This window comes from Bradyrhizobium sp. MV1.5, from assembly GCF_055807615.1.
The window spans coordinates 3,425-57,698 of the sequence record NZ_JBVVPL010000018.1; the positions used below are offsets into that span (position 1 = coordinate 3,425).

The window sequence follows — 54,274 nt, forward strand, 5'->3', positions numbered from 1 at the left end:
TGTCGCCCGGGCGGCCCCCCCCCCCCCGCCCGGGGGCCCCCCCCCCCCCCGCGGGGGCCCCCGCCCCCCCCCCCCCCCCCCCCGGGGGGGCCCCCCCCCCCCCCCGCGCTACTGGCCATCATCTTTAATCCGAACTTAAGCGACCTCCCGCATCATCGTCCCCGCTTGGGGGAATGAGCATGCGTGTGCGGCTGAAGGCGGACGGACGGATTGTCGAGTTGCGGGACGGACAAGAGTTTCCTGTCCAGCCACTTCCGATCCAGCCCTTTCCAATCCAGCCCGTACCTGACGCAGCGCCGCCCGACACCAGCTCGCTCGCCGTGCGCGATTTGCGCCGCCGCGCCTGCCTGACCCAGATGGAGTTCGCGGCCAAACTCGGCGTTCCCGTCGAGACCATCCGCAACTGGGAGCAGGGCAAGCGTGCCCCGCGGGGACCCGCCCGCGCGCTGCTCGCGGTGATCGCGCATGCGCCCGAGACCGTGTTCCAGGCGCTCGCCAAAGCATGAGCTCAAGGCCTGACGTCAAGGCTTGAGGTCAAAGCCTGGCGCGAACCTCCCGTTAGCATTGCGCGCAAGATCCGGCCCGGCGGCCGGTGTCGTCCGTTGGCAGTGTCGCCCGCCGGGTTCATAATGACGCCTGGATCATGATTTGGGGCGAGCGCGACAGAGAGGATTCCTCATGCTGTTCGTCGAGACCAATGGCGCAAGAATACCGGCGATCGGGCTGGGAACCTGGGAGCTGAGCGGGCGCATGTGCGCACGCGTGGTCGAGCAGGCGTTGCGGCTCGGCTATCGCCACATCGATACCGCACAGGTCTACGAGAATGAGCGCGAGGTCGGCGACGGCTTGCGCGCCTCCGGCGTGCGCCGCGACGACATCTTCCTGACGACAAAGGTCTGGACCAACCATTTCGCACCCCACGATCTCGAGCGCTCGGTCAAGGAGAGCCTGGCGCGCATGCGACTTCCCTCCGTCGATCTCCTGCTGCTGCACTGGCCCAATTCGCACGTGCCGCTGGAGGAGACGCTGGGCGCGTTGTCGCATGCCAAGCGCATGGGCCTGACCCGCCACATCGGCGTCTCCAATTTCACCGTCGCGCTGATCGAGCAGGCGGTGGCGTTGTCGCCGGAGCCGCTGGCCTGCAACCAGGTCGAGTACCACCCTTATCTCGACCAGGCGAAGGTGAGGGCGGCCTGCGATCAGCACGGGCTCGCTCTTGTCGCCTATAGCCCGATCGCCAAGGGGCGGATCAAGACCGACCAGACGCTCGCCGAGATCGGGCGTCTCCATCACAAGACGCCGGCGCAGGTCTGCCTGCGCTGGCTGGTGCAACAGAATGTCGCTGCGATCCCGCGCACCTCGCGCGTCGAACGCCTGTCGGAAAACATCGAGATCTTCGATTTCGAGCTTTCGGACGACGAGATGGCCCGGATCGCCGCGCTGGCCAGTCCCAGGGGCCGCCTGACCGATTTCGGCTTCGCGCCAAAATGGGATTGAGGGGGGACTGCCGTATGCTAGGACGAGCACGGCAACCTGAAGTCAGGCGATGGAACTGCGGAAGATCATACGGACGGACATTGCAGCGTCGGCGATCGCCCATCTGACGCTGGTCGCGCTGATCATCGTGATCAGCGAAGTCCATCCGTTTCACGCCAGCCCGCCCGAATCGGTTTCCGTCAGCATAGTGACGCCGGAGCAGGTGAAGCAGGAAGAAGCCAAAGCCGAGGAGAAGGCCGACGAAAAACTCAAGGCAAAGCCGCCGGATCCGATCCCTGACCTGAAACTGCCGAAGCTGGATTTCTCCGAGAAGGACAACGCGGCGGCCGCGCCGAAGCCCGAGGCGAAGCAGCAGGCCTCGCCTGAAGCGTCGCAACGGAAACAGCCACAGCCCCAGCCTTCACAGACGCCTCAGCGCGCGGCAAATGCGCAGCCGCTACCGCAGCCTCAACAGCCACAGCCTCAGCCATCGCAGTCGCCGCCGCCTCAGGCGACACCGCAGCCCCCGGCGCCACAGCTACTGCCACAAGCGATGCAGCAGCCAGAGGCCGCGCCGCCGCCGGCCTATCAGGCGCCCGAGCCCGACGTCACCGTCAAGTACGGCGTCATGCTGGGCCTGCCGCCGGAATTGCCGACGGAGCTGCCGAAAGATGCTCCCAAGGACGATGGCGGCGATGCCAAGGATTCAATCGCGGCCAAGCTGCCGGCCGAAATCATCGCCGAACTGCGTCGTCACTTGCGAAGCTGCGCCAAGCTGCCGGCGGGCGTCGCGCCGACCGACAACGTCAACATCAAGCTGCGCACGGTGCTCGCGACCGACGGCACGCTGGCGCGCGAGCCGATCCTGATCGAAGCCCCGCCGTCGGCAAAGGGCGTGGCGCTCGTGAAGTCCGCCATGAGCGCGCTTCAGGCCTGCCAGCCCTACAAGATGCTGCCGGCCGACAAATACGGGGAATGGAAGGTGATGGACCTGCCGTTCTCGCCGCGGGATTTCGGCGGGTAACAGGTGGTCATGTAGCCCGGATGGAGCGTAGCGCAATCCGGGGCCGCTCGCGCTGCATTTCGCACCTTCCCGGATTACGCTTGCGCTCCATCCGGGCTACGGGACCGCGCCTGTGTCGCCCCGTCAACCCCTTCCCACAAAAATATTCCACTTTACCGAAATTCGGAAACGGCGTATGTGTCGGTCATCCCGGCTCATCCTTGAGGGGCGATCTCGTTGTCGTCTTGATTGCGAGCCGTGCTTGCGGTGGACGCGGCAGCGTCGGCATGAGAGGTGCGGGCAGGGCGGGTAGTCCCTGTGAGCCCGTGGCCACGTGCGGACGAGCGGCGCTGTGAAGTTCGTCTCGTCGGTATTTCGATGGCCACGTGCACGAGGCGGTCGAACCCTGCGGCGAAATGGCGGGCCGTGCGTACGGCAAAACCGTGTGGTCCTGGCCGTCGTTGCTACGGTCAAGCTGTCGCGGAGGTGTGTGCGAGCCCAACCGGGCGGACAGCATCATCCAAATTCGCGAGGCGAGGGAGGCCAGAAGGAAAGTTCGGCTCCCGGGAGAGCACGGCATAAGCCGTCCAACCATCGCGCAGGGAAGGCCGAGTGATTGGCACCACCTGTATGCTGCTGTGCGGTTTTCCTGCGTGTGCTTTTCGCGCAGCGGACCGCGGGTGCGAGGTCAGCACCCGGCCTTCCCTGCGCCCTCTTGGACAAGAGGGTGGAGTGACCAAGCAAAGCTCGGACGAAATGCGCCGCGAGGATGAGAAGCTGTGTCTGCAAGTCCAATCTGCATTGGAGGATGGCGATGAGGTGGCGGGTGCGTAACACTCCGCTCTCGTGCCCCGGACGCAGCGCAGCGCATCTTCGGCGGTGCGCTGCAGAGCCGGGGCCCATGTCGCTGCATAGGACCGTGTCGCCCTGGGTCCCGGCTCTGCGCAGCAGCGCAAGAGCGCTGCAGCTTGTCCGGGACACGAGCGCGTCAACGACCGCGCTTCATCTCCTCGCCATCCACCACCTCCGGCGCCATCGCCTCCCAAGCGCTCGAGGCGAATTGCCGCCGCCAGGTCACGATCACCACGGCGGCCGTGGTCACGAACAACACCCACGGGCTGACGAACCAGCCGAGATAGCCGAGTGCGAAGAAGAAGGCGCGCTGGCCGCGGTTGAAATGGCGGCCGGCGGATTCGAACAGGCGCGAGGTGCGGATCACATGAGCTTCGGCCTCCGGCGTGTCACGCTGCGAAGCCGCCGGCATGCCGCCGAACAGGATCGCGACATAGTTGAACAGGCGGTACGACCAGGCGAATTTGAAGAAGGCATAGACGCAGATCAGGACAAGGCCGACGCATTTCAACTCCCACATCGCCGGCGAGGTGCTGAGATCGATCGGCAGCTTGCTCAAGATCGTGATCGCGTCGTTGGTCGCGTGCAGCAACGCCAGCGCGCCGCCCAGCGCGATCAGGCTGGTGGAGGCGAAGAAGGCGGTGCCATTCTGCAACGAGGCCATGATCTGCATATCGACCATGCGCGCGTCGCGGTCGAGCAGCCGGCGCACCCACACCTCGCGGTAGCGGTTCATGCGCGCCGACAGGCTGTCGCGGCCATAGGCCGAATGCTCCAGCGTCAGCGCGTAGACCAGCCATTCGATGATGAAGAAGCCGACGGCTGTGATGTCGACCCAATGCCTGCTCATGTCAGTCTCCTGGCGAGGATCGCAACGCTTGCCACGCATGGCGAGGTGCAGCAACGATTGATTGGCGGCAGGCGATGGCGTTAAAAGCGGCTCGCTTCAAGGCGCGTATCGAGAAGGACTGATGACATGGCTGCGCTGAAACTCGCAATCGGCAACAAGAATTACTCGTCATGGTCGATGCGGCCCTGGCTCGCGCTCCGAGCCAACGACATCCCGTTCGTGGAGACCCTCATCCCGCTCTACACCGACAATCCCGCGGACAAGGAGCAGATCATCTCGTTCAGCCGCGCCGGCAAGGTGCCGGTGCTGGTCGACGGCGACATCACAGTGTGGGATTCGCTCAGCATCATCGAATACATCGCCGAGCGCTATCCGGAAGTGAAGCTGTGGCCGGACGACGCCGCCGCCCGCGCCCATGCCCGTTCGGTGTGTGCCGAGATGCATTCCGGCTTCATGGCCCTTCGCAACGAATGCGGCATGAACCTGCACCGCCCGGTGCGCCCCGTGACGCTGTCGGCGGACGCCGAGGCCAATATCGCGCGCGTGCAGGAGATCTGGCGCGAATGCCGGACCCGGTATGGCGCCAATGGACCGTTCCTGTTCGGGCGTTTCGGCGCGGCGGATGCGATGTATGCCCCGGTCGTGCACCGCTTCCGCACCTATGCGATCGAGGTCACGCCGGAGACCAAGGCCTACATGGACACGATGCTGGCGCTGCCGGCGTTCCAGGAATGGACCCGGGACGGGCTCGCCGAAACGCTTCTCATCGAAAAGTTCGAGAACGTGTAATCCGTGGTTGCGATCGGGCCTCGCTTGACGCCGAACAAGCCGGCGGTGCTCGATCGCCCGAGTGCTTGGCAGGAGGGACCTCACGCCCAGGATCCGCCCAGGGCGGCGGATCACGCCAGCCCCGACGGCCGTTTGCCCCATACCCCGGAAGAACGGGTTCCAGCGGTATCATCGGCCGGCGGCATCACTCTGAAATAACTGCAAAATTCGCACGTTTGCCATGTCGCATACTGCTGGCCAAAAAAGCCCGCCGCATGCTATACAGCGGCCGGGTTTCCGGCCGGCCGACGCAGTGGGACCATGGGCGTGGCAGGCGTTGTTTGAGTGATGGAGAGGGTGTTGAAGCACAAATTCCCTATTGGCGCGCGCGTATTGTTCACCGCCAGCAATGTCGCACGCCCCGCTGCCAGCGGCTCGTATGAGGTCATCCGCCTCCTGCCGACCGATGGTGACGACTGTCAGTACCGGATCAAGAGCTCGACCGAAGCCTTCGAACGCGTTGCCAAGGAAAGCCAGCTCGCGCTGTCCTGAAGGCCGACGCTATCCGCGCATTGGCGCGTCACCGGGGAATTGTATTCTGCCGCCGTCAAAAGGCCCGCTTCACCTTCAAAAGGTGGGCCGGGGGCAGTTGCCGACTCTCGGTACTCGCTTTGACCATTCGCTCTCTGCTCGCGTGAGGGGACGTCGCGCATGAACTGGGCATGGGCCTCATCGCTCGACCAAATCTGGCGCTCGCCGGCCTTTCCGATGTGGATGATGCTGGCGGCTGCCGGCTTCTTCGGACTGATCCTCCTGGCCACGCTGCTACGCGCCGAGCGATCGGTCGCCAACGGCGCGCTGACCGTCGTTACGCTGCTCGCCATTGCCATCGCGCTGGCTGCTGTCGTGCGCGTCGATGGACCGGCGGGGCAGACCACGCCGACCGAGGCGCGCGCACAGGCCGCGATGACCGCGAGCCTGCCGGCGTTGTCTTGTCTCGACGATCTCGCCGGCGATGCCGTGGCCATTGGCTGCGAGAAAGCGCTGTTCGGCGCGCCTGACGCGGCGGCTGCGGCCGTCTCCACCACCGCGGCCAGAATCGACCGGCTGACGGCGCTCGGCGATGCCGCGACCGCCGAGAAGAGCCTGACGCCCGATATCAAGGTGCTGCGCAAATCGCTGGAGCGTGATCGCTACGGCCTGGTCGCGCAGGTGCTCGTCGTGCGCGACGGCTGCACGCAGTTCGACTGTGCGGCCTTCCGCTCGCTGACCGACCAGCAGCAGGTCGCCGCCAACATGGATTCCCATCTGTACGACACGCTGGTCGCGCGCTACGCCCCGACCTGGAATGCGCCTGCAGCCGCGCAATCGTTGCCGGCCACGGCCGCGCTCGCCGGACTGCCGCCGTCGATGCCGACGGGCAAGCCGACCAATGCGGAATTCCCGAGTGCCTCGTCGACGCCGCCGGTCAGCATCATGAATCCGGAGCCGTCGACCCGCCAGGCGGCGCCCACCGGGAACGCGGCGGCTCCGCGCCACCCGGCGGCGGCCTCGGCACAGGCCGCAGCTCCCGCCGCGAAGAAGCCGCCTGCGCCGAAGGCTGCGCGCGCGCCAGCGGCAGCACCGGTTCCGCTCGCGCCGCCGGCCGCGGCTCCCCCGGCTGCGGATAACGAGTAGATCGGCATTCCAAATGGGTGTCTGCCCGGCTAATGCTGGGGCATGCCACTACATCTGATCAAGCTCGCCGTCGGCTGCGAATCCGTCAAGGAATTGAAGGAGTGGACCGCCGAACGAATGCAGACCGCCAAGAAGAAGGGTCTGCCGCAACATCACATCCACATCACCCGCATGGTGCCCAAGCGCGACGCCGAGATCCTGTCCGGCGGGTCGCTCTATTGGGTGATCAAGGGCGAGGTCGCTGCGCGCGAAAAGATCATCGGCATCGAGCCGTTCCGCGACAAGGACGGCATCGGACGCTGCCGGATCGTGATGCAGCCGAAGGTGATCCCGGTGTCGCCGCGGCCGATGCGCCCGTTCCAGGGCTGGCGCTACCTGGCCGACGATTCGGTGCCGCCCGATCTCGGCAAGTCCGCCGCCGGCTCGATCGCGGCGATGCCGGAGCCGATGCGGCGCGAGCTGCGCGATCTCGGGCTGCTCTAAACCGCGATATTGTCGATCAGCCGGGTCGTGCCGAGCTTGGCCGCGACCAGGATGCGCAACGGTCCGTCGTTGCGCGAGCTGACCTGTGCCAGGGTCGCTGCATGGCGCACTTCGAAATAGTCGAGCTCAAAGCCGGCCGCCGTGATCATTGCGGCACCGCGCGCCATTGCGGCCGCGACCGCTTCTCCGGCGCGGATGCGCCCGGCGCTCTCCTTCATGGCGCGGTACAGCGTGGTCGCGGTCTGCCGCTCCTGTGGCGACAAATAGACGTTGCGCGAGGACATCGCGAGCCCGTCGCGTTCGCGTACGGTGCGGGAGCCGATCACCTTGACGCCGAGGTCGAGGTCGCGGGCCATCTGCGCCACCACCCGCAACTGCTGAAAATCCTTCTCGCCGAAGATCGCGACATCCGGCCGGCACTGCGTGAACAGCTTGCCGACGACGGTGGCGACGCCGCCGAAGAAATGCGGGCGGAAGCGATCCTCGAGGCCGGCCAGCGCCGGTCCCTCCGGCACGATGCGGGTGGCAAAGCCCTGCGGATACATGGCCTCGGCGCCGGGATGCCAGACGATATCGACGTCCTCGGCGGCGAGCCTGGCGAGATCGGCCTTCCAGGTTCGCGGATAGGCGCCAAAATCCTCGGTCGGCGCGAACTGGGTCGGGTTGACGAAGATCGACACCACGACGCGGCTCGCGCGCCGCCTGGCCAGGCGCACCAGCGACACATGGCCGTCATGGAGCGCTCCCATGGTCGGGACCAGCGCGATTGTGGCCTTTCGCTTGCGAAGATTGCCGACGGCGCGTCGCAGGGTGGGGGCCGTGCGGGCGATCAAGGGGCTGCGTGACATCAGAACTCGATGGGATTGGGAATCGACGGGCGCGTCCCGGCGCCCGGCAGGCTAACCTTAACAAGCGGCGACCGTGGACGCCATGCATCCGGATGCGGCACAGCATCCGGCGCAAAGCCGCACAGGCGGTCGCGGCATTGTGGGTTGGATCACAGACGCGAAGCGGCGCGGCGATTCATGATGAAGGTCGGCGTGCCGCGATTTGTATTGCCTGTCACGCATTTCACTTGACCGCAGACGCGGCCAACTCGAAGATATTCGTCAGGGGTGTTGAGGATCGCGATGCTTGTGCAAGCTAGCCAAGGCCAGTCCGGCTCGGCGCATGTTGTCGTGCTCGGCAACGAGAAGGGCGGCTCCGGCAAGTCGACGACCGCCCTGCACATCGCAGTCGCGCTTCTGAAAGCCGGCCAGCGCGTCGCCACCATCGACCTCGACTGCCGTCAGCAGAGCTTTACTCACTACATCAACAACCGTTCCGCCTGGGCGCGCCGCACCAAGCTCGACCTCGAACTGCCGCTGCATCGCTGCATCAAGCTCGGCGAAACCATGCAGGTTGCCGAGAACGAGAATTCGGAGTTCCTCCAGTTCATGGAGGCGGTCTCGGCGGTCGAGAGCAGTTTCGACTTCATCGTCATCGATACACCCGGCACCGACAGCTACCTGATGCGGCTTGCGCACTCGATGGCCGATACGCTGGTGACCCCGATCAACGACAGCTTCCTCGATTTCGATGTGCTCGGCACCGTCGATCCCGCCAATTACGCGGTGACGGGCGAGAGCCACTACGCCGAGATGGTGCGGGATGTCAGGCGCAAGCGCCGCCAGCTCGACGGCGCGACCACCGACTGGATCGTCGTGCGCAACCGCCTCTCGATGCTCGGCTCCCGCAACAAGCAATTGGTTGCCGAGGGGTTGAAGGATTTGTCGCTGCGGCTCGGCTTCCGCTACGTCGACGGCTTCGCCGAACGCGTCGTCTATCGCGAGTTCTTCCCGCGCGGCCTGACCGCGCTGGACGAGATCGACGAGGCCACCCTCGGCATGCGGCCCAATCTCGGGCATCTCACCGCACGGGAGGAGGTGACGAGCCTGCTCCGCCAGCTCAAGCTTCCGCTCGACGAGCGCGGACGTCGCCGCGCCGCCAACCGTGCCGAGTGGTTCAGCCAGGTCGACAAGCCGCTCGAGGTCCACGACATCCTCGGCGCCTGAGGCGGCGGTATATCGCTACTTCCAGTCGATCAAGCGGCCGGTCTCCCGTGGGAACCGAGCCCGCGCTCAACCGTTTTCACCCCGCGTTTACTGCAAAATTGAACCCGATCGAGACAGGTTGCGTCGGAAGGTGACGTGCACCCTGACGTAGCCGTATGAGAGCGAGATGCCCAAGAAACGTGTGCGCCGCACAATGAAAGGGCTGCCGGTTCACAATATTTGGCCTTCCTGTCACGCTGCTGTGACATATATTAGGGAATAGGCGACCAGGGGCCGAAGAGCCTCGGAAGAACACGATTTTCAACAGGGATTCAGGCCGCAAGAGCCTGAGGCTGAGGACGAAAATGAAGCGTGGAATTGCCGTTCTGGTTTCGGTCAGTGCCCTCTGCGGTGTCGCCTATTTCACGGTGAGCAAGTGGGCAATCAAGCACGAGACCATCACCTTCTACGACGCCTCGCGCGACAACCGTGCGGTGCCCGTCGATATCGCGATCCGTCGTGACAAGGAAATGCAGGCTAATGCCGGCATGATCACGTTGCCGGTCGCCGTGATCAACCACGGCAACACCGTCAAGAACACCGAGTACGGCTTCCTCGCCAACATTTTCGCCGCGCGTGGCTACCTCGTCATCAGCCCCCAGCATGATTTGCCGACCGATCCTCCGATGGTGACCAAGCCCGGCGAGATCTATGTCGGCCGGCTGCCGCAGATCCTGCGCGGCGTCGCCAACATCCATCTCGCCATGCAGGAGATGAAGAAGGTTCAGCCCAACGCCGACTACGATAGGGTGACGATGGTCGGCCACTCCATGGGCGGCGATATCACGATGTATTTCGCCAAGCAGTATCCGGATGAGGTCAAGAAGGTCGTCACGCTCGACAATCTTCGCGTGCCCTTCGTCACCGCCGGCAAGTTCAAGATCCTGTCGTTCCGCTCCACCGATCCGCAGTTCAAGGCCGATGCGGGCGTGATCCCGACCGACGAGGAATGCGAGAAGGCCGGCATCCAGGTCGTGAAGACCGAATTCCAGCACAACGACATGCGCGACACCGGTCCGGACGCTGCCAAGAACTCGATCCAGGGCATGCTCGACAAGTTCCTGAGCGCGACCGATAGCGAAGTGGCGCCGGTCGACACGCAGTCGTCCCCGCCCAAGATTCTCGAGCCCGGGCCGGTCGCTTTGATGGCGCCTGCCAAGAGCTGACGCCGTCCTCGTCGTCGATAGCGATTTTCAAAGCCTCCGCCGGCTGACGCCTGCGGGGGCTTTGCACATTGAACGGGCTGCAGGGGCTGACCACATTAGCCGCTCACGCAAGGGTCAAGGAAATGTCTGGCGAACCCATCAAACCGCGCGGCCGCGATGCCGTCTCGGCGCAACCAGGCGGCGCTGTGCCGCAGGCGGGGACCTCGACCTCGGAGGACATCGCCGCCTTCGTCGCCAACGCGCGTGCGCTGTCACCGCATGCGCCCGGTGCGAAGGGGCGGCTGATCTTCGCGCTGGATGCGACGATGAGCCGGCAGCCGACCTGGGACATGGCTTGCGCGCTTCAGGCCGACATGTTCCGTGAGACCGCCGCGCTCGGCAGTCTCGACGTCCGGCTCGTATACTATCGCGGCTTCAACGAGTGTCGCGCCACGGGATGGATCTCCGACAGCGCCAGGCTTGCGGCGCTGATGAGCAAGATCGATTGCCGTGGCGGCGACACCCAGATCGGCAAGGTGCTGAGCGAGGCGCGGCGCGAGGCCGTCGCATCCGGCGTGCGCGCCGTCATCTTCGTCGGCGACGCCATGGAGGAGAACGTCGACGAGCTCTGCGCCAAGGCTGGCGAGCTCGGCATGCTCAAGGTGCCTGTGTTCGTATTTCAGGAAGGCCATGACGCGGTGGCCGAGCAGGCCTTTCGCGAGATCGCGCGCCTGACCGGCGGCGCCTGGTGCCGGTTCGATCCGGGCGCGGCGGCGCAGTTGCGCGAGCTGTTGCGCGCAGCCGCCGCCTACGCGGCGGGCGGACGCGAGGCGCTATTGCAATTGGCGAAGACCGCCAGTGGCGCGGCCAGGCTGATCGGCCAGATGAAGTAGCGCTGGCGCGCGGTCGGGGGCGCAAGGACACGATGCTTTTTGGCGGTAGGCCGACTATATTCCGGCCATGACCCTGATCGCCGGCGCTATCGCAATTATCACCCTTTATCTGCTGCTCCAGATGTTCCGTTCGGCCAATCCGGCCGTGCTGGCACGCGCGATCAGGTTCGGTGGCGGCGTGGTCGCGCTGGCTGTCGCAGCGTTCACGGGTTTGAAGGGCGAACTGGTGGTGGCGATCCCGCTCGGGATATTCGGCGCCGGGCTCCTAGGCTGGACACCGATGGCAAACGCCGGCTTCGGCCATATCGGCGGGCTGTTCGGCGCCGGCGCGACACGCCCGGCCGGTCAGGCCTCGCGCGTGCGCTCGCAATTCCTGGACATGCGGCTCGATCACGATTCCGGACAGCTCGGCGGCCGGATCGTCGCCGGGCCTCATGCCGGGCGCGATCTCGATGAGTTCGATCTCGCGGCCCTGCTGGCAATGGTCCCGGCGTTCGACGCCGAGAGCGTGGCCCTACTTGAAAGCTATCTTGACCGCCGGTTTCCCGCTTGGCGTCAGAACGCGCAGGGCGACGCGGCAAGGGGGCAGCGCCGCACGGTGGCGACCGGCAAAATGACGACGGAGGAGGCCTATCAGATCCTTGGCCTGCAACCTGGGGCGGGGCGTGACGACATCAGCCGGGCTCACAAGTCCCTGATGAAGAAACTGCATCCCGACCAGGGGGGCTCGACGTATCTCGCTGCCCGTGTAAACGAGGCCAAGGATACTCTGCTTCGCACGCATAACGGCTAACTCCGGCACCACGCTACAAACGCTCGTCCCGTGTGAGCCCCGCTTGCTCTGTTTGCCGTCGCCCCGATGCCCGCCATTGTCGGCGTGGTCGATCCCTTGCGTAAAGTTTTAACCGTAAATCCTTGACGAGAGGTTGTCGTGGAACAGCCTCGTCGGTCACCGCATCCCGAAAATGAAAATGCCCGCGCAAGGCGCGGGCATTTTCATTGGAGCGGTGCGAAAGATCAGTTGCGGACGGTCATACAGGAGATATCGGCGCGCTTCAGGGTTCGGCAGACGGCTTCGGCCTGGTCGCGGTCGAGCCCGGCGAAGCGGGCGCGGTAGAGCTTGCGATTGTCTTTCGCGACGACCGGCTCGGTGAACGGGTCGGCCTTGCTGAGCAGGCCGCGGGCCGAGCTGCGCGCGGCGTCGATGCGCTGCTGGGCTTCGTTCTCGCTCTCGAGCGCGCCGACCTGGACGATCCAGCCGCTGTGGGTGGCGACCGGCTTGGTGGTGGCGCTCATTTGGATCGGCTGCAGCGCCGGGTCGGCTGACGCGAGCTTCGCAGCAGCCGGGGCGGGTGCGGCGGCCGGCAATACGCCGAGGATGCCGTTACCGGTGCCGAAGCCCGCCGGCTGCCGCGGCAGCTCGGTACGGGCGATCTCGGCCCTCGGGGCTTCCGGTTGGCTGGCGACCTCCGGCTTGTTGATAAGGTCTGCGCGGGCGACGACGGCACCGGAGGTTTCGGCGACGTCGGAGCGCGACGCGATCGTGCTCGTGACCTGCGGTGCGATCTGAGCCGGGGCGGCGGAGGCGACCTTCACCGCGCCGGCCTTGACCTGGACGGTCTTGACCCTGACCGGCTTCATCGGCTCGGACGAGCCGGGGATGATCGAGAGCGGCTGGCTCGAGATCACACCATTCGTGAGCGGCGCAGGCTCGATCTTGGATTCTGTCGGCCGAACTTCAGGCCTGTTGGCTTCATATCTGGGCTGAGCCGGCGGCACCGCGGCAGTCGCAGCCGCAAGCGTCGACAGGCGCGCGGCGAGACGCGACGGGGCTGCTTCGGGAGCAGGGGCAGCAGCAGCCTGAACCTGCGGAGCGGAGCGGGCCGGGGTGTCCGATGCATCGGCAACCTCGACCGCGGCGTCGGAGCCGCTGCGCTCGGTGACCGCCGCGACGGTGTGGGTGGTCGCGGCCTTATCGAGGTTCTCCGCAAGCAGGTTGCGCATGATGGCGTCGCGCGAGCCGCCGCTGCGGCCGCCCAGCACCACGCCGATCAGGTGGCGGTTGCCGCGGCGCATCGAGGTCACGAGATTGAAGCCGGAGGCGCGGGTGTAGCCGGTCTTGATGCCGTCCACGCCCTCGACATTACCGAGCAGATGATTGTGGTTCCGGATCGACTGTCCGCGCCAGTTGAACGTCGAGGTCGCGAAATAGCGATAGTAGCGCGGGAAGCGCTCCTGGATGGCGCGGCCGAGCGTGGCCTGGTCGCGCGCGGTCGTGACCTGCTCGTCGTTGGGAAGGCCGTTGGCGTTGCGGTAAACCGTTCTGGACATGCCGAGCGAACGCGCCTTGCGCGTCATCATCTGGGCGAAGTCGTCCTCGTCGCCGCCAATCGCTTCCGCGATCACAACGGCTGCGTCGTTGGCGGAGCGGGTGACGAGACCCTTGATCGCGTCCTCGACGCGAATGGTCTGGCCGGCACGCAGGTTCAGCTTGGTCGGATCCTGATCGGCGGCGTGCTGCGACACCGGCATCTCGGTGTCGAGCTTCATCTTCCCGGACTCGAGGCGCTCGAACAGCAGATAGAGCGTCATGATCTTGGTCAGCGAGGCCGGATGGCGGATCCCGTCGGGGCTCGTGGCCTGAAGCACGGAGCCGGAATTGCCGTCGACGATGATCGACGCGAATTTCGGGCTGGAACTCTCGGACACATCGTGCTGCACGCGGTGGTGCGCGGTGTGACGCCGGTGGCGCCGCGCCTCGGCAGCGTCGGTGGTGAAGATGACTGCGCTAGTGACCGCAAGAAGCCCAAAAACGCCAACCCGCGCCAAGCGCGAAGAAGACAAGTTTTTACGAAGCATGAAACCCCGTCCCCGTTTCTGACTTGATCACCGGCTCGTGAGGCGAAATTGTGCCCAAGGGATCCGGGATCATTACCTGCTCAGGCTGTCCTCCGCAGGTGTTGGCCGCGGGGGACGTTGGGCCTGAGCCGCTGTTCTGGCTAAGGTGATGTTCTCCAACGGCTTTCGGCCGCTTCTGGAAGCTGAACACGTCCAGGGAATCAAAGTAGGGGGCCGCGGTTTCCAAAAGCTTAAGGAACCATTGCGGGAAACCCGGGGAATTTCCGCGATTTTGCATGTAATTTTGTGCGACGCACAAAATTCTTGACTTTTTTTGTGCGTTGCACTAATTGTGAGCAGAGTCAGGGAGCCGGGGCTTCCCGACGAGAGCTAGGGAAAAGGATTCCGAATGTTCAAGGTTGAAGACTTTCAAGGCTACGGGAAAGAGCACTTCGAGCAGTACGTCGCCTCCGCGACCTCGATGCAGCACGGCCTTCAGGCGATCGCCAGCGCCTATGGCGACTACACGAAGAAGTCGTTCGAAGACACCAAGTCCTTCGTCGAGAAGCTTTCCGGCGTGAAGTCGCTGGACAAGGCCGTCGAAGCGCAGACCGAATTCGCCCGTTCCGCCTACGAGTCCTTCGTCGCGGAATCGCAGAAGATCGCCGGCCTCTATAGCGACCTCGCCAAGCAGGCGTTCAAGCCGGTCGAGACCATCGTGTCGAAGTTCACTCCGGCCGCCAGCTAACGTTTCCTGACGTCCTGGAATCAAAAGCCCGGCTGCAGCAGCCGGGCTTTTTTTGTGTCGCGGCGTGTCGATCTCAGCGCGCCACGCGCAGCTTGGACAGCGACGTGCCGATGTCCTTGAACACCGAGACGGTCTGATCTGCCTTCGTGACCAGATAGAATTTGTCGGTGCCGCTCGCGCAATATTGCAGCACGCTGGACGTCGGATCGCTGCCGGTGTTCACCTGCACCGTATAGATCGTGATGTTCGCCGCCTTGGCGTTGTCGCACAGCTTCTTCTGCCGCGCGTCGATTTGCCAGGCGTTGCTGTACCAGCGGTTCTGCGTATTGAGACCGTCGGAGAGCAGCACGATCGCGTCCTTGTAGGTGTAGTTGGTGTCCTTGGCCGGCGCGTTCATGGGATCGCCGGTCGACAGCGTCATCCAGCCCCAGGCGAGGCCAATGCCCTGGTTGGTGTTGCCGGTGGGCTTCATGGCGTCGATCCGGCTCTTGAGTGAGCTCCAGTCGTAGCTCAGCGGCATGATTGGCTGCAGATAGGACGAACTGCCGGTGTTGCAGTAGGAGTACTGTTCGGCCGGGAACAGCGTTCCCGCGTTGCCGCTCGTGGGCGTCGTGTTCTTGGTGTCATAGTCCTGGTCGCGGTCGACCACGCATCCCGTCCACGTGTTGTGGTTGGCGGACCTAGTGCCGCGGGCCGCGTCCCAATCGCTGAAATCGACCCAGTACTTATTGTAGTTACCGGCGCCGACGTTGACGTCCTTGGCAAACGGAACGATCGAGATGTAAACGTCGCCATTGGTCTTGGCGAGTGGGCTGAGCTGGTCGACCAAGCTCTTCGCGGCGGTTTGCATCGCCGCCATCTTGCCGTCGTCAGCCATCGAGCCCGTGTTGTCGAGCACCAAGGCCACGCGCATGCGCACCAGGCCCCAGGCGCTGGTGGAATTGGCGCCGACATCGAGCGTCGGGAAGCCTGCGACCTTCATGAAGGCGGTCGTGTAGGTGCCGGTGCCGGTGACCTCGATGGTGGAGCCCATGCTGGTGCTTGCGGTGTAAGTGGCCGCGATGCTGACCGACGGCAGGGAGTTGGTGGCGGTGAACAGGGCGTTGAAATAAGCCTGCGCCTTGGTGCTGATCTGCGATGTCGAGATGGTGCCGGACGACAGATCCTTGGAGACCATCAGCGAGGTCGAATCGAGGGCCGCCTGCATTGCGGAACGAGCCTGGGCCGCGCGGCTGTAATCGATTGCAGCTCCGACGAAGCCTAAAACCGGGAGCAGCGCGATGGCGAAGATCACGGCGATATTGCCTGTTCGGCCGCTGCAAACCGGGAGAGGTGTCGACCAACAATACAGTTGACGAAGGGCAGGCGAGACATGACGATTCCCGGAAATCTGTGACTTTGCCCGTTTTCGCGCCACGCCATTGAACGCAGGGTAAATGGGTCCGTAGAAAACCGGAGATAACCCGCGCGGAGCCGCCGCAGCCGCGTTAGCGGCCGGGTTCCTGGTCAACATCTTCTAAACCGGCGGGGCGGAAGCTTTTGTCAAATCAGTCCGGATTGATTAACCTTGGTGAGGATCGCCCGGACCGGGAATCGGACCCGCCATGGCCGCATCGGCCGAGCTGTCGCACGCTTGCGGCGAGCCGGGGGCAGGCCCATATTCGGTGAGGCCGATCCGGCTTGGACCGGACCGGCTGGAAGCGGCGATCCAACAAGGCGGTGCGCCTGTGCGAAGCTCCGAAGGCCGGGGCTCCGCGGCGAACCGTCATACGCTTCCGTGGGGAATTTGAACGCCTGAGCCATGCCGCAACTGTCTTCCAGACCAGATCCGTCCGCGGCCGCCGCCGCCCACGCTGCCCTGATGAGCAACGACGAGAACCGTTCCGGCGGTCCTTCCGCGCCAAATACGTCCGTCATCACCAAGGTCAAGCCGAAGACCAAACGGCCGAACCTGTACCGTGTGCTGATCCTGAACGACGACTACACGCCGATGGAATTCGTCGTTCATGTGCTGGAGAAATTCTTCCAGAAGGACGCCGAGGCTGCAACCAAGATCATGCTGCACGTTCATCATCACGGGATCGGGGAGTGCGGCGTGTTCACCTACGAGATCGCCGAGACCAAGGTGACGCAGGTGATGGATTTCGCTCGCAAGCACCAGCATCCGCTGCAATGCGTGATGGAAAAGAAGTAAGACACGATACGTTACGGCGCGTTCGAAGCCGGTTCTTGTGCATGTCGCAGTGTGATTGCCGCGTGATGTCTGCGCGCGATGTTTGTTGCAGACGGCAAAACTACGGAATTTCGGACCGGTGCCGATCGTGCCCAAAGCGGAACGGGTTTTGCATCGAAAATACCGCAGCTGTGCAGCCGCCTGAGTCGCGGAACCGGTCTTTCGCCGCGATCTTGTATAACTATATGTGACAAAGGTTGTTGTTGCCTGACCGGGCGATGGCGATCATGATGGTGGGGGCCATAGAGGACGCGAATGCCGACTTTTTCCCAAAGCCTTGAACAATCCCTGCATCGTGCACTGGCGATCGCAAACGAGCGTCATCACCAATACGCGACGCTCGAGCATCTTTTGCTCTCCCTGATCGACGACTCCGATGCAGCCGCCGTCATGCGCGCCTGTAGCGTCGACCTCGACAAGCTCCGTACGAGCCTCGTCAATTATCTTGAGACCGAATTCGAGAACCTGGTGACGGATGGCGCCGATGACGCCAAGCCGACCGCCGGTTTCCAGCGCGTGATCCAGCGCGCGGTGATCCACGTGCAGTCGTCCGGTCGCGAAGAGGTGACCGGCGCCAACGTGCTGATCGCGATCTTTGCCGAGCGCGAGAGTCACGCCGCGTATTTCCTGCAGGAGCAGGACATGACGCGCTACGACGCCGTCAACTATATCAGCCACGGCATCGCCAAGCGGCCGGGCGTCTCCGAGGCGCGGCCGGTCCGCGGTGTCGACGAGGAGACGGAGACCAAGGGCAGCGAGGACGCCAAGAAGAAGGGCGAGGCGCTCGAGACCTATTGCGTCAACCTCAACAAGAAGGCGCGCGACGGCAAGATCGATCCGGTGATCGGGCGCAATTCCGAGATCAACCGCGCGATCCAGGTGCTGTGCCGCCGGCAGAAGAACAATCCGCTGTTCGTGGGCGAGGCCGGCGTCGGCAAGACCGCGATCGCGGAGGGCCTGGCCAAGCGCATCGTCGACAGCGAGGTGCCTGAGGTGCTGGCGGCTGCGACCGTGTTCTCGCTCGACATGGGCACGCTGCTCGCCGGTACGCGCTATCGCGGCGACTTCGAGGAACGCCTGAAGCAGGTGCTGAAGGAGCTCGAGGCGCATCCCAACGCCATCCTGTTCATCGATGAGATCCACACCGTGATCGGTGCGGGCGCCACGTCGGGCGGGGCGATGGATGCCTCGAACCTGCTCAAGCCCGCGCTCGCTTCCGGCACCATCCGCTGCATGGGCTCGACCACCTACAAGGAATACCGCCAGCACTTCGAGAAGGACCGCGCGCTGGTGCGGCGCTTCCAGAAGATCGACGTCAACGAGCCGACGGTCGAGGACGCGATCGCGATCCTCAAGGGCCTCAAGCCGTACTTCGAGGACTACCACCGGCTGAAATACACCAATGAGGCGATCGAGGCTGCGGTGCAGCTCTCTTCGCGCTACATCCACGACCGCAAGCTGCCGGATAAGGCGATCGACGTGATCGACGAATCCGGCGCGGCGCAGATGCTGGTCGCCGAGAACAAGCGCAAGAAGACCATCGGCATCAAGGAGATCGAGACCACGATTGCCTCGATGGCGCGGATCCCACCGAAGAGCGTGTCGAAGGACGATGCCGAGGTGCTCAAGCATCTCGAGCAGACCCTGAAGCGCACCGTGTTCGGTCAGGACAAGGCGATCGAATCGCTCGCCGCTTCGATCAAGCTGGCGCGAGCCGGCCTGCGCGAGCCGGAGAAGCCGATCGGCTGCTATCTGTTCTCGGGTCCGACCGGCGTCGGCAAGACCGAGGTCGCGAAACAGCTCGCGGCATCGCTCGGTGTCGAGCTGTTGCGCTTCGACATGTCCGAATACATGGAGCGGCACACCGTGTCGCGCCTGATCGGCGCGCCTCCCGGCTATGTCGGCTTCGACCAGGGCGGCCTGCTCACCGACGGTGTCGACCAGCATCCGCATTGCGTGGTGCTGCTCGACGAGATCGAGAAGGCGCATCCCGATCTCTACAACGTCCTGCTACAGATCATGGATCACGGCCGGCTCACCGACCACAACGGCAAGCAGGTCAACTTCCGCAATGTGATCCTGATCATGACCACGAATGCGGGCGCGTCCGATCTCGCCAAGCAGGCGTTCGGCTTCACGCGCTCGAAGCGGGAAGGCGACGACCACGAGGCGATCAACCGGCAGTTCGCGCCGGAATTCCGCAACCGTCTCGATGCCGTCGTGTCGTTCGGCCATCTCAGCGTCGAGGTGATCGGTACGGTCGTCGAGAAGTTCGTGCTTCAGCTCGAAGCGCAACTTGGCGATCGCGATGTCACCATCGAGCTGTCCGACCCCGCCAAGACCTGGCTGGTGAAGCATGGTTACGACGAGCAGATGGGCGCACGTCCCATGGCGCGCGTGATCCAGGAGCACATCAAGAAGCCGCTGGCCGACGAGGTGCTGTTCGGCAAGCTCAAGGGTGGCGGCCATGTCCGCGTCGTTCTGGTCAAGGACGAGGCCGACGAGACCAAGGACAAGATCGGCTTCGAGTTCGTCGAGGGTCCGGTCACGCCGAAGCAGGAGAAGCTCCCGGGTGCCCGCAAGCGCCCGCCGGGCAAGTCCAAGCCCGGTGGCCCCGGCGGCTCGAAGGGGCCGACCAAGAGCCCGCTGGTCAAGGTTTGATCTGCACGCGAAGAATTGAGAAGGCCGGCTGAGAAGCCGGCCTTTCTTATGGGCAGTCAAATATAAGCAAGAAGATCCGGTATGACCAACACGCCTTCTGCAAACTCGTCGTCAGCTTCCTCGATCCCCGCCGACGATCCCGGTCGTGCCCTGACGGTCGCCGATCCCGACGGCGCTGACGTGCCGCATATCTCTGTGGCCGGCGGCACCTACACGGTCCTGGTGTCGGGCGCGCAGACCGCAGGACGCTATTGCCTGGTCGACATGCTGGTGCCCGCCGGCGGCGGGCCCCCGCCGCACCGCCACGACTTCGAGGAAATGTTCACGCTGCTCGAAGGCGAACTTGAATTCACCTTTCGCGGTAAGTCCCACACCGTAAGTGCGGGGTCGACCGTCAACGTTCCGGCCAACGCGCCGCACGCGTTCAAGAACGTGTCCGGCAAGACGGCCCGTATGCTCTGCATGTGCACGCCAGCGGGACAGGACGAATTCTTCCTGGCGGTTGGCTTTCCCGTCGAAGGCCGCACATCGCCACCGCCGAAGCCGACCCCGGAAGAGATGGCCGAGAAAGGCAAGCTGATCGCAGCACTGCTGCCGAAATATCGCACCGAGATGGTGAAGATGTGAGGCGCGGCGGACGCAGCCGAAATCGGCCTTCCCAAATGGTCGTGCGCTATTCGCCGCGCAGACGCTGGTCGTCCTGCACCCGAACATGCTCGGCGCCGCGCGCTCCCGCGGGCGACAGCCGCAACATGCTCAGCGCCGCGCCGCAGAGCGCGAAGCCGACGCCGGTCAGCAATGCGATCCGGGTTCCCTCGATCGGATAGCGGCCGAGGAACAGCGCCACCAGCGCTGCGCCGGTGGTCTGGCCGAGCAGCCGCGCCGTCCCCAGCATGCCGCTGGCGCCGCCGGCACGCTCGCGCGGGGCGGCCGCGATCATGGTGCGGTTGTTGGGGGTCTGGAACAGGCCGAAGCCGGCGCCGGCCAGCGCCATCCGCCAGATCACGTCGAGCGGCGTGGGCGCCGCCGGCAACAAGGCGAGCGCAGCGAGGCCGCAGGCGAACAGCGTGAGGCCGATGCCGCCGAGCAGGCCGGCCGGATAATGCTCGACCAGGCGACCGGCGAGGGGAGCTGCGAACGCGACCGCGATCGGCCATGGCGTGATCAAGAGCCCCATATGCACCGCCGAATAGCCGAAGCGGCTTTGGAGGTAGAAGGGGATCGCGACGAAGGCCAGCATCTGCCCACAGAACGAGGCGATCGAGGTCGCAATCGACAGAGCGAACACCGGGATCCGCAACAGGTCGATCGGCAGCAGCGGCGAGGCCATGTGGGTCTCGCGGTAGATCAGCAGCGCGCCGGCGACGAGCGCGATGGCGAACTGCACGAGACAGGTGATCGCCGCTTCGCCATGACCGACGCTGTCGACGGCCGCGATGCCGACGCCGAAAGTGATCGCGGACAGCCCCGCGCTCTGCCAGTCGAAGGAACGCCTCGCAGGCGTGGTGTGCGGAAGGCTGCGCAGGCCCAGTACCAATGTCACCACTCCGAGCGGGACGTTGATAGCGAACAGCCAGGGCCAGCTGCCGAACGCGAGGATGCCGGCGGCTAGCGTCGGGCCGACCGCGGCCGAGAAGGCGACGACGAGGGCGTTGAGCCCGATGCCGCGGCCGAGCTGGCTACGTGGGTAGGTGAAACGCACCAGCGCCGCGTTGACGCTCATGATGCCGGCCGCGCCGAACCCCTGCACGATGCGTGCGATCGTGAGGAGCGGCAGCGTGTGCGCCAGCGCGCAGAATGCGGAGGCAAGCGTGAACAGCACCAGCCCGACCAGATAGACGCGGCGATAGCCGACGATCTCGCCGAGCGAAGCCAGCGGCAGCAGCGAGATCGTGATCGCGAGCTGGTAGCCGTTGACGATCCAGATCGAGAACGCCGGGCTGGCGTCGAGGTCGGCCGCGATCGTCGGCAGCGCGACATTGGCGATGGCGCTGTCGACCACTGCCATGATGATGCCGAGCGCAATGGTGAGGACCGCCTGGCTGCGCTGCGGCTGCGGCAGGCCGTCGGCGTGCTCCATGGGGGCTGGTGACATGATGGCGGCGGGCTTGATTCGAGCCGTGGTTCGTCTCCGGGTTAGGAAATTGCGAGATGCATCGCAACCCGGCAGGATACGGGCGGTTCCTGCGCCGGGCGCGGGTCTCCCGGCACCGCGGGCATGGGTCGGCACGGCCTCGCGGGTCACCAGCGCGAGGTCGACTTCCCAAACACATAGAGCGTGACGAGCCCAACCGTCACCGCGGTCGAAACGATCCGGATCGTGCGGTCCCAATCGATCCCGCTGCGCTCGGCGCGGTTGAGATTGAGAGCGGTGAACAGGGCCTTCATGGCAAATCGGCGCATCGGGAGTCTCGCGGGAGCCCACGATGCCGCTGTCGGCGCGGGCCGGCTTGATGCAGCTCAAGCCGGACTGCGCCGCGCGCGGTCGCTACACCGCCGGCGGATTGCGGTCGGTGAAAGTTGTGCGCTGGTGCCAGTAAGGATAGGGCAGCGTCACCTTGCTCGCGGCATCGAGCTTTGCGACCTGGTCCTTGGTCAACGACCAGCCGACCGCGCCGAGATTTTCGCGCAGCTGCGTCTCGTTGCGTGCGCCGATGATCAGCGTCGAGACGGTCGGACGCTGCAGCAGCCAGTTCAGCGCGATCTGCGAGACGCTCTTGCCGGTTTCCTTGGCGACCTCGTCGATCGCGTCGACGACGCGGTAGACGTGCTCGTCCGGCACGGGCGGGCCGAACTCGGCCGTCTTGGGCAAGCGGCTTACGTCAGGCTTCGGCTGGCCGCGGCGGATCTTTCCGGTGAGACGTCCCCACCCGAGCGGCGACCAGACCACCGCACCGAGGCCCTGGTCGAAGCCGAGCGGCATCAGCTCCCATTCGTAGTCGCGCCCGATCAGTGAATAATAGGTCTGGTTGGCGACGTAACGCGGGAAGCCATGCTTGTCGGCAACGCCAAGCGATTTCATCAGGTGCCAGCCCGAAAAGTTCGACACGCCGACGTAGCGGATCTTGCCGGCGCGCACGAGCACGTCGAGGGTGCTAAGCACCTCTTCAGGTGGCGTGAAGGCGTCGAAGCCGTGAAGCTGGAACAGGTCGATGTAATCGGTGCCGAGCCGGCTCAGCGAAGCATCGATGGCTGTGAGCAGATGCTGTCGCGACGACCCGATGTCGTTGGGGCCGTCGCCGAAGCGGAACGTCGCCTTGGTCGAGACCAAGACCTTGTCGCGGCGGCCCTTGATGGCTTCGCCGAGAACGCGCTCGGACTCGCCGAGCGAATAGACGTTCGCGGTGTCGAACATCGACACGCCCGCATCGAGGCAGATATCCAGAAGGCGCCGCGCTTCGGTCGCGTCAGTCGCGCCCCACGCAGCGAGGCGGCCAACGCCGCCGAAGGTGCCGGTCCCAAGACTCAAGGCGGGCACCATGAGGCCCGAGCGGCCCAAGCGTCGGTATTCCATCGATATGCTCCTCGGCTGGCCGCTGATCGATCCCCGCGGCCCCTGTGCCGGATGGTAGAGCAAGCACGCGCCGTGTCCTACGCCGCGCTCACATACCGGCCTTGCTTGGGGACAGCCCGGTCGTGCAGACGCCTGAAGCGAAGGCTCGCACCAGTGGCTGCCCGGACCTCAATGCCGCCACTGGCTCTGCCGGAAGTCGCGTGGTGACATCCCGAAATGCTCGCGGAAGACGCGGCCGAAATGCGAGAGGTCGTTGAAGCCCCAGGCGAAGGCGATCTCGCTGATGTGGCGGCGAGCGAGCACGGGGGAGGCGAGGTCGCGCCTGCATTGAGCGAGGCGCTCACCGAGGACGTAGCGCTGGAACGAGGTATCCTCGTCGGCGAGGAGATCGTTGACATAGCGGGACGAAATGCCGAGCGTCGCTGCGGTCTCGGACAGCGAGAGGTCGGGATCGGCAAGATGAGCCCGGATATGCGCCTTCAATCGGTAGAGCAGGGCGGAGCGATGGGTCGAGGACGGCAGCGGCGTCTTGCCCAGCCGCTCGCCCAGTGCCATCGCCAGGACATCGACGGCCTGTTCCGACAGAGCGGCGGCGTGGTGCGGATCGATCTGATCCGCGCTCTGGCAGAGCCGGTAGATGAAATCGTAGGCGATCCTCTGCAATGGCGAGTCCGGCCCGAAAGAGGTGGCGGTGAGAGTTTCGGTCGCGCCGAGCCGGCGCTGCAGCATCTCGCGCGGCACCTTGAAGATGGTCTGCGTGAAGGTGCCGTCGAACTTCAGCTCATAAGGACGCGTGGTGTCATAGAGCGCAAGCTCTCCCGGATGCACCACGGCCTCGCGGCCGTCCTGCACCACGGCGCCGGCGCCGCGATTGCCGAGCGCGATCAGGATGAAATCCTGATCCGAGCGCGCGATGCGCGAGGGCGTGCGCAACACGTGTTGACGATCGGAGCAGACCTCGGAGCATTCCGTCTTGCCCAGGGATGCCCGGGTGACCGAGCCGCGAAAAGCGCTGCCAAGATCGGACTTGCAGTCGAGCCCGACGAAGACGTCGCAGACGATATCCTGCCAGAGCGCAAGCCGGCGGTGGCCTGGGCTGTCGTCCGTGGTGAACTGGATTGGCATCTGCAGAGCCTCCCTTTCACATCCCGCAACATCGCGCGTTGGCGCAGGTCCCGCCTGGCCGGAGGCAAATCCCGTACCGGGCCGGCGATCCCGTCCGGTCGAGTTTTTGTTCCGCCGCGGTCGAGCGCTCCGCCGCCCAGCCTGGTCAAATAGACTGCATCGGACCTGGCTTCCGATCAACCGGCAAGGGAGGTGGGAATGGGCATCGAACATCCGAAATACAAGGTCGCGGTGGTGCAGGCGGCGCCTGCCTGGCTCGATCTCGACGCCTCGATCGACAAGTCGATCGCCCTGATCAGGGACGCCGCCGAGAAGGGCGCCAAGCTGATCGCCTTTCCGGAAGCCTTCATCCCCGGCTACCCCTGGCACATCTGGATGGATTCGCCGGCCTGGGCGATCGGCCGCGGCTTCGTGCAGCGCTATTTCGACAATTCGCTGTCCTACGACAGTCCGCAGGCCGAGCGGCTGCGCGACGCCGTGCGCAAGGCCAAGCTCACTGCCGTGTTGGGCCTGTCCGAGCGCGAGGGCGGCAGTCTTTATCTCGCGCAATGGCTGATCGGGCCCGATGGCGAGACCATCGCAAAACGCCGCAAGCTGCGGCCGACCCATGCCGAGCGCACGGTCTATGGCGAGGGCGACGGCAGCGATCTCGCCGTGCACGCGCGGTCCGACATCGGCCGCATCGGCGCTCTGTGCTGCTGGGAGCATCTCCAGCCGCTGTCGAAATACGCGATGTATGCCCAGAACGAGCAGGTCCATGTCGCGGCCTGGCCGAGCTTTTCGCTCTACGATCCCTTCGCGCCGGCGCTCGGCGCCGAGGTGAACAACGCCGCCTCGCGCGTCTACGCTGTGGAGGGCTCCTGTTTCGTGCTCGCGCCTTGCGCAACGGTCTCGCAAGCGATGATCGACGAGCTCTGCGATCGGCCGGACAAGCATGCCCTGCTGCATGCCGGCGGTGGCTTCGCTGCGATCTACGGCCCCGACGGCAGCCAGATCGGCGACAAGCTCGCGCCGGACCAGGAAGGCCTCTTGATCGCCGAGATCGATCTGGGCGCCATTGGCGTTGCCAAGAACGCCGCTGATCCAGCCGGGCACTATTCGCGCCCCGACGTGACCCGGCTCCTGCTCAACAAGAAGCGATACCAGCGCGTCGAGCAGTTTGCGCTGCCGGTCGACACCGTCGAGCCCACGGACATCGCCGCGGCGGCGAGCTGATCGCCGGAATCGAGGGGAGGCACGCTCATGGAATCCGCAATTCCTCTGCATCTCGAGACCCCGCGCACGCGCCACAAGCGCGTGCCCGACGATTACCAGCCGCCATACCCGTCCTTCGTGGCGCGCTATAAGCCTGCCCTGAGCCGGGTCGTGATGGCCTATTTCGGCCTTCAATACGGCGGCACGCCGCCGGCGGCTGCAACGCAGGCGCTCGCTGACATCGCGGGACGGTTTGCCGCGGAAGGCGGTCCCTCGCATTGGGACCGCGCCCGCTATGTCGATCAGGCCGGCTACGAGAACGTCGTCTCTGTGGCCTATTGGGACGACATTGCCAATTTCGACAAATGGTTTGGACCGGCGCGCGAGGCCTGGACCGGAACGCAGCCCGAGGGCATCGGCACTTTCATCGAGGTGCTGCGCCCCATTGTGGCGCGGCACGAGACGCTGTTCTCCTCGCTCGGCCGGCCCGAAGGCGTCGCGGTGATTGCGCAGGGCATGAGCGGCGAGGTGCAGGAGCACGCCTATTGGGGCGGCATGCGCGACCGCATCCCGCTGTCGCAGACCGATCCGATGTCGCCGGGGGGCAATCCCGAATTGATCCGCGACGGCGCGCGACTGCGCGTGCAGGCACACGACAATCTCTGCCTGATCCGGTCAGGACAGGATTGGAGCGATACCGAGACCTCGGAGCGAAAGCTCTATCTTGACGACGTCGAACCTGTGTTGCGCGAAGGCATGGATTTCCTGCGCGATGAGGGCTTTGGCATCGGCTGTTACGCCAACCGTTACATGCGCGTGCTTGCAGCCGGCGGGGACGCGAGTGAAAAGTCCTATGGTCAAAGCTGGTGGAAGAGCCTGGCGGCGCTGGAACGGTGGGCGGAATCGCATCCGACTCACGTCAAGATATTCGGAGCCGCGATGAAATACCTTTCGACGCTTGGCCCATCAGCAAAGCTGCGGCTCTATCACGAGGTCACTGTGGCGGCAGCCGACGAACAGTTCTTCGAGTACCTGAACTGTCACGCCAAGACCGGCATGCTGGCGGCGGTGGAGACCGTCGCCGCTTGATAGAGTTAGATCACGCAATGGCCGAGCAGCTCGGGATGCGCGGCGCAGATGTGATGCGCCCCGGCGTCCCGCAGCTCGGTCTCGCTGCCGTAGCCATAGAGCACGCCGATCGCGGTCATGCCGTTGGTGCGGGCGCCGACCACATCATGGCTGCGGTCGCCGATCATGATCGCGCTGGCGGGATCGACCCTGGCTTCGTGGAGCGCGTAGCGCAGCAGGTCACGCTTGTCGACGCGCGTGCCGTCGAGCTCGGAACCGAACACGCGCTCGAAATACGGTTTCAGGCCAAAATGCTCGACGATGCGGGTGGCGTAGACCGCGGGCTTGCTGGTCGCCACGAACATGCGCGGTGTGGTCGCGGCAAGCGTTGTCAGCGTGTCCACGATGCCGGCATAGGCTTCGTTCTCGAACAGGCCGACATCGCTGAAGCGCTCGCGATAGAGCAGCAGCGCCCGGTCGGCGAGTTCCGCGCTGCCGGTGAGCTTTTCGAGGCTGGCATGCAGCGGCGGCCCGATGCACCAGGTCAGCTCGTCCTCGCTCGGCACCGCGACGTTGAGCCGCTCGAGAGCGTACTGGATCGAACGTGTGATCCCGGGCTTGGGGTCGGTCAGCGTGCCGTCGAGATCGAAATAGATTGTCACCATGTTGCCGCGCCTGTGTTGATACCGCCTCTATTGCTTGACCTAAACGACGCCGCGGACCAAGGCAACGCGCAACAATTGCCATGCCGAAAATCGCCTTCTTGATACCGCGTATCCCTTAGAGCTCGCTATTCGCGGGAGGGAAGCGTAGAGTGGCGCCATCACCGCCCTTCCATTGGCATCGACCGGTGACTGAGGGTCACCAGCGCTCCCGCCGACTGAGCAGGAGCGTGCATGACTCGGTTTCGTCTGGTCGACTGGATCCGCCGGAGAGCGCTTCTCGTCGCATTGATGCTTGGCGCATTGTTACTTGGCACACTGTCGCAAGGCGCTGCCGCGGCAGGGCCGGACTGCCGGGCGATCGAAAGCACGAGCGGACGTCTCGCCTGCTACGATGCTGCGTTTCCCCCGAAGGAAAAAAAGCCCGCTGCTGCGGAGAACGATGGGTCCCGTGCTGCCTACAAGGACCCGTTCGTGGCGGAAGAGGCCAGAACCGCAGCGAAGCTGAAGAACATCTGTCGCGGCTGTTGAGGGTTGCTCGTTCGCCGCCTTCTCGTTGATCGGCGAACCCGGACGAGAGATCGAGACAATTTTTCAGGAGAGGCCGGATGAGCGAGCGACTTGAAACTCTGAAGAAGGCCCGTGAACGCATGATCGAGGACAGGGACGCGCATGCGAAGGTGCTGGCCGCTCCCTTTGTGCGCGACACGGCCGAGCGTGCGCGCAACAAGTTCATCGAGATCCAGGCGCTGATCGATGCCCTCGACCGCGCCATCCGGGGCGAAATCCCGGTTCCAGTCAAGAACTAGGGCGGTAGGCAGCGACACCAGCCGAGCGTTCATTGCAGCTGCCGCTACCGCTCCCTCATTGCTGTCTCGCCCACTCGACGATTGCGGTCGCCTCCGCGCCTGACCGGGTTTCCCAGGCGGCAATCGCGTCCTTTGCTGCCTTCCGCAGCTCCGTGACAAGGGACGCAGGCGCCGGCTCCGCGATATGGACGCCATTGTCCCGCATGCGCGCATAGTTCTCGCTGGTGCGGTGGGTCAATAGCGCGAGCTGGCTCTGTTCTGTCTCGGCCGCCGCGGCCAGCACCTCGCGCTGCATCGGCTCGGACAGTTCGGCAAAGGCGTCGCTGCGGATGAAGGCGATCGAGATCGGCATCGCATAGTTGATGGCCGTGAAATGCGGCAGGAAGTCCCACAGCTTGCGCCCCGCGCCGCCGTCGCCGGAGGTGAGGAAGGCATTCAGCCGGTGTTCCCTCAGTCCGGCGAGCGCCGCGTCCATCGGCAGGAACTGCGCGTTCGCGCCGGCCGCGCGCATGACCTCGGTGGAATTGGCATCGTAGGTTCGCAAGTTCAGTTTCGGCAAATCGTCGGCACCGTCGAGCGGCCGCTCCGACCAGAGGCCCGTGGCCGGCCAGATCGTCACATAGAGCAGCTTGAGGCCGCGTGCCGCGAGCACCTTCTCATAGAGCGGGCGCGCCCGCAGATTGGCGGCGCGGGCGAGATCCACCGATTGCACCAGGAAGGGCAGGGTAGACAATCCGAGCACAGGGTCGAGGCCCGAGAGCGCGCCCGCGAAGGCATCGCCGCCCGCGATCCGGCCGTCCAGCGCCGCGCGCGGCATCTCGCCCGAGTTGATCTTGAGCTGGTTGTCGAAGGCGTTCGTCACGGTCACGAAACCGTGGGTACGGTCGGAGACGCGGCTGGCGAAAGTCGCGAGTCCAATCCCGGAGATATTATTCTCGGGGTATTCCGTGGTCATCCGCCAAGTGACCTGGGATGCGATCTGAGACGTCACCTGCGCCGCGGCTGGCGCGACGCTCAGGATGAATACGGCGAGGACGAGGATCGCGCGGATCCGTTTGGCGGGGTAACGCATTGGGAAAAGCAGGTCAGGCAGCATATATTGGCAACTCGTCGAACCATGGCACGATGCCACAACATGGCAGATCACACTGTCGCATGCCGCGCCGAGGCGCGCCATCGCCATGGCTGCACGCGATGGGTGCAGATTGCGATGTGCATCATCCCCGCGCTGCTTGTCTCGGCGACACAGGCGGCGGCGTGGGACAGTTCGCCCGCCAAGACCGATGTCGCTGTCCCCAGCGTCGAAGAGCTCGCGACGCCGCCGACGAAGCCCGGTGCGCGCGAGAGCGACACGCGGGAGTCGATCTGCCTGATCATCGAGGCCGCGGCACGCGATGCCAATCTGCCGCTGGAGTTCTTCGCCCGCGTGATCTGGCAGGAGAGCCGCTTCCAGGCCGATGCGGTGGGGCCTATGACGCGCAGCGGCGAACACGCGCAAGGGATCGCGCAATTTATGCCAGGCACCGCGAGCGAGCGAGGGCCGCTCAATCCCTTCAATCCGGTGCAGGCGCTGCCGAAATCGGCGGAATTTCTGAACGAGCTGCGCAACCAGTTCGGCAATCTCGGCCTGGCGGCGGCCGCCTACAATGCCGGGCCGCGCCGGGTGCAGGAATGGCTCGCCGGCGCCGGTGGCATGCCGGAGCAGACCCGCAATTACGTTCTTGCCATCACTGGCACGAGCGTCGATGCCTGGGCCAAGGCGGGCGCGACCGGCAAGGGGCCGCCGAGCGCGCCGCCGACGAGCTGTCGCGATCTGATGGCGCTTTTGAAGCGGGCGCCAAATGCCTTCGTCGCCGAGCTCGAGCAGCATGTGGAGCTCGCGGCTGCAAAGATCTGGGGCGTGCAGCTCGCCGCCGGCTTCGACCGCAACCGGGCGCTGGCGATGTATTCCCGCGCGGTCACGCGGCTGAGCGCCGTGATCGGCGAACGTGATCCGAGCCTGCTCAGCTCAGTGATGCGCAGCCGCGGCACGCGCGCCTTCTATCAGGTGCGGATCGGCGCCGATACGCGGAGCGAGGCGGATGAACTCTGTGATCGCATCCGCAAGGCCGGCGGGGCGTGCTTCGTGCTGAAGAACCGAGGTGTGAGCGGGTAGGGCACGCGCCGCGAAATGACAGCCACGCGTGCATGCCAGCCCCGCCGCGCGCTTTCTTGACGCCAGCCGCCGGATTGCCCGTTATGCAGGCACGATTCCTCACCCGGCCAAGACTCCCGTGGCGCTTCCTCCGCTCGATTCACCTCAATGGCAAAGTCCCTGGCGCGCCTTTGCGTGGGGACTGCGCTCGATCACACAGACAATCCTCACCCTCGTCCTGTTCGCGACCTATCTCGGCATCGGCGCGCTCGCCCACGACACACATTTCAGCCTCCTCTGGGCGCTTTGCTCGACGCTGTTCGTCTGGGCGGGGCCGGCGCAGATCATCCTGATCACCACGCTCGGCTCAGGCGCGACGATCGTCCAGTCCGCGATCGCGGTCACCGTCAGTGCGATCCGGCTGTTTCCGATGGTGGTCTCGGTGCTGCCCTTGATGCGCACGCCGACGACGAAGCGGCGCGAACTGTTTTTCGCGGCGCATCTCACCGCGGTGACACTGTGGGTCGAATGCCATCGCTTCCTGCCGCAGGTGCCGCGTGAACGCCGCATCGCCTTCGTCAACGGACTTGGCTTCGGTCTTGTCTCGGTGTGTCTCACCGCCAACACGGTCGGCTATTTCCTTGCCGCGAATCTGACCCAGACGCTTGGCGCGGCGATCCTGCTGCTGACGCCGCTGTCGTTCCTGTTCTCGACCGCACGCAACAGCCGGGAGGTCGCCGACGTCGTCGCCCTGGCGCTTGGGGTTCTGCTCTATCCGCTGGCTGCGAAGATGAACTCCGGCCTCGACATCCTCGTCAGCGGCCTCGCTGCGGGCACGATTGCCTATGGTGTGCATTGGTGGCGGGAGGTGCGCGCATGAGCTTTGCGCAGCTCATTGGCGACTGGCACGCGCTGGCGGTGCTGTTCGTCGCCGGCGTCGTTCCCAACCAGATATGGCGCATGCTCGGCCTGTGGTTCGGCGGCGGCATCGACGAGGGCTCCGAGCTTCTGGTCTGGGTACGGGCGGTCGCCACCGCGATCCTGGCCGGCGTCATCGCCCAGATCGTGGTCGAGCCGCCCGGGGCGCTTGCGAGCGTGCCGGATGCCTTGCGCTACGGTGCGGTCGGCGCCGGCCTCGTCGTCTTCCTGCTGACCCGCCGCTCGATCTTTGCTGGCGTGGTCGCGGGCGAAGTCTTCATGCTGGCCGGCAAGTGGTGGTTGGGCTAAAACCGCCGGCGAACAGCAGGGAATTGGAAATATGGTTCGCGAAAACCAGCTCCGCGAGGGTGAAGTCTCCATCGAGCTGCCGCCGACGCAGGATGCCGGCCTCGTCTTCATCGGCCGCATCCGCACGCCCTGGACTTCGCGGATGGAGACCCCGCGCCAGGGCCGGCATGACGGCCCGATTTGTCGGCTCGAGGTCTTCGAGCCGTTTGTGCCGGCGATCAAGGGCGTCGATTTCTACAGCAATCTCGAAGTGCTCTACTGGCTCGACAAGTCCCGCCGTGACATCATCTTGCAAAGCCCTAAGAACAACGAGAAGACCCGCGGCACGTTTTCGCTGCGCTCACCGGTGCGCCCCAATCCGATCGGCACGTCGATCGTGAAGCTGGTCGGCATAGAGGGCAACGCGATTCTGGTGCGCGGGCTCGATTGCCTCGACAACACGCCGCTGATCGACATCAAGCCGGATCGTTGCGAGTTCACGCCGCTGGCTGCGCCGCAGCCGGGAGATTTCCAGACGGAGTGAGGGGGCGGCGATCGTAGCCCGCATGGAGCGAAGCGGAATGCGGGAAGGTCCCGGATTGCGCTCCACTCCATCCGGGCTACAGGGCTGATAGCTAGCCCGCCTTCAGCGCTGCGATCAGCTTGGTCGCGTTCTCTTCCAGCACCTTGACGTCTTCCTTGCGGCTGGCGGGCGGAAGCATCGCCACGCCATCGTGGCGCGGCATCACGTGCATGTGGAGATGAAACACCACCTGTCCGCCGGCCGCCTCGTTGAACTGCTGCACGGTGATGCCGTCGGCGTTGAACGCGGTCATCGCTGCGGCTGCGATCTTGTGCGCGCCGCGGGCGACATGGGCGTAGTCATCAGGCTTGATGTCGAGGATGTTGCGGGCAGGGGCTTTTGGAATCACCAGCGTGTGGCCAGGTACCCGCGGCATGATGTCGAGGAAGGCGAGCACGTGTTCATCCTCGTAAACCTTGTGGCAGGAGAATTCGCCGCGCAGGATCTTTGCGAAGATGTTGTTGGGGTCGTAGGCGGACATGGCGGCGGCTCCCTGGAATTTTGCGCTTACTGTCACCAGCCGCGACCAACCGTCAAGGCGCCTCGTCGGCGCCTTTGCGGAACGGGCCGAGCTCGGCCAGCTCCCGTCCGGCTTCCGCAACATAGGCGCGCTCGCGCTTGAGGTAATCGTCGATGGCGCGACGCAAGCCCGGATCGGCGATGAAGTGAGCGGAGTGGGTGGTCCGGGGCAGGTAGCCGCGTGCGATCTTGTGCTCGCCCTGCGCGCCGGCCTCGACATTCCCCAGGCCGCGTTTGATGGCGAAGTCGATCGCCTGATAATAGCAGACCTCGAAATGCAGGAAGGGATGGTGCTCGACCGCACCCCAGTTGCGGCCGAACAGCGTGTCCGAGCCGATGAAGTTGATGGCGCCCGCGATCCAGCGATCGTTGCGACGGGCCATCACCAGCAGCACGTCATCGCTCATGGTCTCGCCGATCAGCGAAAAGAATTCGCGGGTGAGGTAGGGCCGGCCCCATTTGCGCGAGCCGGTCTCCATGTAGAACATGAAAAACGCATCCCATGAGTCTTCCGTTATGTCTTTGCCTGTAAGCCAGTGGATCGTGACGCCGGCTGCCAGCGCATCGCGCCGTTCGCGCTTGATCGATTTGCGGTGGCGGGAGTTCAGCGTCGCCAGGAAATCGTCGAAACTCGCAAAGCCTTCGTTGTGCCAGTGGAACTGCTGGTCGGTGCGCTGGAGAAAGCCGTGCTGGGCGAGCAGCTTCCATTCCGCCTCGAGGGCGAAAGTGACGTGCACCGAGGAAGCCTTGCTGACTCCGCATAGCGCCACCAGCCCGCTCGCCAGGGCCTCCGTGATGCGCTCGCGGTCAACGCCCTCGCGGACCAGCAGCCGCGGTCCCGTGGCCGGCGTGAAGGGAACCGAAACCTGCAGCTTCGGATAGTACCGCCCGCCGGCGCGCTCATAGGCATCGGCCCAGCCGCGGTCGAAGACATATTCGCCTTGCGAGTGCGATTTCAGATAGCAGGGTACGACGCCGGCGACGCGACCGTCGATCTTGGCCACGAGATGCCGCGGTCCCCAGCCGGTGCGGATCGTGGCCGAACCCGATTTCTCAACGGCCGATAAAAATGCGTGGGAGACGAAGGGGTTATAGGCAGGCTTTGAGAGGCCGAGGGAATCGCCTGGAAGCCCGGATGAGGTTCCTTTGCCATGCCCGTTACAAGACTTGCCGGGATTGGCGCAGGCGTCCCAGTCGTCCGGCGATACTTCGCCAATGGAAGGTACGGCCTCGAGGGTGATTTCGGATGGTGCCATCGTGCCCAAGATCGTGCATTGCAGCAGCGACTTCAAGAGTGGGAAACATCAAGCCTACGGTACGAAGCCCTCGAAGATCATCTGATCGGCATGTTGTGCGACCCGCGTCCGCTGCTCGGTCGTACGCACGGTCCAGCCGAGCAGGGCGCAGCCGAACACATTGCGGGCGATCCAGGGGGCGGGGGCGGGCAGGTCGTCGACCCTGAAGGCGACGAAATGCGGCTGGGTCTGGAAGCCGTGGCGCAGGTACAGCATGCTGTCACGCTGCTCCGGCGTCAGGTAAGCCCAGTATTCGTCCTCGTAGCTCCGCTGCGCGACGACGCCGCGCGGGCGGGAGGGCAGCAGCTCGCGCAGCGCCAGCACCTGGTCCGGGTCGAAGGACATGCCGACGGCTGGGCCGTCATAGGACGCCAGCACCTCGGCCATGCGCTTCACCAGCTTGCGGTCGCGGTCAAAATGGCTCTTGACTTCGATCACCAGCGGCACGCGGCCGGCGACCAGGCCGCAGAGGTCGCTGAGCGACATCATCCGCTCGGCCGTGTCCTTGAACGTCAGCGCCTTCAGCTCAGTGGCGGTCTTGTCGACCAGCGGGCCGGTGGCTTCGGTGAGGCGGCCGAGCGCATGGTCGTGATGGACCATGGCCTCGCCGTCGGCGGAGAGCTGGATGTCGACCTCGATCGAGAAATTGCCCGCAATCGCGGCCTGTACCGCGCCCGGCATGTTCTCGACGATGCCACGGGAAATGTCGTGCAGGCCGCGGTGGGCGACCGGGCGGGCTGTCAGCCAATCAGGAGCGCGCATTCGCCTCAGGCGACCTCGAACACGCCTTCGACCTCGACCGCCGCATCCGCGGGCAGGGAGGCGACGCCGACGGTGGTGCGGGCATGACGGCCCTTGTCACCGAAGGCGGCGACCATCAGGTCGGAGGCGCCGTTGAGGACCTTCGGGCCGTCCAGAAAGTCCGGCGCCGAGTTGATGAACCCGCCGAGGCGCACCACACGCACGACCTTGTCGAGGTCGCCGAGCGCCGCCTTGACCTGGGCGAGCAGGTTGACGGCGCAGCCGCGGGCAGCCGCGGCGCCATCTTCGATGGTCACGCCAGCGCCGAGCTTGCCCTTGGCGATCAGCTTGCCGGCCGGATCGAAGCAAACCTGGCCCGAGACGAACAGCAGATTGCCGGTGCGCACGAACGGCACGTAATTGGCCACGGGAGTGGGGGCCTCGTGCAGCTTGATACCCTGTTCCGCCAGCTTCTGCTCGACCGTTCCCGCCATGTCCGACCTCGTTGTCCAAAAATCCATCCGCCGGGGCAGATCCGTCGCAGCCCCGGCGGGCCCTGTTTCGCCCATCGTGCCGCCACATGCAAGCAACCGTCGGGGGTGGCAATTTGTTGAGGCAGGGCAGGAGGTTCAACCCAGGGGCCCCAACTTTACGTGAAACGGCCTCAGTTGCGACGCAATGGAACGGTCATTAAAATGTCGAATCTGCGCTTTCCCCAAGGGACCAGACATGCTGCACCTTTTCCGGACTTCGCTCGGTGTGACGGCGCTCGCGGCGGCCGCTCTCGGCCCCGGAGGCGGGGCGCTGGCCGCGAACGGTCCGTTTCTCGCGCATCAGGCGCTCTATGATTTGAGCCTGGTGAAATCGCGCTCCAATTCGATCAACAGCGCGCGCGGCCGCATCCTCTACAATTTCACGGGAAGTTCGTGCGAGGGCTACACCTCCGAATTCCGCCAGGTCTCCGAGCTCGACAGCGGCGAGGGCAAGGTCACGCTCAGCGACCTCCGCTCCAATTCCTGGGAGGACGCCGGCGGCAAAAGCTACCGCTTCAAGATCGAGACGCGGATGAATGAGGCGGATGCCGGCCGGGTCGACGGCTCGGCCGAGCGCGACGGCGACCACATCAACGTCAAGCTGAAGCTGCCGGCGCCGAAGAGTTTCACGCTCGACGGCAAGATCGTGTTTCCGACCGAACAGATCCAGCGCATCATTGCCGCCGCGAAGGACGGCAAGTCGCTGCTCGAGCTCTCCGTCTATGATGGCTCCGACGATGGCCAGAAGGTCTACAACACGCTGACCGTGATCGGCCAGCCGATCCCGGCCGAGCGCGAAGGTTCGCCCGATCCCTCAACGTCCGATGAGCACATGAAGTCGCTCAAGCGCTGGCCCGTCACTGTCAGCTATTTCGACCGTGAGGCCCAGCAGAAGGAAGGCGAGCAGACGCCGGTCTACGCGATGGCGTTCGAGCTCTACGAGAACGGCGTCTCGCGCCAGCTCGTGCTCGATTACAACGATTTTGTGATTTCCGGCGCGATGGGCAAGTTCGACGCGAAGGACAGCAAGCCCTGCAATTGAGGGGTCCGCTGGGTGCCTCGCTCTCCACCATCACCGTCACCCTGAGGTGGCCGCTTCTTCAGCGGCCCTCGAAGGGCGACGGCCCGGCTGCAACGGCGGGGCCGTACATCCTTCGAGGCTTCCCATGCGCCGCTTCGCGCCGCATGGCGCGCACCTCAGGATGACGGTGAATAGGTGTTGCGCGTCGCATCTAGCTCTTGGCGCGCTCTGCGGCTACGCTCCTCCCAACCACAAATATCCGGGAGGCTCATCATGCCCAAGCTCGATCATCTTCGCCCCAGCGGCCTGCATCACAATCCCGCCTATTCGCATGTCGTCACCGCCACGGGGGCGCGGACGATCTACATCTCCGGTCAGGTGTCGGTGGACGAGGAAGGGCGGATCGTCGGTGAGGGCGACATCGCCGCGCAAACCACGCAGGTGATGCAGAATCTCGGGCACGCGCTGAAAGCAGCCGGGGCGAGCTACGCCAACATCGTGAAGATCACGACCTTCGTTGTGAACTACAAGCCGGAGCTGCGCCCGATCATCGGCAAGGCCCGCTCGGCCTTCTTCGAAGGGGTGGAGCCGCCGGCGAGCACACTGGTCGGGGTCTCGGCGCTCGCCGCGCCGGAATGGATGATCGAGATCGAGGCGGTGGCGGTCGCGGATTGAGATCTTTCCCGTAGCCCGGATGGAGCGAAAGCGTAATCCGGGAAGCTGCGTCCGCAGATGCACTGTCCCGGATTGCGCTGCGCTCCATCCGGGCTACACCTCTCTCGTGCGCGACATCTCCTGCAGAAGAACCATCGCTTTGTCTGCCCTGTCAGCCGGCACAAACAGATGATCGTGGTGGAACGCCGAAACGGCGTTCGCGCTAATGCCGGCTGCGGCGAGACGTGCCGTGATCGCCGCCAGAAAGCCCACCGCATCGAGTGCGGAGTGAACCGTTAGGGCAATCAGGCGCGAGGCGAACGCATAGCTTAGGCCGGCCGCTTCGGCCTCTTCGCGCGGGATCACCAGCGTCGTTCCTTCCTGCTCGCGGAACGTCAGCAAAGGGCTGAGCGCCGCGGGAATCGGCTGGTCTGCCGGGATGGTGCAGAATACGAAGATGCCCGGCCGCACCTCCGGCTTCATGTGTCTCAGCAGTGCGTCGAGGTCGCGTTCGCCTGTCATCACTCCTGCGCCTTTTCCGGCCCCTCATATGCGATGCCGCGGATCACTGCGGCGCTGCCGAATTTCTTGCGCAAGCTGTCCACCGCGCGCTCGGCATGGGCGGCGCGGCGGTCGAGCATGTCGGTGTCGTCGGCGACTGAACCCTCGCGCAATGCGCTGACGCCGGCGCCCATCAGGCGGAAGGCGGTGCCGTCGATCTCTTTCGCCAGCATCTCGCGGCAGATCGAGAAGATCTTTGCGGCAAGCTGCGTCGGGGCCGTGATCGACTGCGAGCGGGTGCGTTGGCGGAAATCGGCGGTCTTCAGCTTCAACGTGACGGTCAGGCCGGCAAGCTCGCTGCTCTTGAGGCGAGATGACGTCTTCTCGCAGAGCCGCCACAGGATCTTCTCCAGCGTCGCGAAGTCGCGGATGTTGGTCTCGAACGTCGTCTCGCTCGAAATCGTCTTGGCGCCCCGATCAGGCTCGACGCGGCGGTCGTCGATGCCGCGCGCGAGCCGCCACAGCCTGCGGCCGTCGCTCGGGAACTGCCGCATCATCTCGATCTCGTCGGCCTTCTGCAGGTCGGCGATGATGCGGAAGCCGCGTTGCACCAGACGCTCCTGCGTTGCGGGCCCAACGCCGAAAATGAAACCGACCGGCTTCTCGGCCAGCATCGAACGAGCTTCCTCCTGGTCAAGCGCGGCAAACCCGCGCGGCTTGTCGAGGTCGGAGGCGATCTTGGCCAGGAACTTGTTGCAGGAGAGGCCGACCGAGACGCTGATGCCGATGTCGCGCTCGATGTCGCGGGCGAACCGCGCAAGCACCTTGGCCGGGATCATGCCGTGCACCCGCTCGGTGCCGGAGAGATCGAGGAAGGCCTCGTCGATCGAGAGCGGCTCGACCAGTGGCGTCAGCGCCTGCATGGCCTGGCGCACCTCGCGCCCGACCCGGACATATTTCGCAATGTCCGGCGGGATCACGGCCGCATGCGGGCAGGCTTCCAGCGCCTTGTACATCGGCATGGCCGAGCGCACGCCGTAGGTGCGCGCGATGTAGCAGGCGGCCGACACCACGCCGCGCTTGCCCCCGCCGATGATGACGGGCTTGTCGGCGATGTCGGGATTGTCGCGCTTCTCGACGGTCGCGTAGAAGGCGTCGCAGTCGATATGGGCGATGGTCAGGCTTGCAAGCGCACGGTGGCGGGCGAGGCGGGGGGAACCGCAGGCGGAACAGCGCCGCACGCCCATATCCAGATCGGCCGAACAATCCCGGCAGAAGCAGCGGGGCCCGGCCGTCTCCAGGGAGGTCACGGCACGTCGCGCTCCCAATGGGGGTCGCCGAGCGCGTCGCCGAGAACCTGCCGCGCTGCGGCAACATTGGTCGGATGCAGTTCCGCAGCGCTGGCAAAGGCCTTCACAGTGGCGTCGTCGCGCATCACGAAATCGAGCACGCTGAGCAGGAAATTGGGGTCCGAGGCGGCCTTGCGCAGCATCTCCGGGCCGACCCCTGTCTCGGCCAGGAACAGGCCCAGCCGCTCCGGTTCGCCCGCGACGAAGGACAGCGCCTGAAGCGCAACGATTTCAGCGACTTCGCGCGGGTTGTGAACAGGCTTTTTCACGTGGCCGGTTTGCCTTTCCGTTAACTTTCGGTGTCTACTTTGGGCCACCATGCCCGAGTCTCGTTCGTGAGTCTTGCGACCCCCGACAAGCAACTGGAAACCACATCGCAGAAAGTCGGCCCTCGGGTTTAACGAAACTCAAGCGAATTCGAGGCTAGTTTGAATCCAGTTTTCGAAGCGCCGGCGACCGGCGCCTGAGGCGTCACATGCATCGGTCTGCGGACCAATCAGGAGGGCGGGATGGCTAAGACCGTCCTGATCGTGGAAGACAACGAGCTCAACATGAAGCTCTTCCGCGACCTGTTGGAGGCGCACGGCTACCAGACCACCGGCACCAGCAACGGCTACGAGGCGCTCGACCTCGTTCGCAAGATGCGGCCCGACCTCGTGCTGATGGATATCCAATTGCCGCAGGTCTCGGGCCTGGAGGTGACGCGCTGGATCAAGGACGATCCGGAGCTCCGCAATATTCCCGTCGTCGCCGTCACCGCGTTCGCGATGAAGGGCGACGAAGAGCGCATCCGCGAGGGCGGCTGCGAGGCCTATTTGTCCAAGCCGATCTCGGTCGGCAAATTCATTGAGACGGTCCGACGTTTCATCGGATAGGAAGTGAGTTCACAGTGTCCGCGCGTATCCTCGTCGTCGACGACGTTCCTGCCAACGTCAAGCTGCTCGAAGCCCGCCTGTCCGCCGAATATTTCGACGTGATGACCGCCGCGAACGGCACCGAGGCGCTGGCGATCTGCGCCCGCGCCGAATGCGACATCATCCTGCTCGACGTCATGATGCCGGACATGGACGGTTTCGAGGTCTGCCGCCGCCTCAAGACCAATCCGGCCACGCATCACATTCCCGTCGTGATGGTCACCGCGCTCGACAGCCCGTCCGACCGCAACCGCGGGCTGGAAGCCGGCGCCGACGATTTCCTGACGAAACCCGTCTCCGACGTCGTGCTGATCGCGCGCGTGCGCTCGCTGACCCGGCTGAAGATGATGACGGACGAGCTGCGCATGCGCGCCATCACCTCGCTTGAGATCGGCATGCAGGCGCCTGAGCGCAGTGCAATCTCCGACACCGGCAAGGGCGGCCGCATCCTGCTGGTCGACGACCGCCAGTCCTCCTATGAGCGGCTGGCGACGATCCTCGCCGCCGAGCACACCATCGACGTCGAGCCGAACCCGACGGAGGCGCTGTTCCATGCCGCCGAAGGCAATTACGATCTGCTGATCGTCTCGCTCGACCTCAACAATTTCGACGGCCTTCGGCTGTGCAGCCAGGCGCGCTCGCTGGAGCGCACGCGGCATGTGCCGATCCTGGCGATCGCCGACCCCGAGAACGCGACGCGGCTGCTGCGTGGGCTGGAGATCGGCGTCAACGACTATCTGCTGCGTCCCATCGACAAGATCGAGCTGCTGGCGCGTGCCCGCACCCAGATCCGCCGCCGCCGCTACACCGACCATCTGCGCGACAATGTGCAGAACTCGATCGAGATGGCGATCACGGATGCGCTCACCGGGCTGCACAATCGCCGCTACATGGAGAGCCATCTCGCCACGCTGGCCGAGCAGGCCGCGACCCGCGGCAAGCCGCTGGCCCTGATGATCCTGGACATCGACTACTTCAAGTCGATCAACGACAATTACGGCCACGATGCCGGCGACGACGTGCTGCGCGAATTCGCCGTGCGGGTGCGCAAGTCGATCCGCGGCATCGACCTTGCCTGCCGCTATGGCGGCGAGGAATTCGTCATCGTGATGCCCGAGACCGATCTCCACGTCGCCGGCATGGTCGCCGAGCGCCTGCGCCGCTCGATCGCCGGCGAGCCCTTTGCGATCCACAAGGGCACCAAGCGCATCGAGGTCACGATCTCGATCGGCCTGACCACGCTGGAGCAGAAGGGCGAGGCGGTTGGCGACGTCCTCAAGCGCGCCGACACAGCGCTGTATCGCGCCAAGCACGACGGCCGCAATCGCGTGGTGTCGCACGCAGCGTGAGGCCGCTCGCACAGGCCGGCGCAAAAAGCGCGAAAACAACCCCATGCACAGTAGCCGACGCTAGCTAAATCAATGGCTTACGCGCCTTGCAAAACGGCTGATGCAGACAGCAATGCCGTTTGACTCGTCGGGCAAAACAGGAGCATGCTGCTAGCATCACGAACATCCTACGATCTTCGCTGTCATCGCGCAGGCGAGGAATCCGGCACGCCATGGCGAACAAGCGGGCGTCCACCCTTCAAGTCAGGGAGGATACGGCTCCGACCATTCTGCCTTGGCCAGGGCCGCGCCCGTGCTGGACTTTGCGATGATCTCGTAAGTGTACAGGCCGGAATTGCAGGGGCCCCAGGTTCGTAAGCTCTCCGGCTTCACGATGTTATCCGAGGGAAATGGGATCTCCTGGCCGCCCATCTCGTAGTTCTTCTCTCTGCGAAACTTGACGACGATCGTGCGCGTGCCGGGCGGAACACTTTTCAACTTGATTTCGGGATTTGGAAAGACGGTGGTGCAGGGCCGCGGAGGTCCAAACGTGAATTGGATCTTCATCTCGTCAGCCGCGGCCGGGGTGCAGATGATCGGGAATGAAATTAGCAGCAACGACGAAAATCTAATCATGGGCACGCCCCAAAAAGAAACCAGTGTATCGGCAGGGCCGCCTGATGCCAAGTTTACCCGTTTCTCGCTCTCGCAGCCCTCTTCGGGACGTCACAAAAAGGCCCGCCGTAGCGGGCCCTGTGGAGATGGAGAAAGTCCGGGTCACTTCTGATCGACGTTGCTGGTCCCCGAACCGGGTGTGCCGATCGGCAAGCCGTTCGCCGCATGACCGACGCCAACGCCCGGCGCACTGACCGCTCCTGGAGTTTGATCGTGTGGAAGCGTCTTGATCCCCGTTCTTGCTTGTTCCGCGGGGCTCATCTGGCCCCTGTTGTCGCTGTTGGCACCGTTGGTTGCCGTGATGCCGGACCTGTCGCTTCCGTTTGGCGTGCCCGTCTGTGTCGACCCGGACGCCGTGCCGCTCGTGCCCGAGCTGCCCGGTGCGGCCGGTGTGCTCGCGGTATTCCCGTTCGGCGTCGGGGGCTGAACGTTCGGGTTGACTGGAGAGTTGTTCGTGTGAGCACCGGTCGAGGTTCCGTTTGTGCCCATGCCGGATGGCGCCGAGGGGCCTCCATTGGCGGCGCCAGACGTGCCAGTGCCTGCGCCTGAGCTGGCAGATGATCCGGACCCGCCGCCGCTCGCGGCCGCGCCACCTGCGCCTCCGCCACCACCACCTCCGCCGCCGCCGCCGCCTTGTGCGAAGACGGGAGCGGCAACAGCGAAGGACAGTGCGGCTGTAAGAAGAAGCGATTTTCGATTCATGACCTTCTCCGGTGTAAAGAAGGTCAACGACGCCGAAATGGCGATTGTTCCTTTCAGTTCGGTCATGCAGGTGACCGCTCCCGGATTTCCGAGAGCGGCTGTTTCGTGTGGCTTGTCAGGCAGCCTTTTCCTTGAGTTCGAAGTCCATGGTCCATGTCGATTTTCCCGGCTGCGTGCGGAATATCCATATCGTCACGCTCGAACCGGGCGGGATGACGATGCTGTCCCCTTCGTGCATCGTGAACTGCCGGATGTTGCTTTCGGTCGCCCAAATCGAATGAGAATAAACGTCCTTGTCGCTGGTCTTTGTGCAGGCCAGAACTCCTCCGTTCATAACGGCGCGGGTGGCGGTCTGGCTGACGGACGAGTCCATGTGGATGGTAGGCATCGTGGCAATCTCCAAGGGAATGAAAAAACGCCAGATGCTCCCTTAGGTTGTGGCTGGCTGTCAAGCGTCACGTGACGCCCTGTCCGCTCCCTTCAGGCGATCGAAGGTGAAGCGCGGCAAACGGACGTTGGAATGCGTGCTCGCCGATCCGGACTTCTTGCCGCGGGTCGATGGGGTTCTGATCTTGCCGCGCTTCAGGGATGCCGGGCCGGCCGCTTGCCTGACTTCACCGCAGCCTCATCCCCTACATCCACCCCGGCATTCCGCAGCAACACCTTCGCCGCTTCCTTCGCGGCACGCGCCATGGCTGGGTCGTCGCGGACGAGGTCCTGCGCGATCGAGCCGTCGACCAGCAGCACGAGCTGCGTTGCGAGCGCCTCCGCGTTCGTCACGCCAAGCTCGTTCAGGCGGTCGCGAAACCAGACGCGGCGGCTTTCCTTGAAGGCGATGGCGATCTTCTTCACGGCGCGGTCTGCCGGGCCAAGCTCGGCGACCGCATTCACGAACGGGCAGCCGCGAAAGTCTTTTGCGGCGAAGCGGCGCTCCAGCGAATCGAAGGTGGCGAGGATCTGCTCGGCCGGGGGCTTGTCGGAGGGGCGGGGCTGCACGAAGCGGCGCTCGAGATAGGCCGCGATCAGCGCGTCCTTGGAGGGGAAGTGGTTGTAGAGCGTGCGCTTGGAGATGCCGATCTCGGCCGCGATGGTGTCGACGCCGATGGCGCGAATGCCCTGCAGATAGAACAGCTTGTCGGCGGTCTCGAGGATCCGCTCTTTCATCGTCTGTGGGGCGGGCGGGGGAGCCATGCGGCGGTGAATGTCCTGTTGGCTTGACAGCGCACGCCAACCATAGCCTAAGTACACAGGTCTGTGTAACCAAAATCAACTGATATTGCAGACGACGGCGCTCGCGCCGCGCCCCCAAGGGAGACAAAAATGCCCCTGTTGCAGGTTCTGCGCCCGACATTGCCCATCCTGATCGGCGCCTCGATCATGCTGACGCTGAGCATGGGGCTGCGGCAGAGCCTCGGCATCTTCATGCAGCCGCTGACCCACGACATCCATCTGTCGATCTCCGATTTCACGCTGGCGCTGGCCGTGCAAAACCTCGCCTGGGGCTTTCTCCAGCCGCTCGCCGGCGCGATGACCACGCGCTACGGCTTCCGTCCGATCATGATCGCTGGCTCCTTCATGTACATCGCGGGCCTGGTGCTGATGGCAACCGCGAGCGGTCTCGTCGCCATCATGATCGGCGCCGGTGTGCTGATCGGGACGTCGCTGGCCTGCACCGCGGCGGCGATCGCAATGTCGGTGGCGGCGCGCGCCGTGCCCGCGACGGTGCGTTCCACCGTGCTCGGCATCGTCTCCGGCGCGGGCTCGCTCGGCGCACTGCTGTCGGCGCCGATCGGGCAGATGCTCAACGAGGGCTTTGGCTGGCGCGTTGGGCTGGCCGGCTTCGTGGTGATGTCGGTGCTGATGATCCCCGCGGCCTGGTATGCCGGACGCGTCGACGCGGTCCCGCTGCCGAAGCCCGCGACTGACGAGATCGTCGATGCCACGGCCATGATCGCGGCGAAGACCGCATTCGGCAACGCGTCGTTCGTGGTGATGACCTGCGCCTATCTCGTCTGCGGCATGCAGCTCGTGTTCCTCACGACGCACCTGCCGTCCTATCTCGCGATCTGCGGCCTCGATCCGATGCTGAGCGCGCAGACGCTCGGCATGATCGGCGGCTTCAACGTGCTGGGCTCGCTGTTCTTCGGCTGGGCCGGCCAGCGCTGGAACAAGCTCGCGCTGCTCGGCGGCATCTACATCTTCCGCTCACTCGCGCTGGCCTGGTACTTCATGCTGCCGGCGACGCCGGCCTCGACCTTGCTGTTCGGCGCGATCATGGGCTTCCTCTGGATGGGTGTGGGACCGCTGGTCGCGGGCGCTGTCGCCGAGATGTTCGGCCTGCGCTGGCAGGCGATGATCCAGGGCCTCGCCTTCATGAGCCACCAGATCGGCAGCTTTCTCGGTGCGTATGGAGGAGGCGTGCTCTACGACGCGCTCGGCTCCTATACGATGGCTTGGCGCATCGGCGTCGCGCTGGGGCTGGCCGGCGGCATCGTGCAGGTGGCGTTCGCGCTGATCCGTCCGTCGCAACCGCCGGCGCCGGTGTTGCGGACGGCGTAGGCGAGCCGTGTCTTCAGTGGTGCAGGCTTTCGGGAGCCGAATCGAAGTCGCACGGCTTTGTTGTCATTGGGGGCTTCAGGCCGAAGCGGTGGTCATCACCCGCGAGCAAGCTTCATGACAGGGTTCGAAGCTCTTCGACACCGACCGGCGGTTTGCTTCGCCAGTCGACGATGAAGGCACGTTTTGCGAGCCCATTCTGAACGCGAGCTATCTGCGTCCGCTCCGCAGCGAGCCGAAGCCGCAACAGGGGATCGCGTGTCCCCGAGACGGTGAGGCTTTTATTGATGACCCAGCCATATGGTTCGACTTCGGCACGCCGCAAGTCATCCTGAAGGGAGGCGGCCTCGGAAACCGGCGTCGTCTCCGGCAGCGTCACCAGAATGACCTTTGTGTGGGTTGGGTCCTGCAGTCTCATCAGGGGGGTAACGATACGTCCCGGACCGCTCGTCGCAAGTTGGCTCGTCATCTGGCGATGATAGGCTCCGGTGGCGTCCAGCAGGAGCAGCGTATGGCCCGTCGGCGCCGTATCGAGCACCACGAAGGCGCTCCGGGCCTCCGCAACGACGTGCGAGAAGGCATGGAAAACAGCGACCTCCTCGGTACACGGCGAAGCAAGATCCTCCAGCAGAAGAGCCTTACCCTGCGCGTCGAGGTCACGGCCACGATTCGCCATGATTTTCGCGATATAGCGCTCCGTCTCGGCCCGGGGGTCGATCCGGTCGACCGTCAGACCTGGCATCACGCCATCGACGACGAAACTGACGTGAGCTGCGGGATCGGTCGTGCTGAGATGGACGGCGTGACCCCGCTTCGCCAATCCCACCGCGATGGCGGCAGCAATCGTCGTCTTTCCGACGCCGCCCTTGCCCATCACCATGATGAGGCCACGCTTGCCCTGCGCGATGTCATCGACCAACCGGTCCAGGCCCGGCAAGTCGACCGGTTCTGTGTTTGACTCGCTGGATAGAACCGATGGCTGATTGGTGGGCGACAGGAGCGCCCTTAGAGCGGTCAGGCCGACGATGTCGAAGCCAAGCAAAGGAATCTCGTCTCGTGGCAGTTTCGCGAGCGACGCCGGCATTGCGGCCAGCGCCTCGTCCTGGTCCCGCTCAAGGGCAACTGCAACGACATCAGTCGGGTCCGTGGCGTGGAAGCGCCCGTTCACCACGAGGGCCTGATTCGAGAGATTGAGCGCATCAAGTTCGCCCGATGTCCTCGCCGCCTCGCGGACGGCGCCTCGATCGGCACGGGTGACCAAGATGATGGTGGTCTGCCTGGCATCGCCCAGGGCCTGGAGCGCCTTTCGAAAGCGGTCCTCCTGCATCTTCAGACCTGAATGCGGCCCGAGGCAGGACGCGCCCCGATCATTGTCCTTGAGAAAGCCCGTCCATGCCTTGGGCAGGCTAAGGAGCCGCAGCGTGTGACCGGTCGGAGCGGTATCGAATATGATGCGATCGAACCCAGCCACATCGCCGTCGAGCAGTCCCACGAACTCGTCAAAGGCGGCTATTTCGGTGGTGCAGGCGCCGGAGAGCTGCTCACGCACAGTCGATCGCTCGCCGGTGGTAACTTCGGGTCCGAGCTGTTCGAGGACTCGGCTACGATAGTTTTCGGCAGCTGCCTCGGGATCGATATTCATCGCCGAGAGTCCGGTCACGTTTGGCACCGGCGTAGGGCGATCGGTCAAAGTGACTGCGAGCATCTCGTCGAGGTTCGATGCAGGGTCGGTGCTGACGATGAGAACGCGCAGTCCACGGTCGGCGAGGTCAACGGCCGTGGCGCACGCAAGAGAGGTTTTGCCGACGCCGCCCTTTCCGGTGAAAAACAGATACGGGGTTGGGGCGGTCAGCGCGCGAAAGTGCGGCATCGTAGGTTCTCCTGGGGCTGTCGCGGTCATGCGACGGATTTTCGCCTGGTCCAGGTGCCGCGATGAGCACTGCGTTCGAGATGATTCATCGGCTCAACGCTTCCGGCATGCCGGACGACCGCCGCGCCCAGGCAGCTCATATCTTCTTTTTTTTTCGCGAAGACGCGCTCAATTCATCGATTCAAGCGCAAGCGCGATTCCCTGGCCGCCGCCGATGCAAAGAGTGACAATACCCTTTTTGACACCATCGCGTTTCATAGAATGCAGCAGTCGAGTGGTAAGCACCGCGCCGGAGGCACCGATCGGATGACCATGCGCGATCGCGCCGCCCTCCACATTGACGATGCTGGCTTCGAGGCCCAGATCCTTCGCAACCGCAATTGCGATCGCCGCGAACGCCTCGTTGATTTCGATGCGCTGGATGTCCGAGTTTTTCCAGCCGGCCCGTTCGAGTGCCTGCTTTACCGCCGGAACCGGCCCCAATCCGAACATGCCGGGTTCGACGGCGCCGATTCCGTAGGCGACCAGGCGCGCCATCGGCGCCAGGCCCTTCTTGTCGGCCCAAGCGCGATCGGCCACGATCATCGCCGCCGCGCCGGTGTTGAGCCCGGGCGCGTTGCCGGCTGTAATGGTGCCATCTTTACGGAACGCCGGCTTCAGCTTTCCGAGGCTTTCCATCGTGGTATCGGGCCGGTTGTGCTCGTCCTTGTCGAATTTTGTCGGACCCTTGCGGGACGCAATTTCGACCGCCACGATTTCCGCGGCAAATTTGCCACCAGCCTGTGCCGCAGAAAAGCGCCGCTGTGAGCGTTCGGCCCAACGGTCCTGCTCTTCGCCGGTGATCTGATGTGAGGCCGCGAGATCTTCCGTATGCCATCCGGAATGTTGACCGGAGAAAGCGTCATTAAGACCATCCATCAGCATCGCATCGAATATCTTCGCGTCACCCATGCGATAGCCCCAGCGCCCGGAGCCCATGAGATACGGGGCACGGTCCATGTTCTCCATGCCGCCGGCAATCGCGCTGTCTATGAATCCGAGCATCACCTCCTGAGCAGCACTCGCAATCGCCTGCGCACCCGAACCGCAGACTCGGTTGACCGTCAGCGCCGGAACACTAACCGGAACGCCGCCATTGATGGCCGCTTGCCGGGCTGGGTTCATCTTGTTGCCGGCCTGAATGACGTTGCCCATGACGATAGTGCCGACATCGCCGGGAGACAGTTTCGCGCGTTCAAGCGTAGCACGGATTGCCACGGCACCAAGATCGACCGCAGGTAGATCCTTCAGCGCGCCGCCATACGTGCCGATCGCTGTACGCACGGGTGAGCAGATCACGACTTCCTTATTGGCCATCAGTCATCTCCGATTCTGAAGCCGCACCGCTTGCGATGGGATATCGGCCAGTACTTAGTAACAGCGTTCGCCGGGGAGTTTGTTGAGATGAATCAACGGACGTAGAAAACAGCCCGCGAATTAACGACCATGGGCCTCTCTCTGCGTGAGGCGCTACAGAACTATTCCGAGGAATGTCGTTTGTTGCGTCCGAAGCCGGCATTGCAGTAGCCTGCGCTCACGTTGTTGTTTGACCGAGAACGGAATTGCCTGATCTCATATTTAAACGAGTCAGGAATTGAGCGCGTCGTAAACCATGCCCAAGGTGACGCTGTAAGTCAGGATCATCGCCAGCGAGAACAGTGCCGGCGAAATGCCAAGTCCGACCTGGAATGCGAATATACCGAGGCCGATCAAGGGAAAGAACACCATCCCCATGATCGCCCATCCGAGTACGCCGTATGCCATTCCTTTGATCGCACCGATATTACCTGGCAGCCATCGATAGAGATATCCAAAGGCGAGACCGACGAAGGTTGAGCCATTCAGGAATGAAAGTAGCCAAGGTACTACGGGATGGATCGCAGTTCCGGTCACATGGCTCAGCGTCGTCTGGAGACTTTCGTAAGGCTCGAAAGACGGAAGTAGTCCAGCCCAGGACTTGAAGTACATCAGCAGCGAATGCGTGATGCTTCCACACAGCCCTGCAACAACTGACTTCCAAATCCCATTGCCTGAAGGCCTGCTAGGTCGCCCGTTCTCACGAGGAGTCTTCCAAATGGGCGCGCGGTCGCTGCTGCTGGTCGCGATCATGGACGCAATTCGATTAAGAGCGCCCCGGCCTCGCCAGCTACGGCAGGTGCATGTCGGTTCCCGACGACGACGATCGGAACGGCAATGAAGCCGCTAATCAGAAGCAGCCAATCCTGCCGAACGTCCAGGAAGATAGCTGCGCTCCCACCGATGATTGACCAGATGAAGGGGATCACCAGGAGCCAGTATGAGAAGCGGTCGGTCGTCATAAGTAAAAGACCGAAGGTGAAGATGGTAACAGGGCAAGGAGCTACACCGAACATCGGTAACGTCGGCCAAGAATGCCCCGCTGCAATTCCGATCATCGGATAGATGAGAGATGCGTAGAGAATAAACCCCGCGCCGATCACCGCTCGAAGCCCGAAACTCATCGCGAAGCGAAGTCGGCCGCGGACGACACCCGTGTAGAGCAGTGCCACGCCCTCTATGACGAACAAGGTGCCAAAGGCGAACGCGGCCTTGTTTACCGAGGAGAAGAAGACGCCGTGATAGAAAATGCCGGTGCTCAGCCACATCAATCCGAGGACGGCTGAGACAACGCGATCAGAGGCGCGGCCTTTCCAGAGAACGGCGGCGACGGCGATGGCGCCAAGCGCATAGGCAATAATTTGCGCGGGCCAGATCGCCGTATTGTAGGCCGCGAAGACGCTGAGGAACTGCTCAAGCGTGAAGGGAAGCATGGTGCACTCCTGCCCGATCGTTTGAGCGTAGAGGACTGCGTTGCTTCGCTGCTTGATGAGGATCAACGTCCCTCGGGGTCAGCTCGCGGCCGAGGGGCGACATGGAGGCTGTCCGTCGCAGCCGCCGACACCGGTGCTGCGGATGGCCTTGCGGCCAGCAGAGCTCTTGTGAGAGCGCGGCTAGGACGCCGCGACCGTCACCTTGACCGAGACGGGCAGCGGAGGGCGCAGCCCTCGAGCCAACGCCGGACGTCTCGATTTAGGCTGTCTCTCCGGCAGCTTTCCGAAATACGCGACGGTCAGTGTCAGCGCGCTTCTGACGGCGGGCTCGACCTTCGCACAAATGAACCAGCAGACCAGAACAAGCATGCCCAACGCGACCCATACGGCCGAGGTGGCCTCCCAACCGGCATCGACCAGGGCACGAATGATTGCCGTGCCAATGACGTTGTGGGTGAGATAGAGCGGATAGGTGATCAGTCCGAGCGTTCTCAAATAGGCTGGCGTCTTGGGGGACGCGATGCCCGCAGAATGCCTGTGCCGATTCGCGGCGAGGGCAATGAGGAGTACCGCAGCCGCCCAAACCGCGATCGGCACAAGGGCTGATTGATCCGAGATGGCGGGGATGGACGTCAAGAAGAACGAGGCGAAAAAGTAGATTTCCGCTGCGCCCGAAAGACAGGTGATGGCGATTGCGAGCTGTTCGAGCGCCGTCAATTGTCTGTTCGCGGAAATGAACAGCCAGATCCCCAGCGCAAAGAAGCAGCCATGCGACAACAGGAATGCTGCGCACGGCACCCGAAACATCAGGATGACAAGATAGGGCAAGTCGGATGGCGTCGTGCATGACAGCACGAGCAGCGCGACGGCATTGAAGATTGCGCTGTAGATGGTGAGGCCCCAGGCCAGGTGCCGCAGGGTGACCTTCTTCGTGAGCATCGCGCAGAACACGAGACCATAAAATGCCGTCTCGGCCGCTAGCGTCCAGTAGACCTCGTCGAGCCACTGTCCCGTGACTCCCTTGGGAACCATCAGCATCGCGTGAATGTAGGGCAGAACGAGTTCGGATGCCGGTCCGCTCCCGAAGATAAAAAGAACGAGGAAGGTCGCGGTGGCGCAAACCCAAACCGCCGGATAAATCCGGAGTGCGCGACCAAGAAGAAACTCGCCCGGCGAAGATGTGCTTGCAGAATTCGCGATGACGAAGCCGGAAATGACAAAGAAGATTTCAACGCCGACCCAGCCGAACCATGTGAAGGGCGCGGCGGACGGGTAGAGAACATCGGCGGCGACGGTGCGTTCGAAACCCGGGACGCCAATCGACACCCAGGCCCAGGACCAGAACATCTGGTGAAACATGGCGACGCCGAGGGCGGCAGCGAAGCGCAGCGGATCCAGCAACGGCAAATGGCTCTTCACGGGAATGGACCGGGTTCATGCAACGATCCCGCTGGAGGTATTGAATTGCTCCATCAAGCTCTTTGAGATGGGTCACACTTGCTTCCTCGCGCTCCAGTCCATTGCCGTCGCAGGTCGGATTGTTGCGTGATGGGCGTCACAGAGCCGGAACTTGCCTTTTGGCAGGCTCCGCCTAGGCTGCGCATACTGCTATCTGGGGCTGTCATGAGCGCGTTTCGCTGGCTTTTATCGTGTCTTTTCATCGGACTGTCCTGCGGCTCAGCACAAGCCGAGCGCCGCGTCGCGCTGGTGATCGGAAACTCCGCCTACAAGAGCGTGCCGAAGCTTGCCAATCCGGCGAACGATGCCGCCCTGGTCGGTGGCATGTTCAAGAAGGCGGGGTTCGACTGGATCGACGTCAGGGCCGATCTCAATGCCTCCGCGATGCGAAAGGCTCTGCGCGATTTCGGCGGACGGGCGCGAGACGCCGAGGTCGCCGTCATCTATTACGCCGGTCACGGCATCGAGCTCGACGGGACCAATTACCTGATCCCGACCGATGCCACTCTGGAGACCGACAGCGACGTTCTCGACGAGACCGTGGGGCTTGATCGTGCGCTGTTCGCGGTCGAGCCCGCGAAGCAGCTTCGGCTTATCATTCTCGATGCCTGCCGCGACAATCCGTTTGCCAAGACCATGAAGAGGACTGTTGCTGCACGCGCTATCGGCCGCGGTCTCGCCAAGATCGAGCCGACCAGTCCGAATACGATGATTGCATTCGCCGCGAAGGCGGGGTCAACGGCTTCGGATGGCGATTCCAGGAACAGCCCATTCGCTGCAGCGCTTGTCGAGCGCTTGCCGACACCGGGCCTCGACTTGCGCAAGGCGTTCGGATTCGTCCGCGACGATGTATTGAAAAACACCGGCTACAAGCAGGAACCCTATGTCTACGGCTCGCTCGGCGGCGAAGATGTCTCGCTCGTCCCCGCAAAGCCGGTCGTTGCCGGACCGCAGGCAAACCCCGACAGCGAGATCCGGCGCGACTATGAATTGGCGCTCCAGCTCGGCACTCGCGATGTGTGGGCCGCCTTTCTCAACCGATATCCAAGCGGGTTCTACACCGACTTGGCCAAGGCCCAGCTGAATCGGATTGCTGCCGAGGATGCGCGTGCTGCGGCCGCAGAGAAGGCTCGGCAAGCCGAAGAAGAGAAGGCCCGGCTCATCGTCGACCGAGCCAAGAAGGGCGAGCAGGACAAGGCGGCAGCCGCCGCCAAGGCGGCCGAGGATGCCCGGCTCGCCGCCGAGAAGGCCAAGCAAGTCGAGGAAGCCAAGGCGGCCGCAGCCGAGCAGCGGAGGAAGGAGGCCGAGGCGGCAGCTGCGACGGCGCTCGCCGACAAGCTCAGGGCCGAGAAGGCCCTCGCCGACAAGCTCGCGAGCGACAAGGCCGTTGCCGAACTGGTCGGGAAGCAGGCGGCCGAGAAACAAGGCTCTACCGCCGCGGAGGAGAAGATCGCAGCTGTAACACCTTCTTCGATCGTGCCAGCGATGTCACCGCAGGAAGTGACAAGACTGGTGCAGTCAGAACTCCGCCGCGTCGGTTGTCTGGCAGCCTCGGCGGATGGCGACTGGAACGCTTCGTCACAGCGCTCCCTGACGCTGTTCAACAAGCATGCGGGGACCAAACTAGACACCAAGCTCGCGAGCTTCGATGCGCTGGATGCCATCAAGGCGAAGTCAGGCCGGGTTTGTCCGCTGGTTTGCGATCAAGGTTTCAGAGCAGAGGGGGATGCTTGTACGAAGATTGTCTGCAAGAGCGGCCTTGAGCTCCAGGAGGATGGAAGTTGCACGCGGCCCAAGAGCGGAGCGACAGCCCGATCTTCGCCGGCGGACGCCGCAGGCACGAATGCGAAACCGCAACGATCGATTCCGTCCGTCGATTTTTCGTCCGGTCGCAAACTCCCCGGAGAGCCGCCGGACGGGTCAATTCCAACCGGTGCGCGAATGATCGTCCAAAGCAGCGCTTGCGGTCGCGGACAGGTGCTGGAGCTGATCGGAGGATCTGTCGCTCACGGCGTTCGTCGCCAGAAGCGATGCATTTCAGCTAATTGATCGCAGCGGCCCCGCAATGGTCAGTCGCGTGAGACCCCAGGGAGACCAAATGCATCAATTCCGCTCATTGATCGAACTCGGTCAATTTTGCTCGATCTCGCAATATGATTTGTCGCTGGGACTGCCCGATGAAGCTGAGAATGTCACGGTCCCTGAGTTGTGACAGGGCACGTGACACCGTTTCCAGCGTCAGCCCCAGATAGTCCGCGATATCGCGACGGTTCATGGGAAGGCTCATCACTCCGGCCGCAGTCAAGCGGACGTCCATTTCGATCAAGAAAGCCGCGACTTTCTCGATTGCCGTTTTCCTCCCGAGTAACAGCATGTGAGTTTCGGCATGTTGAAGGCTGCCCGTGACGAGCCTGAGCACATTGTTCGTCGCGGTCGCACTGCCACACTTCTGTTCGACGACATTCTGGCGATCGGTCAGCCGGACAATCGTTTCGACAATCGCCTCAGCGGTAAATCGGTGAGCTGAACCGTTCTCGACGCCGAAGATATCACCGGGTAGATGAAAGGCCATGATCTGTCGCCGACCGTCAGCCAACAATTTATAGCTCCGAACCGCTCCGCTCTTGACCTGGTAAAGATATTGGATCGGCTCCGCTTCTCCGAAGATCTCGGTGCCGCGTCGATACTTGAATTCGCTGCAAAACACCGCGTGCCCGGCGAGCGCATTCAGTTCGCTCGAGCTTGGCCGTTGAGGCACAATTTGTTGCTTTCTTACGAGCATCGTTCCTCCCCCGCGTTTTGCGGAACCCAACTGAGGGTATGGGAAAAAGCGGCAGGCAAGGTTGAGAAAGATCAAGTTCAATGTGATGAGCGCAGCGGTACGGAAGCAAGGCGACAAAGGCCGCCAGCTCTTGGGTGCGCTGGCGGCTCAATTGGGGGAAGTCGCTGGGTTCGCTAGGCACTGTTTTGGTTTAATGATCCGCCGGCAGACCATGTTGATCTGAATCGAGTTAAGCCCTTGCCGCAATGATCACGGGCGGAGGCGTAAACCAAGATGCCTGTGGTGGTTCAGATTTTTGAGTTCGCGGCCAACGCACGTCCGCTCGAAGATGTGCCGCAAAGCCGGGACCACGTCTCCGTATTGCGCTATGTAGCTTCTGGGTTCGGTTCTGCGCAGCCGCGCAAGGGCCCTGCAGCGCGTCCGGGACACGAGAGGATGGGGCGCATAATGAAACGGGGCCCGAAAGGGCCCCGCAAAAGTCTTCTACGTTCCGCGATCTTCTTACTTGATCTTGGCTTCGCGGAATTCGACGT

At 64.1% G+C, this 54,274-nt stretch carries 57 protein-coding genes (1 of these 57 only partly in view); 29 read left to right on the forward strand and 28 right to left on the reverse strand.

Annotated features, from left to right (window positions below; all coding sequences use genetic code 11):
- Window positions 1-173 precede the first annotated feature (173 nt).
- The 3 genes from AC0L2J_RS18230 to AC0L2J_RS18240 all read left to right on the forward strand — a co-directional run bounded on the left by AC0L2J_RS18230 (window position 174) and on the right by AC0L2J_RS18240 (window position 2,500).
- Complete coding sequence (locus AC0L2J_RS18230) at window positions 174-506, forward strand: helix-turn-helix domain-containing protein (RefSeq protein WP_035974180.1); 333 nt, start codon at window positions 174-176, stop codon at window positions 504-506.
- A gap of 172 nt (window positions 507-678) precedes the next feature.
- Entirely contained in the window at window positions 679-1,497 is an 819-nt protein-coding gene (locus AC0L2J_RS18235) for an aldo/keto reductase (RefSeq protein WP_007611358.1), read from the forward strand.
- Between the two features lie 49 nt (window positions 1,498-1,546).
- Complete coding sequence (locus AC0L2J_RS18240; protein WP_473392744.1) at window positions 1,547-2,500, forward strand: hypothetical protein; 954 nt, start codon at window positions 1,547-1,549, stop codon at window positions 2,498-2,500.
- A gap of 967 nt (window positions 2,501-3,467) precedes the next feature.
- Here AC0L2J_RS18240 and AC0L2J_RS18245 read toward each other — a convergent pair.
- The gene (locus AC0L2J_RS18245; RefSeq protein ID WP_007611356.1) at window positions 3,468-4,181 is read right to left on the reverse strand and encodes a DUF599 domain-containing protein; all 714 of its coding nucleotides are present in this window, start codon (window positions 4,179-4,181) and stop codon (window positions 3,468-3,470) included.
- 126 nt (window positions 4,182-4,307) lie between these two features.
- On the opposite strand from AC0L2J_RS18245, the gene AC0L2J_RS18250 reads away from it, so the two are divergent.
- The 4 genes from AC0L2J_RS18250 (at window position 4,308) to AC0L2J_RS18265 (ending at window position 7,109) form a co-directional block, all read left to right on the forward strand.
- A complete protein-coding gene (locus AC0L2J_RS18250; protein WP_473392749.1) occupies window positions 4,308-4,970 on the forward strand; it encodes a glutathione S-transferase family protein in 663 nt (220 codons plus the stop codon).
- Between the two features lie 327 nt (window positions 4,971-5,297).
- Window positions 5,298-5,501, forward strand: a complete 204-nt coding sequence (locus tag AC0L2J_RS18255; RefSeq protein ID WP_007611353.1) for a hypothetical protein — start codon at window positions 5,298-5,300, stop codon at window positions 5,499-5,501.
- Between the two features lie 159 nt (window positions 5,502-5,660).
- Complete coding sequence (locus tag AC0L2J_RS18260; protein ID WP_007611352.1) at window positions 5,661-6,626, forward strand: hypothetical protein; 966 nt, start codon at window positions 5,661-5,663, stop codon at window positions 6,624-6,626.
- 42 nt (window positions 6,627-6,668) lie between these two features.
- Window positions 6,669-7,109, forward strand: a complete 441-nt coding sequence (locus AC0L2J_RS18265) for a DUF1489 family protein (RefSeq protein WP_007603229.1) — start codon at window positions 6,669-6,671, stop codon at window positions 7,107-7,109.
- Here the strand turns inward: AC0L2J_RS18265 and panC are convergent.
- The gene (panC, locus tag AC0L2J_RS18270) at window positions 7,106-7,957 is read right to left on the reverse strand and encodes a pantoate--beta-alanine ligase (protein ID WP_473392754.1); all 852 of its coding nucleotides are present in this window, start codon (window positions 7,955-7,957) and stop codon (window positions 7,106-7,108) included. The genes AC0L2J_RS18265 and panC overlap by 4 nt on opposite strands.
- A 282-nt stretch (window positions 7,958-8,239) precedes the next feature.
- Here panC and AC0L2J_RS18275 point away from each other — a divergent pair, with 282 nt between their 5' ends.
- The 4 genes from AC0L2J_RS18275 to AC0L2J_RS18290 all read left to right on the forward strand — a co-directional run bounded on the left by AC0L2J_RS18275 (window position 8,240) and on the right by AC0L2J_RS18290 (window position 12,033).
- The gene (locus AC0L2J_RS18275; protein ID WP_007611348.1) at window positions 8,240-9,163 is read left to right on the forward strand and encodes a division plane positioning ATPase MipZ; all 924 of its coding nucleotides are present in this window, start codon (window positions 8,240-8,242) and stop codon (window positions 9,161-9,163) included.
- Between the two features lie 344 nt (window positions 9,164-9,507).
- The gene (locus AC0L2J_RS18280; protein ID WP_007611343.1) at window positions 9,508-10,368 is read left to right on the forward strand and encodes an alpha/beta fold hydrolase; all 861 of its coding nucleotides are present in this window, start codon (window positions 9,508-9,510) and stop codon (window positions 10,366-10,368) included.
- A 122-nt stretch (window positions 10,369-10,490) separates the two neighbouring features.
- Window positions 10,491-11,240: a vWA domain-containing protein gene (locus AC0L2J_RS18285; protein ID WP_473392757.1), complete on the forward strand. Its 750-nt coding sequence runs from the start codon at window positions 10,491-10,493 to the stop codon at window positions 11,238-11,240.
- Between the two features lie 67 nt (window positions 11,241-11,307).
- The gene (locus AC0L2J_RS18290; protein ID WP_473392760.1) at window positions 11,308-12,033 is read left to right on the forward strand and encodes a DnaJ domain-containing protein; all 726 of its coding nucleotides are present in this window, start codon (window positions 11,308-11,310) and stop codon (window positions 12,031-12,033) included.
- Window positions 12,034-12,257: 224 nt separating this feature from the next.
- On the opposite strand, the gene AC0L2J_RS18295 is transcribed toward AC0L2J_RS18290, so the two are convergent.
- Window positions 12,258-14,099, reverse strand: coding sequence for a D-alanyl-D-alanine carboxypeptidase (locus tag AC0L2J_RS18295; protein ID WP_007611337.1), 1,842 nt, complete (start codon window positions 14,097-14,099; stop codon window positions 12,258-12,260).
- A gap of 388 nt (window positions 14,100-14,487) precedes the next feature.
- Here AC0L2J_RS18295 and AC0L2J_RS18300 point away from each other — a divergent pair, with 388 nt between their 5' ends.
- Entirely contained in the window at window positions 14,488-14,826 is a 339-nt protein-coding gene (locus tag AC0L2J_RS18300) for a phasin family protein (RefSeq protein ID WP_007603238.1), read from the forward strand.
- A gap of 73 nt (window positions 14,827-14,899) precedes the next feature.
- On the opposite strand, the gene AC0L2J_RS18305 is transcribed toward AC0L2J_RS18300, so the two are convergent.
- Window positions 14,900-16,120 carry a vWA domain-containing protein gene (locus tag AC0L2J_RS18305; protein WP_473392766.1) on the reverse strand — a complete coding sequence of 407 codons (1,221 nt, stop codon included), beginning with the start codon at window positions 16,118-16,120 and terminating at the stop codon, window positions 14,900-14,902.
- A gap of 567 nt (window positions 16,121-16,687) precedes the next feature.
- On the opposite strand from AC0L2J_RS18305, the gene clpS reads away from it, so the two are divergent.
- The 3 genes from clpS (at window position 16,688) to AC0L2J_RS18320 (ending at window position 20,347) form a co-directional block, all read left to right on the forward strand.
- The gene (gene clpS / locus AC0L2J_RS18310) at window positions 16,688-17,020 is read left to right on the forward strand and encodes an ATP-dependent Clp protease adapter ClpS (protein ID WP_018455182.1); all 333 of its coding nucleotides are present in this window, start codon (window positions 16,688-16,690) and stop codon (window positions 17,018-17,020) included.
- A gap of 294 nt (window positions 17,021-17,314) precedes the next feature.
- Entirely contained in the window at window positions 17,315-19,720 is a 2,406-nt protein-coding gene (gene clpA, locus AC0L2J_RS18315) for an ATP-dependent Clp protease ATP-binding subunit ClpA (protein WP_007611334.1), read from the forward strand.
- Window positions 19,721-19,801: 81 nt separating this feature from the next.
- On the forward strand, window positions 19,802-20,347 hold the full coding sequence (locus AC0L2J_RS18320) for a cupin domain-containing protein (protein WP_063996025.1): 546 nt from the start codon (window positions 19,802-19,804) through the stop codon (window positions 20,345-20,347).
- A gap of 46 nt (window positions 20,348-20,393) precedes the next feature.
- Here AC0L2J_RS18320 and AC0L2J_RS18325 read toward each other — a convergent pair whose 3' ends face one another.
- The 4 genes from AC0L2J_RS18325 to AC0L2J_RS18340 all read right to left on the reverse strand — a co-directional run bounded on the left by AC0L2J_RS18325 (window position 20,394) and on the right by AC0L2J_RS18340 (window position 24,359).
- The gene (locus AC0L2J_RS18325) at window positions 20,394-21,815 is read right to left on the reverse strand and encodes an MFS transporter (RefSeq protein ID WP_063996026.1); all 1,422 of its coding nucleotides are present in this window, start codon (window positions 21,813-21,815) and stop codon (window positions 20,394-20,396) included.
- Window positions 21,816-21,961: 146 nt separating this feature from the next.
- Window positions 21,962-22,123 carry a hypothetical protein gene (locus AC0L2J_RS18330; protein ID WP_007611331.1) on the reverse strand — a complete coding sequence of 54 codons (162 nt, stop codon included), beginning with the start codon at window positions 22,121-22,123 and terminating at the stop codon, window positions 21,962-21,964.
- Between the two features lie 85 nt (window positions 22,124-22,208).
- Window positions 22,209-23,234 (reverse strand): aldo/keto reductase, encoded by a 1,026-nt coding sequence (locus AC0L2J_RS18335; protein ID WP_063996027.1) that lies wholly within the window; start codon window positions 23,232-23,234, stop codon window positions 22,209-22,211.
- Window positions 23,235-23,402: 168 nt separating this feature from the next.
- A complete protein-coding gene (locus AC0L2J_RS18340; protein ID WP_473392778.1) occupies window positions 23,403-24,359 on the reverse strand; it encodes an AraC-like ligand-binding domain-containing protein in 957 nt (318 codons plus the stop codon).
- 198 nt (window positions 24,360-24,557) lie between these two features.
- On the opposite strand from AC0L2J_RS18340, the gene AC0L2J_RS18345 reads away from it, so the two are divergent.
- Both AC0L2J_RS18345 and AC0L2J_RS18350 read left to right on the forward strand, forming a co-directional pair.
- A complete protein-coding gene (locus AC0L2J_RS18345; RefSeq protein WP_473392782.1) occupies window positions 24,558-25,574 on the forward strand; it encodes a carbon-nitrogen hydrolase family protein in 1,017 nt (338 codons plus the stop codon).
- Window positions 25,575-25,601: 27 nt separating this feature from the next.
- Window positions 25,602-26,642 (forward strand): phenylacetaldoxime dehydratase family protein, encoded by a 1,041-nt coding sequence (locus tag AC0L2J_RS18350; protein ID WP_473392785.1) that lies wholly within the window; start codon window positions 25,602-25,604, stop codon window positions 26,640-26,642.
- A 5-nt stretch (window positions 26,643-26,647) separates the two neighbouring features.
- Here AC0L2J_RS18350 and AC0L2J_RS18355 read toward each other — a convergent pair whose 3' ends face one another.
- The gene (locus AC0L2J_RS18355; RefSeq protein WP_473392789.1) at window positions 26,648-27,286 is read right to left on the reverse strand and encodes an HAD family hydrolase; all 639 of its coding nucleotides are present in this window, start codon (window positions 27,284-27,286) and stop codon (window positions 26,648-26,650) included.
- 231 nt (window positions 27,287-27,517) lie between these two features.
- Here AC0L2J_RS18355 and AC0L2J_RS18360 point away from each other — a divergent pair, with 231 nt between their 5' ends.
- Complete coding sequence (locus AC0L2J_RS18360; RefSeq protein WP_063996032.1) at window positions 27,518-27,814, forward strand: hypothetical protein; 297 nt, start codon at window positions 27,518-27,520, stop codon at window positions 27,812-27,814.
- A gap of 77 nt (window positions 27,815-27,891) precedes the next feature.
- Window positions 27,892-28,092 (forward strand): hypothetical protein, encoded by a 201-nt coding sequence (locus AC0L2J_RS18365; protein WP_473392795.1) that lies wholly within the window; start codon window positions 27,892-27,894, stop codon window positions 28,090-28,092.
- Between the two features lie 55 nt (window positions 28,093-28,147).
- Here the strand turns inward: AC0L2J_RS18365 and AC0L2J_RS18370 are convergent, their stop codons facing one another.
- Window positions 28,148-29,188: a TRAP transporter substrate-binding protein gene (locus AC0L2J_RS18370; protein ID WP_473392799.1), complete on the reverse strand. Its 1,041-nt coding sequence runs from the start codon at window positions 29,186-29,188 to the stop codon at window positions 28,148-28,150.
- Between the two features lie 114 nt (window positions 29,189-29,302).
- Between AC0L2J_RS18370 and AC0L2J_RS18375 the strand changes: the two genes are divergently transcribed.
- The 4 genes from AC0L2J_RS18375 (at window position 29,303) to tsaA (ending at window position 31,976) form a co-directional block, all read left to right on the forward strand.
- Window positions 29,303-30,247 (forward strand): transglycosylase SLT domain-containing protein, encoded by a 945-nt coding sequence (locus tag AC0L2J_RS18375; RefSeq protein ID WP_473392978.1) that lies wholly within the window; start codon window positions 29,303-29,305, stop codon window positions 30,245-30,247.
- A gap of 118 nt (window positions 30,248-30,365) precedes the next feature.
- The gene (locus AC0L2J_RS18380) at window positions 30,366-31,106 is read left to right on the forward strand and encodes an AzlC family ABC transporter permease (RefSeq protein WP_473392802.1); all 741 of its coding nucleotides are present in this window, start codon (window positions 30,366-30,368) and stop codon (window positions 31,104-31,106) included.
- Window positions 31,103-31,453, forward strand: a complete 351-nt coding sequence (locus AC0L2J_RS18385; RefSeq protein WP_007603256.1) for an AzlD domain-containing protein — start codon at window positions 31,103-31,105, stop codon at window positions 31,451-31,453. The genes AC0L2J_RS18380 and AC0L2J_RS18385 overlap by 4 nt, the downstream gene beginning before the upstream one ends.
- A gap of 31 nt (window positions 31,454-31,484) precedes the next feature.
- Complete coding sequence (gene tsaA / locus AC0L2J_RS18390) at window positions 31,485-31,976, forward strand: tRNA (N6-threonylcarbamoyladenosine(37)-N6)-methyltransferase TrmO (protein ID WP_007611298.1); 492 nt, start codon at window positions 31,485-31,487, stop codon at window positions 31,974-31,976.
- A gap of 91 nt (window positions 31,977-32,067) precedes the next feature.
- On the opposite strand, the gene AC0L2J_RS18395 is transcribed toward tsaA, so the two are convergent.
- The 4 genes from AC0L2J_RS18395 to AC0L2J_RS18410 are packed head-to-tail and all read right to left on the reverse strand — an operon-like array spanning window position 32,068 to window position 35,064.
- The gene (locus AC0L2J_RS18395; RefSeq protein ID WP_473392806.1) at window positions 32,068-32,496 is read right to left on the reverse strand and encodes an HIT family protein; all 429 of its coding nucleotides are present in this window, start codon (window positions 32,494-32,496) and stop codon (window positions 32,068-32,070) included.
- Window positions 32,497-32,548: 52 nt separating this feature from the next.
- Window positions 32,549-33,790, reverse strand: a complete 1,242-nt coding sequence (locus tag AC0L2J_RS18400; RefSeq protein ID WP_473392810.1) for a GNAT family N-acetyltransferase — start codon at window positions 33,788-33,790, stop codon at window positions 32,549-32,551.
- A gap of 54 nt (window positions 33,791-33,844) precedes the next feature.
- Window positions 33,845-34,591, reverse strand: a complete 747-nt coding sequence (locus AC0L2J_RS18405) for a glycerophosphodiester phosphodiesterase (protein WP_473392814.1) — start codon at window positions 34,589-34,591, stop codon at window positions 33,845-33,847.
- Window positions 34,592-34,596: 5 nt separating this feature from the next.
- The gene (locus AC0L2J_RS18410; protein WP_007611287.1) at window positions 34,597-35,064 is read right to left on the reverse strand and encodes a RidA family protein; all 468 of its coding nucleotides are present in this window, start codon (window positions 35,062-35,064) and stop codon (window positions 34,597-34,599) included.
- A gap of 235 nt (window positions 35,065-35,299) precedes the next feature.
- Here AC0L2J_RS18410 and AC0L2J_RS18415 point away from each other — a divergent pair, with 235 nt between their 5' ends.
- Together AC0L2J_RS18415 and AC0L2J_RS18420 are read left to right on the forward strand one after the other, a co-directional pair.
- Window positions 35,300-36,145 (forward strand): cell envelope integrity EipB family protein, encoded by an 846-nt coding sequence (locus AC0L2J_RS18415; RefSeq protein WP_007611285.1) that lies wholly within the window; start codon window positions 35,300-35,302, stop codon window positions 36,143-36,145.
- 252 nt (window positions 36,146-36,397) lie between these two features.
- Window positions 36,398-36,799: a RidA family protein gene (locus tag AC0L2J_RS18420; protein WP_007611284.1), complete on the forward strand. Its 402-nt coding sequence runs from the start codon at window positions 36,398-36,400 to the stop codon at window positions 36,797-36,799.
- A 93-nt stretch (window positions 36,800-36,892) separates the two neighbouring features.
- Here AC0L2J_RS18420 and AC0L2J_RS18425 read toward each other — a convergent pair whose 3' ends face one another.
- Genes AC0L2J_RS18425 through AC0L2J_RS18435 form a run of 3 tightly spaced genes read right to left on the reverse strand, consistent with a single transcriptional unit; the run spans window position 36,893 to window position 38,897 of the window.
- On the reverse strand, window positions 36,893-37,300 hold the full coding sequence (locus AC0L2J_RS18425; RefSeq protein WP_473392817.1) for an ACT domain-containing protein: 408 nt from the start codon (window positions 37,298-37,300) through the stop codon (window positions 36,893-36,895).
- Entirely contained in the window at window positions 37,300-38,589 is a 1,290-nt protein-coding gene (locus tag AC0L2J_RS18430) for a DNA polymerase IV (protein ID WP_007611274.1), read from the reverse strand. Before AC0L2J_RS18430 ends, AC0L2J_RS18425 begins: the two co-directional genes overlap by 1 nt.
- Entirely contained in the window at window positions 38,586-38,897 is a 312-nt protein-coding gene (locus AC0L2J_RS18435) for a DUF3572 domain-containing protein (RefSeq protein WP_007611273.1), read from the reverse strand. The genes AC0L2J_RS18430 and AC0L2J_RS18435 overlap by 4 nt, the downstream gene beginning before the upstream one ends.
- A gap of 240 nt (window positions 38,898-39,137) precedes the next feature.
- Between AC0L2J_RS18435 and AC0L2J_RS18440 the strand changes: the two genes are divergently transcribed.
- A complete protein-coding gene (locus AC0L2J_RS18440; RefSeq protein WP_007611272.1) occupies window positions 39,138-39,503 on the forward strand; it encodes a response regulator in 366 nt (121 codons plus the stop codon).
- 14 nt (window positions 39,504-39,517) lie between these two features.
- Window positions 39,518-40,891 (forward strand): PleD family two-component system response regulator, encoded by a 1,374-nt coding sequence (locus tag AC0L2J_RS18445; RefSeq protein ID WP_007611271.1) that lies wholly within the window; start codon window positions 39,518-39,520, stop codon window positions 40,889-40,891.
- A 243-nt stretch (window positions 40,892-41,134) separates the two neighbouring features.
- On the opposite strand, the gene AC0L2J_RS18450 is transcribed toward AC0L2J_RS18445, so the two are convergent.
- From AC0L2J_RS18450 to AC0L2J_RS18465, 4 genes are all read right to left on the reverse strand, one after another.
- Entirely contained in the window at window positions 41,135-41,437 is a 303-nt protein-coding gene (locus AC0L2J_RS18450; RefSeq protein WP_231170952.1) for a hypothetical protein, read from the reverse strand.
- A 210-nt stretch (window positions 41,438-41,647) separates the two neighbouring features.
- A complete protein-coding gene (locus AC0L2J_RS18455) occupies window positions 41,648-42,313 on the reverse strand; it encodes a hypothetical protein (protein WP_473392825.1) in 666 nt (221 codons plus the stop codon).
- 49 nt (window positions 42,314-42,362) lie between these two features.
- Window positions 42,363-42,635 carry a hypothetical protein gene (locus AC0L2J_RS18460; RefSeq protein WP_007611268.1) on the reverse strand — a complete coding sequence of 91 codons (273 nt, stop codon included), beginning with the start codon at window positions 42,633-42,635 and terminating at the stop codon, window positions 42,363-42,365.
- Between the two features lie 194 nt (window positions 42,636-42,829).
- Window positions 42,830-43,438, reverse strand: a complete 609-nt coding sequence (locus tag AC0L2J_RS18465) for a TetR/AcrR family transcriptional regulator (RefSeq protein WP_473392832.1) — start codon at window positions 43,436-43,438, stop codon at window positions 42,830-42,832.
- A gap of 129 nt (window positions 43,439-43,567) precedes the next feature.
- Between AC0L2J_RS18465 and AC0L2J_RS18470 the strand changes: the two genes are divergently transcribed.
- Window positions 43,568-44,806: an MFS transporter gene (locus AC0L2J_RS18470; protein ID WP_473392836.1), complete on the forward strand. Its 1,239-nt coding sequence runs from the start codon at window positions 43,568-43,570 to the stop codon at window positions 44,804-44,806.
- A 112-nt stretch (window positions 44,807-44,918) separates the two neighbouring features.
- On the opposite strand, the gene arsA is transcribed toward AC0L2J_RS18470, so the two are convergent.
- The 5 genes from arsA to AC0L2J_RS18495 form a co-directional block, all read right to left on the reverse strand.
- Window positions 44,919-46,673: an arsenical pump-driving ATPase gene (gene arsA, locus AC0L2J_RS18475; RefSeq protein WP_473392840.1), complete on the reverse strand. Its 1,755-nt coding sequence runs from the start codon at window positions 46,671-46,673 to the stop codon at window positions 44,919-44,921.
- Window positions 46,674-46,841: 168 nt separating this feature from the next.
- On the reverse strand, window positions 46,842-48,029 hold the full coding sequence (locus AC0L2J_RS18480; protein WP_473392843.1) for a thiolase family protein: 1,188 nt from the start codon (window positions 48,027-48,029) through the stop codon (window positions 46,842-46,844).
- Window positions 48,030-48,299: 270 nt separating this feature from the next.
- Entirely contained in the window at window positions 48,300-48,821 is a 522-nt protein-coding gene (locus AC0L2J_RS18485; RefSeq protein ID WP_473392845.1) for a DUF6789 family protein, read from the reverse strand.
- Window positions 48,818-49,501: a DUF6064 family protein gene (locus tag AC0L2J_RS18490; protein ID WP_473392849.1), complete on the reverse strand. Its 684-nt coding sequence runs from the start codon at window positions 49,499-49,501 to the stop codon at window positions 48,818-48,820. The genes AC0L2J_RS18485 and AC0L2J_RS18490 overlap by 4 nt, the downstream gene beginning before the upstream one ends.
- 180 nt (window positions 49,502-49,681) lie before the next feature.
- Window positions 49,682-50,902, reverse strand: coding sequence for an acyltransferase family protein (locus AC0L2J_RS18495; RefSeq protein WP_473392852.1), 1,221 nt, complete (start codon window positions 50,900-50,902; stop codon window positions 49,682-49,684).
- 222 nt (window positions 50,903-51,124) lie between these two features.
- Here AC0L2J_RS18495 and AC0L2J_RS18500 point away from each other — a divergent pair, with 222 nt between their 5' ends.
- Window positions 51,125-53,008, forward strand: a complete 1,884-nt coding sequence (locus AC0L2J_RS18500) for a caspase family protein (RefSeq protein WP_473248028.1) — start codon at window positions 51,125-51,127, stop codon at window positions 53,006-53,008.
- A 64-nt stretch (window positions 53,009-53,072) separates the two neighbouring features.
- Here AC0L2J_RS18500 and AC0L2J_RS18505 read toward each other — a convergent pair whose 3' ends face one another.
- Window positions 53,073-53,741 carry a helix-turn-helix domain-containing protein gene (locus tag AC0L2J_RS18505; protein WP_007611247.1) on the reverse strand — a complete coding sequence of 223 codons (669 nt, stop codon included), beginning with the start codon at window positions 53,739-53,741 and terminating at the stop codon, window positions 53,073-53,075.
- A gap of 501 nt (window positions 53,742-54,242) precedes the next feature.
- Window positions 54,243-54,274: the 3' portion of a 50S ribosomal protein L33 gene (gene rpmG, locus AC0L2J_RS18510; protein WP_007603295.1), read on the reverse strand. The gene runs 136 nt beyond the window's last position; 32 of the gene's 168 nt are visible here — the last part of the coding sequence; its start codon lies beyond the right edge, outside the window — the gene reads right to left on this strand; its stop codon occupies window positions 54,243-54,245.

Bases quoted from the DNA above. Each gene is read 5' to 3' on its own strand.
- AC0L2J_RS18230 (WP_035974180.1), top strand. From the start codon at position 174: ATGAGCATGCGTGTGCGGCTGAAGGCGGACGGACGGATTGTCGAGTTG.
- AC0L2J_RS18235 (WP_007611358.1), top strand. From the start codon at position 679: ATGCTGTTCGTCGAGACCAATGGCGCAAGAATACCGGCGATCGGGCTG.
- AC0L2J_RS18240 (WP_473392744.1), top strand. From the start codon at position 1,547: ATGGAACTGCGGAAGATCATACGGACGGACATTGCAGCGTCGGCGATC.
- AC0L2J_RS18245 (WP_007611356.1), bottom strand. From the start codon at position 4,181: ATGAGCAGGCATTGGGTCGACATCACAGCCGTCGGCTTCTTCATCATC.
- AC0L2J_RS18250 (WP_473392749.1), top strand. From the start codon at position 4,308: ATGGCTGCGCTGAAACTCGCAATCGGCAACAAGAATTACTCGTCATGG.
- AC0L2J_RS18255 (WP_007611353.1), top strand. From the start codon at position 5,298: ATGGAGAGGGTGTTGAAGCACAAATTCCCTATTGGCGCGCGCGTATTG.
- AC0L2J_RS18260 (WP_007611352.1), top strand. From the start codon at position 5,661: ATGAACTGGGCATGGGCCTCATCGCTCGACCAAATCTGGCGCTCGCCG.
- AC0L2J_RS18265 (WP_007603229.1), top strand. From the start codon at position 6,669: ATGCCACTACATCTGATCAAGCTCGCCGTCGGCTGCGAATCCGTCAAG.
- panC (WP_473392754.1), bottom strand. From the start codon at position 7,957: ATGTCACGCAGCCCCTTGATCGCCCGCACGGCCCCCACCCTGCGACGC.
- AC0L2J_RS18275 (WP_007611348.1), top strand. From the start codon at position 8,240: ATGCTTGTGCAAGCTAGCCAAGGCCAGTCCGGCTCGGCGCATGTTGTC.
- AC0L2J_RS18280 (WP_007611343.1), top strand. From the start codon at position 9,508: ATGAAGCGTGGAATTGCCGTTCTGGTTTCGGTCAGTGCCCTCTGCGGT.
- AC0L2J_RS18285 (WP_473392757.1), top strand. From the start codon at position 10,491: ATGTCTGGCGAACCCATCAAACCGCGCGGCCGCGATGCCGTCTCGGCG.
- AC0L2J_RS18290 (WP_473392760.1), top strand. From the start codon at position 11,308: ATGACCCTGATCGCCGGCGCTATCGCAATTATCACCCTTTATCTGCTG.
- AC0L2J_RS18295 (WP_007611337.1), bottom strand. From the start codon at position 14,099: ATGCTTCGTAAAAACTTGTCTTCTTCGCGCTTGGCGCGGGTTGGCGTT.
- AC0L2J_RS18300 (WP_007603238.1), top strand. From the start codon at position 14,488: ATGTTCAAGGTTGAAGACTTTCAAGGCTACGGGAAAGAGCACTTCGAG.
- clpS (WP_018455182.1), top strand. From the start codon at position 16,688: ATGAGCAACGACGAGAACCGTTCCGGCGGTCCTTCCGCGCCAAATACG.
- clpA (WP_007611334.1), top strand. From the start codon at position 17,315: ATGCCGACTTTTTCCCAAAGCCTTGAACAATCCCTGCATCGTGCACTG.
- AC0L2J_RS18320 (WP_063996025.1), top strand. From the start codon at position 19,802: ATGACCAACACGCCTTCTGCAAACTCGTCGTCAGCTTCCTCGATCCCC.
- AC0L2J_RS18325 (WP_063996026.1), bottom strand. From the start codon at position 21,815: ATGTCACCAGCCCCCATGGAGCACGCCGACGGCCTGCCGCAGCCGCAG.
- AC0L2J_RS18330 (WP_007611331.1), bottom strand. From the start codon at position 22,123: ATGCGCCGATTTGCCATGAAGGCCCTGTTCACCGCTCTCAATCTCAAC.
- AC0L2J_RS18335 (WP_063996027.1), bottom strand. From the start codon at position 23,234: ATGGAATACCGACGCTTGGGCCGCTCGGGCCTCATGGTGCCCGCCTTG.
- AC0L2J_RS18340 (WP_473392778.1), bottom strand. From the start codon at position 24,359: ATGCCAATCCAGTTCACCACGGACGACAGCCCAGGCCACCGCCGGCTT.
- AC0L2J_RS18345 (WP_473392782.1), top strand. From the start codon at position 24,558: ATGGGCATCGAACATCCGAAATACAAGGTCGCGGTGGTGCAGGCGGCG.
- AC0L2J_RS18350 (WP_473392785.1), top strand. From the start codon at position 25,602: ATGGAATCCGCAATTCCTCTGCATCTCGAGACCCCGCGCACGCGCCAC.
- AC0L2J_RS18355 (WP_473392789.1), bottom strand. From the start codon at position 27,286: ATGGTGACAATCTATTTCGATCTCGACGGCACGCTGACCGACCCCAAG.
- AC0L2J_RS18360 (WP_063996032.1), top strand. From the start codon at position 27,518: ATGACTCGGTTTCGTCTGGTCGACTGGATCCGCCGGAGAGCGCTTCTC.
- AC0L2J_RS18365 (WP_473392795.1), top strand. From the start codon at position 27,892: ATGAGCGAGCGACTTGAAACTCTGAAGAAGGCCCGTGAACGCATGATC.
- AC0L2J_RS18370 (WP_473392799.1), bottom strand. From the start codon at position 29,188: ATGCTGCCTGACCTGCTTTTCCCAATGCGTTACCCCGCCAAACGGATC.
- AC0L2J_RS18375 (WP_473392978.1), top strand. From the start codon at position 29,303: ATGTGCATCATCCCCGCGCTGCTTGTCTCGGCGACACAGGCGGCGGCG.
- AC0L2J_RS18385 (WP_007603256.1), top strand. From the start codon at position 31,103: ATGAGCTTTGCGCAGCTCATTGGCGACTGGCACGCGCTGGCGGTGCTG.
- tsaA (WP_007611298.1), top strand. From the start codon at position 31,485: ATGGTTCGCGAAAACCAGCTCCGCGAGGGTGAAGTCTCCATCGAGCTG.
- AC0L2J_RS18395 (WP_473392806.1), bottom strand. From the start codon at position 32,496: ATGTCCGCCTACGACCCCAACAACATCTTCGCAAAGATCCTGCGCGGC.
- AC0L2J_RS18400 (WP_473392810.1), bottom strand. From the start codon at position 33,790: ATGGCACCATCCGAAATCACCCTCGAGGCCGTACCTTCCATTGGCGAA.
- AC0L2J_RS18405 (WP_473392814.1), bottom strand. From the start codon at position 34,591: ATGCGCGCTCCTGATTGGCTGACAGCCCGCCCGGTCGCCCACCGCGGC.
- AC0L2J_RS18410 (WP_007611287.1), bottom strand. From the start codon at position 35,064: ATGGCGGGAACGGTCGAGCAGAAGCTGGCGGAACAGGGTATCAAGCTG.
- AC0L2J_RS18415 (WP_007611285.1), top strand. From the start codon at position 35,300: ATGCTGCACCTTTTCCGGACTTCGCTCGGTGTGACGGCGCTCGCGGCG.
- AC0L2J_RS18420 (WP_007611284.1), top strand. From the start codon at position 36,398: ATGCCCAAGCTCGATCATCTTCGCCCCAGCGGCCTGCATCACAATCCC.
- AC0L2J_RS18425 (WP_473392817.1), bottom strand. From the start codon at position 37,300: ATGACAGGCGAACGCGACCTCGACGCACTGCTGAGACACATGAAGCCG.
- AC0L2J_RS18440 (WP_007611272.1), top strand. From the start codon at position 39,138: ATGGCTAAGACCGTCCTGATCGTGGAAGACAACGAGCTCAACATGAAG.
- AC0L2J_RS18450 (WP_231170952.1), bottom strand. From the start codon at position 41,437: ATGAAGATCCAATTCACGTTTGGACCTCCGCGGCCCTGCACCACCGTC.
- AC0L2J_RS18455 (WP_473392825.1), bottom strand. From the start codon at position 42,313: ATGACCGAACTGAAAGGAACAATCGCCATTTCGGCGTCGTTGACCTTC.
- AC0L2J_RS18460 (WP_007611268.1), bottom strand. From the start codon at position 42,635: ATGCCTACCATCCACATGGACTCGTCCGTCAGCCAGACCGCCACCCGC.
- AC0L2J_RS18465 (WP_473392832.1), bottom strand. From the start codon at position 43,438: ATGGCTCCCCCGCCCGCCCCACAGACGATGAAAGAGCGGATCCTCGAG.
- AC0L2J_RS18470 (WP_473392836.1), top strand. From the start codon at position 43,568: ATGCCCCTGTTGCAGGTTCTGCGCCCGACATTGCCCATCCTGATCGGC.
- arsA (WP_473392840.1), bottom strand. From the start codon at position 46,673: ATGCCGCACTTTCGCGCGCTGACCGCCCCAACCCCGTATCTGTTTTTC.
- AC0L2J_RS18480 (WP_473392843.1), bottom strand. From the start codon at position 48,029: ATGGCCAATAAGGAAGTCGTGATCTGCTCACCCGTGCGTACAGCGATC.
- AC0L2J_RS18485 (WP_473392845.1), bottom strand. From the start codon at position 48,821: ATGATCGCGACCAGCAGCAGCGACCGCGCGCCCATTTGGAAGACTCCT.
- AC0L2J_RS18490 (WP_473392849.1), bottom strand. From the start codon at position 49,501: ATGCTTCCCTTCACGCTTGAGCAGTTCCTCAGCGTCTTCGCGGCCTAC.
- AC0L2J_RS18500 (WP_473248028.1), top strand. From the start codon at position 51,125: ATGAGCGCGTTTCGCTGGCTTTTATCGTGTCTTTTCATCGGACTGTCC.
- AC0L2J_RS18505 (WP_007611247.1), bottom strand. From the start codon at position 53,741: ATGCTCGTAAGAAAGCAACAAATTGTGCCTCAACGGCCAAGCTCGAGC.